This is a genomic window from Brevibacillus sp. Leaf182 (assembly GCF_001423865.2).
Lineage (GTDB): Bacteria > Bacillota > Bacilli > Brevibacillales > Brevibacillaceae > Brevibacillus > Brevibacillus brevis_C.
On record NZ_LMPN02000033.1, the window covers coordinates 344,841 to 390,393 of the forward strand.

Annotated in this window: 52 protein-coding genes (1 of these 52 running past the window's edge); 6 read left to right on the forward strand and 46 right to left on the reverse strand. The window is 47.9% G+C overall.

Annotation, left to right across the window (positions count from 1 at the left end; all coding sequences use genetic code 11):
* The 3 genes from lpdA to ASG16_RS25585 form a co-directional block, all read right to left on the reverse strand.
* A protein-coding gene (lpdA, locus tag ASG16_RS25575) for a dihydrolipoyl dehydrogenase (RefSeq protein WP_056492615.1) crosses the window boundary here: on the reverse strand, positions 1–884 show its 5' portion. It extends 538 nt beyond the left edge of the window; 884 of the gene's 1,422 nt are visible here — the first part of the coding sequence; its start codon is at positions 882–884; the stop codon falls past the left edge of the window.
* 139 nt (positions 885–1,023) lie between these two features.
* Positions 1,024–2,115 carry a Glu/Leu/Phe/Val dehydrogenase dimerization domain-containing protein gene (locus tag ASG16_RS25580; protein ID WP_047068882.1) on the reverse strand — a complete coding sequence of 364 codons (1,092 nt, stop codon included), beginning with the start codon at positions 2,113–2,115 and terminating at the stop codon, positions 1,024–1,026.
* A 233-nt stretch (positions 2,116–2,348) separates the two neighbouring features.
* Complete coding sequence (locus tag ASG16_RS25585; RefSeq protein ID WP_056492612.1) at positions 2,349–4,418, reverse strand: sigma 54-interacting transcriptional regulator; 2,070 nt, start codon at positions 4,416–4,418, stop codon at positions 2,349–2,351.
* Between the two features lie 216 nt (positions 4,419–4,634).
* Here ASG16_RS25585 and ASG16_RS25590 point away from each other — a divergent pair, with 216 nt between their 5' ends.
* Positions 4,635–4,895 carry a DUF2627 domain-containing protein gene (locus ASG16_RS25590; protein WP_007720834.1) on the forward strand — a complete coding sequence of 87 codons (261 nt, stop codon included), beginning with the start codon at positions 4,635–4,637 and terminating at the stop codon, positions 4,893–4,895.
* Here ASG16_RS25590 and ASG16_RS25595 read toward each other — a convergent pair.
* From ASG16_RS25595 to ASG16_RS25630, 8 genes are all read right to left on the reverse strand, one after another.
* Positions 4,892–5,815: a UDP-N-acetylmuramyl pentapeptide phosphotransferase gene (locus tag ASG16_RS25595; RefSeq protein ID WP_241970831.1), complete on the reverse strand. Its 924-nt coding sequence runs from the start codon at positions 5,813–5,815 to the stop codon at positions 4,892–4,894. The two genes, ASG16_RS25590 and ASG16_RS25595, sit on opposite strands and share 4 nt — an antisense overlap.
* Complete coding sequence (locus ASG16_RS25600; protein ID WP_056492606.1) at positions 5,797–6,489, reverse strand: glycosyltransferase family 2 protein; 693 nt, start codon at positions 6,487–6,489, stop codon at positions 5,797–5,799. The genes ASG16_RS25595 and ASG16_RS25600 overlap by 19 nt, the downstream gene beginning before the upstream one ends.
* A complete protein-coding gene (locus ASG16_RS25605; RefSeq protein WP_048032555.1) occupies positions 6,476–7,030 on the reverse strand; it encodes a copper transporter in 555 nt (184 codons plus the stop codon). The genes ASG16_RS25600 and ASG16_RS25605 overlap by 14 nt, the downstream gene beginning before the upstream one ends.
* Positions 7,031–7,055: 25 nt before the next feature.
* Positions 7,056–8,222, reverse strand: a complete 1,167-nt coding sequence (steA, locus tag ASG16_RS25610; RefSeq protein ID WP_056492603.1) for a putative cytokinetic ring protein SteA — start codon at positions 8,220–8,222, stop codon at positions 7,056–7,058.
* A gap of 187 nt (positions 8,223–8,409) precedes the next feature.
* On the reverse strand, positions 8,410–8,586 hold the full coding sequence (locus ASG16_RS25615) for a DUF2759 family protein (protein WP_082195915.1): 177 nt from the start codon (positions 8,584–8,586) through the stop codon (positions 8,410–8,412).
* 116 nt (positions 8,587–8,702) lie between these two features.
* Positions 8,703–9,506, reverse strand: coding sequence for a class I SAM-dependent methyltransferase (locus tag ASG16_RS25620; RefSeq protein ID WP_056492600.1), 804 nt, complete (start codon positions 9,504–9,506; stop codon positions 8,703–8,705).
* A complete protein-coding gene (locus ASG16_RS25625) occupies positions 9,503–9,883 on the reverse strand; it encodes a VOC family protein (RefSeq protein ID WP_056492597.1) in 381 nt (126 codons plus the stop codon). Before ASG16_RS25625 ends, ASG16_RS25620 begins: the two co-directional genes overlap by 4 nt.
* The gene (locus ASG16_RS25630; protein ID WP_056492594.1) at positions 9,867–10,679 is read right to left on the reverse strand and encodes a class I SAM-dependent methyltransferase; all 813 of its coding nucleotides are present in this window, start codon (positions 10,677–10,679) and stop codon (positions 9,867–9,869) included. The genes ASG16_RS25625 and ASG16_RS25630 overlap by 17 nt, the downstream gene beginning before the upstream one ends.
* A gap of 100 nt (positions 10,680–10,779) precedes the next feature.
* Here ASG16_RS25630 and ASG16_RS25635 point away from each other — a divergent pair, with 100 nt between their 5' ends.
* The gene (locus ASG16_RS25635; protein ID WP_056492591.1) at positions 10,780–11,646 is read left to right on the forward strand and encodes a LysR family transcriptional regulator; all 867 of its coding nucleotides are present in this window, start codon (positions 10,780–10,782) and stop codon (positions 11,644–11,646) included.
* 7 nt (positions 11,647–11,653) lie between these two features.
* Here the strand turns inward: ASG16_RS25635 and ASG16_RS25640 are convergent, their stop codons facing one another.
* The 11 genes from ASG16_RS25640 to dxs form a co-directional block, all read right to left on the reverse strand.
* The gene (locus ASG16_RS25640; protein WP_056492588.1) at positions 11,654–12,529 is read right to left on the reverse strand and encodes a metallophosphoesterase; all 876 of its coding nucleotides are present in this window, start codon (positions 12,527–12,529) and stop codon (positions 11,654–11,656) included.
* On the reverse strand, positions 12,504–13,082 hold the full coding sequence (locus ASG16_RS25645; RefSeq protein ID WP_056493335.1) for a beta-class carbonic anhydrase: 579 nt from the start codon (positions 13,080–13,082) through the stop codon (positions 12,504–12,506). Before ASG16_RS25645 ends, ASG16_RS25640 begins: the two co-directional genes overlap by 26 nt.
* Positions 13,083–13,196: 114 nt before the next feature.
* Positions 13,197–13,667 carry a hypothetical protein gene (locus ASG16_RS25650; RefSeq protein ID WP_056492584.1) on the reverse strand — a complete coding sequence of 157 codons (471 nt, stop codon included), beginning with the start codon at positions 13,665–13,667 and terminating at the stop codon, positions 13,197–13,199.
* A gap of 40 nt (positions 13,668–13,707) precedes the next feature.
* Positions 13,708–13,887: a hypothetical protein gene (locus tag ASG16_RS25655; RefSeq protein ID WP_056492581.1), complete on the reverse strand. Its 180-nt coding sequence runs from the start codon at positions 13,885–13,887 to the stop codon at positions 13,708–13,710.
* A 386-nt stretch (positions 13,888–14,273) separates the two neighbouring features.
* Positions 14,274–15,062: a sporulation transcription factor Spo0A gene (gene spo0A, locus ASG16_RS25665; protein ID WP_007720793.1), complete on the reverse strand. Its 789-nt coding sequence runs from the start codon at positions 15,060–15,062 to the stop codon at positions 14,274–14,276.
* A gap of 259 nt (positions 15,063–15,321) precedes the next feature.
* Positions 15,322–16,656, reverse strand: a complete 1,335-nt coding sequence (gene spoIVB / locus ASG16_RS25670; RefSeq protein ID WP_056492578.1) for a SpoIVB peptidase — start codon at positions 16,654–16,656, stop codon at positions 15,322–15,324.
* Between the two features lie 235 nt (positions 16,657–16,891).
* On the reverse strand, positions 16,892–18,616 hold the full coding sequence (gene recN / locus ASG16_RS25675; RefSeq protein ID WP_056492575.1) for a DNA repair protein RecN: 1,725 nt from the start codon (positions 18,614–18,616) through the stop codon (positions 16,892–16,894).
* A gap of 16 nt (positions 18,617–18,632) precedes the next feature.
* Positions 18,633–19,082: a transcriptional regulator AhrC/ArgR gene (gene ahrC, locus ASG16_RS25680; RefSeq protein ID WP_007720787.1), complete on the reverse strand. Its 450-nt coding sequence runs from the start codon at positions 19,080–19,082 to the stop codon at positions 18,633–18,635.
* A gap of 5 nt (positions 19,083–19,087) precedes the next feature.
* Entirely contained in the window at positions 19,088–19,945 is an 858-nt protein-coding gene (locus tag ASG16_RS25685) for an NAD(+)/NADH kinase (RefSeq protein ID WP_056492573.1), read from the reverse strand.
* A gap of 128 nt (positions 19,946–20,073) precedes the next feature.
* Entirely contained in the window at positions 20,074–20,892 is an 819-nt protein-coding gene (locus ASG16_RS25690) for a TlyA family RNA methyltransferase (protein WP_056492571.1), read from the reverse strand.
* A complete protein-coding gene (dxs, locus tag ASG16_RS25695) occupies positions 20,889–22,775 on the reverse strand; it encodes a 1-deoxy-D-xylulose-5-phosphate synthase (protein ID WP_056492568.1) in 1,887 nt (628 codons plus the stop codon). The genes ASG16_RS25690 and dxs overlap by 4 nt, the downstream gene beginning before the upstream one ends.
* Before the next feature lie 248 nt (positions 22,776–23,023).
* Here dxs and ASG16_RS25700 point away from each other — a divergent pair, with 248 nt between their 5' ends.
* On the forward strand, positions 23,024–24,718 hold the full coding sequence (locus ASG16_RS25700) for a M3 family oligoendopeptidase (RefSeq protein ID WP_056492565.1): 1,695 nt from the start codon (positions 23,024–23,026) through the stop codon (positions 24,716–24,718).
* Between the two features lie 53 nt (positions 24,719–24,771).
* On the opposite strand, the gene ASG16_RS25705 is transcribed toward ASG16_RS25700, so the two are convergent.
* The 21 genes from ASG16_RS25705 to ASG16_RS25805 form a co-directional block, all read right to left on the reverse strand.
* Positions 24,772–25,674: a polyprenyl synthetase family protein gene (locus ASG16_RS25705; RefSeq protein WP_056492562.1), complete on the reverse strand. Its 903-nt coding sequence runs from the start codon at positions 25,672–25,674 to the stop codon at positions 24,772–24,774.
* Positions 25,671–25,925, reverse strand: coding sequence for an exodeoxyribonuclease VII small subunit (gene xseB, locus ASG16_RS25710; RefSeq protein ID WP_048032540.1), 255 nt, complete (start codon positions 25,923–25,925; stop codon positions 25,671–25,673). The genes ASG16_RS25705 and xseB overlap by 4 nt, the downstream gene beginning before the upstream one ends.
* Entirely contained in the window at positions 25,894–27,276 is a 1,383-nt protein-coding gene (xseA, locus tag ASG16_RS25715; RefSeq protein WP_048032539.1) for an exodeoxyribonuclease VII large subunit, read from the reverse strand. Before xseA ends, xseB begins: the two co-directional genes overlap by 32 nt.
* 113 nt (positions 27,277–27,389) lie before the next feature.
* Positions 27,390–28,244 carry a bifunctional methylenetetrahydrofolate dehydrogenase/methenyltetrahydrofolate cyclohydrolase FolD gene (folD, locus tag ASG16_RS25720; protein ID WP_056492559.1) on the reverse strand — a complete coding sequence of 285 codons (855 nt, stop codon included), beginning with the start codon at positions 28,242–28,244 and terminating at the stop codon, positions 27,390–27,392.
* A gap of 88 nt (positions 28,245–28,332) precedes the next feature.
* Entirely contained in the window at positions 28,333–29,295 is a 963-nt protein-coding gene (locus tag ASG16_RS25725; RefSeq protein ID WP_056492556.1) for a tRNA (adenosine(37)-N6)-threonylcarbamoyltransferase complex transferase subunit TsaD, read from the reverse strand.
* 18 nt (positions 29,296–29,313) lie between these two features.
* Complete coding sequence (gene nusB, locus ASG16_RS25730) at positions 29,314–29,718, reverse strand: transcription antitermination factor NusB (protein WP_048032536.1); 405 nt, start codon at positions 29,716–29,718, stop codon at positions 29,314–29,316.
* A 46-nt stretch (positions 29,719–29,764) separates the two neighbouring features.
* Positions 29,765–29,977: a DUF2273 domain-containing protein gene (locus ASG16_RS25735; protein ID WP_048032535.1), complete on the reverse strand. Its 213-nt coding sequence runs from the start codon at positions 29,975–29,977 to the stop codon at positions 29,765–29,767.
* 12 nt (positions 29,978–29,989) lie between these two features.
* Positions 29,990–30,547, reverse strand: coding sequence for an alkaline shock response membrane anchor protein AmaP (amaP, locus tag ASG16_RS25740; RefSeq protein WP_048035786.1), 558 nt, complete (start codon positions 30,545–30,547; stop codon positions 29,990–29,992).
* Between the two features lie 153 nt (positions 30,548–30,700).
* Positions 30,701–31,117: an Asp23/Gls24 family envelope stress response protein gene (locus ASG16_RS25745; protein WP_007725712.1), complete on the reverse strand. Its 417-nt coding sequence runs from the start codon at positions 31,115–31,117 to the stop codon at positions 30,701–30,703.
* A gap of 68 nt (positions 31,118–31,185) precedes the next feature.
* Positions 31,186–32,541, reverse strand: a complete 1,356-nt coding sequence (accC, locus tag ASG16_RS25750) for an acetyl-CoA carboxylase biotin carboxylase subunit (RefSeq protein WP_056492553.1) — start codon at positions 32,539–32,541, stop codon at positions 31,186–31,188.
* 16 nt (positions 32,542–32,557) lie between these two features.
* Complete coding sequence (accB, locus tag ASG16_RS25755; protein ID WP_048035785.1) at positions 32,558–33,058, reverse strand: acetyl-CoA carboxylase biotin carboxyl carrier protein; 501 nt, start codon at positions 33,056–33,058, stop codon at positions 32,558–32,560.
* A gap of 208 nt (positions 33,059–33,266) precedes the next feature.
* Positions 33,267–33,941: a SpoIIIAH-like family protein gene (locus ASG16_RS25760; protein WP_056492550.1), complete on the reverse strand. Its 675-nt coding sequence runs from the start codon at positions 33,939–33,941 to the stop codon at positions 33,267–33,269.
* 13 nt (positions 33,942–33,954) lie between these two features.
* Positions 33,955–34,650, reverse strand: coding sequence for a stage III sporulation protein AG (gene spoIIIAG, locus ASG16_RS25765; protein WP_056493332.1), 696 nt, complete (start codon positions 34,648–34,650; stop codon positions 33,955–33,957).
* 40 nt (positions 34,651–34,690) lie between these two features.
* Positions 34,691–35,368, reverse strand: a complete 678-nt coding sequence (gene spoIIIAF / locus ASG16_RS25770; protein WP_056492547.1) for a stage III sporulation protein AF — start codon at positions 35,366–35,368, stop codon at positions 34,691–34,693.
* Positions 35,369–35,376: 8 nt separating this feature from the next.
* A complete protein-coding gene (gene spoIIIAE / locus ASG16_RS25775; protein WP_056492544.1) occupies positions 35,377–36,573 on the reverse strand; it encodes a stage III sporulation protein AE in 1,197 nt (398 codons plus the stop codon).
* Between the two features lie 16 nt (positions 36,574–36,589).
* Entirely contained in the window at positions 36,590–36,979 is a 390-nt protein-coding gene (gene spoIIIAD, locus ASG16_RS25780) for a stage III sporulation protein AD (RefSeq protein WP_016739903.1), read from the reverse strand.
* A gap of 13 nt (positions 36,980–36,992) precedes the next feature.
* Complete coding sequence (gene spoIIIAC, locus ASG16_RS25785; RefSeq protein ID WP_007725726.1) at positions 36,993–37,196, reverse strand: stage III sporulation protein AC; 204 nt, start codon at positions 37,194–37,196, stop codon at positions 36,993–36,995.
* Positions 37,197–37,212: 16 nt separating this feature from the next.
* Positions 37,213–37,731 (reverse strand): stage III sporulation protein SpoIIIAB, encoded by a 519-nt coding sequence (gene spoIIIAB / locus ASG16_RS25790; RefSeq protein ID WP_056492541.1) that lies wholly within the window; start codon positions 37,729–37,731, stop codon positions 37,213–37,215.
* Positions 37,719–38,681, reverse strand: a complete 963-nt coding sequence (gene spoIIIAA / locus ASG16_RS25795) for a stage III sporulation protein AA (RefSeq protein ID WP_056492538.1) — start codon at positions 38,679–38,681, stop codon at positions 37,719–37,721. The genes spoIIIAB and spoIIIAA overlap by 13 nt, the downstream gene beginning before the upstream one ends.
* A 140-nt stretch (positions 38,682–38,821) precedes the next feature.
* Entirely contained in the window at positions 38,822–39,301 is a 480-nt protein-coding gene (locus ASG16_RS25800; protein ID WP_056492535.1) for a CD1247 N-terminal domain-containing protein, read from the reverse strand.
* A 79-nt stretch (positions 39,302–39,380) separates the two neighbouring features.
* The gene (locus ASG16_RS25805; protein WP_007725730.1) at positions 39,381–39,644 is read right to left on the reverse strand and encodes a YqhV family protein; all 264 of its coding nucleotides are present in this window, start codon (positions 39,642–39,644) and stop codon (positions 39,381–39,383) included.
* Between the two features lie 149 nt (positions 39,645–39,793).
* Here ASG16_RS25805 and comA point away from each other — a divergent pair, with 149 nt between their 5' ends.
* From comA to ASG16_RS25820, 3 genes are read left to right on the forward strand one after another with little or no spacing between them, the layout of a single operon-like run.
* Positions 39,794–40,615 carry a phosphosulfolactate synthase gene (gene comA / locus ASG16_RS25810; protein WP_056492532.1) on the forward strand — a complete coding sequence of 274 codons (822 nt, stop codon included), beginning with the start codon at positions 39,794–39,796 and terminating at the stop codon, positions 40,613–40,615.
* Positions 40,606–41,322 (forward strand): 2-phosphosulfolactate phosphatase, encoded by a 717-nt coding sequence (locus ASG16_RS25815; protein WP_056492529.1) that lies wholly within the window; start codon positions 40,606–40,608, stop codon positions 41,320–41,322. Before comA ends, ASG16_RS25815 begins: the two co-directional genes overlap by 10 nt.
* Positions 41,323–41,358: 36 nt before the next feature.
* Positions 41,359–41,820 (forward strand): DUF441 domain-containing protein, encoded by a 462-nt coding sequence (locus tag ASG16_RS25820; RefSeq protein ID WP_047068835.1) that lies wholly within the window; start codon positions 41,359–41,361, stop codon positions 41,818–41,820.
* Positions 41,821–41,873: 53 nt separating this feature from the next.
* On the opposite strand, the gene ASG16_RS25825 is transcribed toward ASG16_RS25820, so the two are convergent.
* The 3 genes from ASG16_RS25825 to ant(6) all read right to left on the reverse strand — a co-directional run bounded on the left by ASG16_RS25825 (position 41,874) and on the right by ant(6) (position 45,395).
* The gene (locus tag ASG16_RS25825; protein ID WP_056492526.1) at positions 41,874–43,568 is read right to left on the reverse strand and encodes a DUF4179 domain-containing protein; all 1,695 of its coding nucleotides are present in this window, start codon (positions 43,566–43,568) and stop codon (positions 41,874–41,876) included.
* The gene (locus tag ASG16_RS25830; protein WP_056492523.1) at positions 43,549–44,118 is read right to left on the reverse strand and encodes an RNA polymerase sigma factor; all 570 of its coding nucleotides are present in this window, start codon (positions 44,116–44,118) and stop codon (positions 43,549–43,551) included. Before ASG16_RS25830 ends, ASG16_RS25825 begins: the two co-directional genes overlap by 20 nt.
* Before the next feature lie 422 nt (positions 44,119–44,540).
* Positions 44,541–45,395: an aminoglycoside 6-adenylyltransferase gene (ant(6), locus tag ASG16_RS25835; protein ID WP_111914521.1), complete on the reverse strand. Its 855-nt coding sequence runs from the start codon at positions 45,393–45,395 to the stop codon at positions 44,541–44,543.
* Between the last annotated feature and the right edge of the window lie 158 nt (positions 45,396–45,553).

Below are 45,553 nucleotides of genomic sequence, written 5' to 3' on the forward strand. Positions count from 1 at the left end.
TTGATTTCTGTTGCTTCCAAACCGATGTTTTCTACATTCGCTTGGCGTCCTACTGATACGAGTACCTTTTCGGCTTCAAAGGTTTGGACTCCATCCTTGACTTCCGCCTGAATAGATACTTTGCCTTCCCCTTTTTCCAACGATTCAGGCAGCACCTTTGCTCCCGTCACGATGTTTACTTTCCGCTTTTTCAACAGACGAGCCAATTCCTTGCTCACTTCTTCATCCTCAAGCGGCAAAATACGGTCGGCGTACTCCACAACAGTTACTTCCACACCGAAATCATTGAGCATGGAAGCCCACTCAATCCCGATAACACCGCCACCCACGATGACAACTGAAGCAGGCAATTGCTCCCACTGCAACGCTTCATCGCTTGTTACCACATAAGATCCGTCGATAACCAAACCGGGAAGTGTGCGTGGACGAGAACCTGTTGCCAGCAAAAGGAACCGTGGAACGATCATTTCTTGATCCCCGTTTTCCTTTTCAATGCGTACAGCACCTGCCTGCGGAGAAAAAATGGAAGGCCCCATAACTCTACCAAAGCCTTCAAAGACAGTAATGCTGCCTTTTTTCATCAAGTATTGAATCCCTTTGTGAAGTTGGTCGATAATGCCTTGCTTTCGCTCTTGTATTTTTGTGAAGTCATAGCCTACAGTACCTGCCGAGACTCCGTATTTGTCAGCTTCCTTCAGGGTGGAGAATACTTCTGCACTGCGCAATAGCGCTTTAGATGGGATGCAACCACGGTGCAAGCAAGTACCACCGAGCTTTTCTTTTTCCACGATTGCTACCTTCATTCCCAACTGGGAAGCGCGGATTGCCGCTACATAACCGCCGGTACCTCCCCCGAGGACGACTAGATCAAACTCTTGAGACACCACGATCTCTCCTTTCATTCGGAAAGCTAGCCTGCGTTTTTATGAGAATATGAATATTCAAAGAAAACCGTTTATGTATTCCTGACCGCTCCTCCATAGAAGAGCGGACAGGAGTATGAACCTTATAGAAGAAACGAGATTAGCGCTTGTAAACAGTCTTGCCGTTTTGCAGGAAAGTATTACGTGATCTTGCAACACTTGCAATGCGCTCTTCTGCCATGCGGTCAGCAGCTTTGTAGGAAGCCATGCCGTCACGTTCAGCGATTTCGTAAATTTTCAGGATGCTGTCATAGATTGTTTCTACTTTTTTCAGTGCACGCTCGCGGTTGTAGCCTTGCAGCTCATCTGCCACATTGATTACTCCACCAGCATTGATCACGTAGTCAGGCGCATAGATCAGACCCATTTCGTGAATTTGGTCACCGTGTCTCTCTTCTTTCAGTTGGTTGTTAGCTGCCCCTGCAATCACTTTTGCTTTGAAGAGTGGAATCGTGTCATCGTTGATGATTGCACCCAGTGCGCAAGGAGAGAAGATATCGCACTCAACGCCAAAGATCTCGTTAACGCCTACTGCTTTCGCACCGAAATCGTTCACTGCGCGATCTACGTTTTCTTGATTAATATCCGTTACGATCAAATGCGCACCTTCTTCATGCAGATGGCGGCACAGATTGTACGCTACGTTTCCTACACCTTGTACAGCAATCACACGGCCAGAGAGGGAGTCGGAACCAAACGCCAATTTAGCAGCAGCTTTCATTCCGCGGTAAACACCGTAAGCTGTAACAGGAGATGGGTTACCACTGGAACCGAATGCTGGAGAAACACCTGTGACGAAATCTGTTTCCAGGTGGATCATATCCATGTCTGCTACCGTCGTTCCTACATCCTCAGCCGTGATGTAACGGCCATTGAGCCCTTGAATATAGCGACCGAAAGCACGGAACAGCTCTTCGCTCTTATGCTCGCGCGGATCACCGATAATGACCGCTTTACCACCACCGATGTTCAGTCCAGCGGCAGCGTTTTTGTAAGTCATCCCACGACCGAGACGCAATACGTCCACAATCGCCTCTTCTTCTGTTTTATACGGCCACATGCGCGTACCACCGAGTGCTGGTCCTAATGTCGTATCATGAATGCAAATGATTGCTTTCAAACCGGAATTTTCGTCTTGGCAAAATACCAATTGCTCGTAATCGTACTTTTGCATGTAGTCAAAGATGTTCACTGAAGAAACCTCCCTAGTATCTTTCGTTTTCCGCTTAAGTAAGCTGGCGTAACAGTGGGCTCCATTTGGAGAATTTCCCGCCAAGAGGTATATGCAAAAGTCATGCCAATAAAATTAAACTCATGAAAGCGCTTTATTTACAAGAACGTGGAATGAGTATCCCAACGTCAAGTCTGCATTTTTTTGCATATACGCGCAAAGATTTGCGTGCAACATTTTGCACGATTACTTTGTTACTCTTCCTGCACATCCATGATGCCCAATTTTTCCATCTTGTAGTACAAACTGCGAATCGCGATTCCAAGACGTTTGGCTGCAAGGGTGCGATTGCCTTTGGCTGCCGCTAGTTCCCGAAATATGTGCTGACGTTCTGCCTTTTCTACTGCTTCTTTTAATGTGGTACCAGTGGAATCCTCATGCTGGGCCTCTTCCTTTTTGGTCGAAACGATTCTTCTTTCCAGAGGGGGTAAATGCTCCGGCATAATGATACGCTCGTTGATCCGCATATGAATCATCGCCCTGCCCAGTACATTTTCCAACTCGCGTACATTCCCTGGCCAGTGATAGGACAGAAGCATCTGCAAAGTTTCTTCATGCAGCTCTTCTACATTTCTACCGTACTCCAGATTGGCTTTTCGCAGCAGGTGCATGGCAATCGGTTTAATATCTTCCAAACGCTGTCTGAGTGGCGGGATATGAATCGGTACGACGTGGAGACGATAATACAGGTCTTCACGGAAACGTCCCGCTCCGATCGCTGCCTCCAGATTCACATGGGTAGCTGCAATGACGCGAACATCGATGTTGATCGGTTTCGTTCCACCAACTCGCACGACCTCTCGCTCCTGCAAGACGCGCAAAAGCATGACCTGCATGCTCATGGACAGCTCGCCGATCTCGTCCAAAAAGATTGTTCCACCGCTCGCTTCCTCAAACAGCCCCCGCTTTCCTCCTCGACGGGCACCTGTAAACGCACCTTCTTCGTAACCGAAAAGCTCACTCTCCAGCAGGCTCTCTGAGATCGCTGCACAGTTGACCCGGATAAATTGGTTGTATTTTCGTTCACTTGCATTATGTATGGCGTGGGCAAACAGCTCTTTCCCCGTTCCCGATTCTCCACGAAGAAGGACCGTTGCTGGTGTTGACGCCGCTTTTTTGGCTTGCTCGATCGCTTGCTGCATGGACTCGCTATAGCCGATGATGTCTGCAAAGCTATATTTTGCCTCCAGATTGCGGATGATACGACGAGCTCTCTCCAGCTCTTCTGACAGACGTTTGAATTCAGAGACATCGTGAATGACGCCAACGCTGCCTTTCAGCTCTCCATCGACCAGTACAGGTGCAACATTGACTACGACGTCCTTGCGCTTTGGTCCCAATTTCATGGGGACGCCTCTCACTGCCTTCTTCGTTTTCAAGACTTGCATGTGCATGCTATCGCCTTCGGAAATATCTACCGTCGCTGGTTTTCCGATAATGTCGTCTTGCGAAAAACCCGTAAGCCTTGTGTAGGCCGGGTTGATCAAAAGTCCATTCCCGTATTGGTCAACGACTGATATTGCTTCGTCCGATGATTGTATAATCGCTTGTAGCATGCTCTGCAAATCTTTCAAGTTCGTCACTTCTTCTGCCAACGCCATGATTTCTGTAATATCACGGAAAATGGCAACAGCTCCGACAACTTCTCCACGATCATTGCGAACGGGCACACGGTTTGTAATAATCCGCGTCTGATTCGGTAAAACTTGCTCCTGATTCAATTCGGGAGAGCCTGTCTTTAATACAATATGTAACCGAGTGTTCGGTATACGCTCTGAAACTTTTGTATCCAGCACTTCACTCGCCTCGATGCCCATCAGTCGCTCTGCGGCTTTGTTGAACAACGTAATAACTCCTTGGCGATTGACACCGATAATCGCGTCATGCGTGGAGTTCAACATCGTTTCCCGCTCGCGCTGATTTTGCATTAAGACCGCAATCAGCTTATCGCGTTCCCGAATCAATTTCATGACGATTCTCGTAAACGTTCCTGGAATGAGCACTGTCTTATCATTCTTTAATTGCCTGAGATGCTCATACTCCCCCAGGTCCCCTGTAGCTTCTAAAATGACATCCAGATCCTCATCCAAATAAGGCCGATAATCTTGATCGACAGGAATCCCCAATGATTGGGCCAGCAGAATGCCCGGGGCGTCCGGCCGTTGATCGACGACAGCAACGACTTGTAATCGGTCCATCTGGTTTAGCATCCGCAGGAGTGCTGTTCCACCACGTCCCGCACCAACGATGAGCAGCTTGTGCATGCGAGAGACCCCTCACTTTTTGAACAACCTCTTTACGATCTTACTCGATACCATTGTACTCCAACAAACCGTTGATGGACAGGCGTTCTTCCCTAACGTGCGCTCGTTCATGTGCAACAGGTACGGTGGACAAGGCTGTTCGCATCCGATATGATGAAAAGACCGTGCTGTAGTTGTTGAAGTCGTTTACGCATTCGAGAAAGGGGTGAAAAACCCTTGGTATTTCAGAAAATCATTGCCCTCTTAATTATGGTAATCCCGGCGGCAATCGCCATGTACGGAATCAAGTTAATCCGAGATGCATTCTTCTATTCTGCCTCTCCGGATGTTGGATTTTTGTGGGGAAAACTCATTCTAGGTATATTGGCTTTCGCCATCCCTGTATGGTTTATTGCCGGCTTTATTCTCCATCACGAACGCAAAAAAAATCGCGTACAGCCCCGTTTCATGGTTCCTGAGCCTGATGATGAGGACTAGACCAAACCGGACGAGCCAGTCTGGTTTTTTTTATTTTCAGCTTCTGTAACTCTCCCCCATTGATCGAGTCGACGAAGCCAACCGACGTGTTCGATGACGCGGGAAAACGAGCAAAATTCTGCCGCAATCTGAAGACACAAGAAAAGCACGAGCATACTCGCCTGTACAGAAATCGGTGTCCCGATGACAAAGGAAAAGCCTGCTGCAAAACCCAAGGCATTCGACCCCGTATCTCCGAGCATGATTTTGCCGCCAGCATCATGGGGAAACATGAGCACGCTTGCCATGAAAACAGGGATCAAAAAAATCCAGTTTGCCATCGCCGTACTGGCTCCTATTGTCCATAACCCCAAAGCCGCTGCCATTGCTGTCAGGCACCAAAACACTTTGAGCGCCCGTGCAGGCCGCAAATCAAACAAGTTAACAATATTAGGCGAGAGTGCAAGTAAACCAAAGGAAACAATACCGGCCCACAACGAGTTCGAAAGAGAGAAGGAAAGATAAAAAGCCGTGCTTGTCCCGCCTATCAGCTTCCACATCCCACTAGTCATTCGCCTCTCTCGCCATAACACGCCGAAATGTCCACGAAAGCCTTTTGCATCTCGATCTGATGTGCGATCATCACGCCATCCCCAAAACCCCATCGTGATCATACCTGTTAGAAACAATAAGCCGTTCAGGAGAAGCTCGCTTTTGGCCCCTCTGAGAAGAAGTAGTCCGATCAGCACTAGCCCAGTTATAGCGCTCGAACATACGAGGATAAGCCCCCCTGCTGTCAGTATGGACTCTCCTTCGTAATTGAATCGATTCATCCCCAGTGCTTTGAGCTTTTGTGTGCCGATTTTATGCAGCGGGCGGTCAAGCACCAGGGGAAAAACGACCGCGATGAGCATGATGAGCATCATGATTTTCGTTTCCACTCCTGCCCCTCCCACCATTTCCAGCATAGCGTTCGGCTAATCGCGACAAACTCATTCCCGCGATGACAGAAGCCTGCCCAATCGTTTTTCGTTTCACGGTGCGAAAAAAAGACAGGGACCTCTGCTACACGATACCCTGCACGCAAAGCATCGACAGTGAGACCCACCTCTATGCCAAATCCTTTATCCTGGCTCCCCAATCGATTTAGAAGCTCGCGACGTATTGCCCGTTGTCCCGATAAAGGGGCTTTTGCTTCAAAGCCTGTCAACATCCGGATGCCATGATGGGCCAAGCCTTTTGCTAATCCGAGACCTGCTTTCACTGTAGGAGGAGGAAGAACAGCTACCGCCATATCACAGACATCTTGTAGCACCGGCGTTAGCAAATGTGCGGCTTCTGCTGCGCTGTCTCGCAAATCACCGTCGAGAAGCATGACCACATCCCCACTGGCGCACTTCCAGCCCAGTTGAACAGCGGCACCCTTCCCTTGATTGCGCGGCACTCGAATCACCACATCCGCCCACTTGCTTGCGATGTGTGCCGTCTGATCTTTACTGCCATCATCAACGACGATTAGTTCATCACAAAAAAAGCGTTCACGGATGGCACGGAGTGTATCACCGATGGAAGCCTGTTCGTTGTACGCCGGGATGACGACGCTAACTTTTTTCACGCGAGCCCTTCCTCTCAGCCAATCTATTTTGCACTTGCTCCAAAAGTGCCCATTGTTTTGCAGGAGAGTCAGGCACTTCTCCGACCTGAATCCAGGAATTCACCTGTTTTTCCTGTAGCCAAAGCGGCGCTTGCCTAGCTACTACCAAAAGTACTCCATCTTCCCAACTATTTCCCTCGCGATACGAAACCACTTCTATGCCTACTGAATGCATCAGTTGCTTAACCTGTTCAGCAACGTTGCCATCCTCCTGCCAAACATACACCTTGCTTCCAGCAAGTTCATCCACATATCGTATGCTCATGAGTTGGACGACTTCTTGGTTGCTGCGAGCAACTTCCTTGAGCAATCGATTCATTTGCTGTCTTAATTCATGGTTGCTTTTGAGAGCGCGATCATACTTTGCTTCCATATTGGAAAGAATGCCGTTTGTTCCTTGCGTTATCCATGAATGGCCTGCCGTCCCTCCTAACAAGATACCTACCCCAAGAGCGACAAATATGGCTGCCAGTGAAATCAAATGATAGCGGAAGGGTATCATGTCTACCTCCAGGAAAGTGCGTTGTTCATAAAGTCCAAGTCCGCCACTGGGTCCAAATCATCTGTACAGCATGACGGGCGATCGGATTAATGAGGAGCGCGGCCGATACAGGGAGAAGCATAGCGACTATACACCAACCCCACAGCTTCCATGACTCGCTCGGCCGATAGAGATGACTGACTCCTTTGGCATCAATTAGCTTTGTCCCGATCTTCGTGCGGACCAATAACGTGCTCGCCATACCTTTGCGGCCTTTTTCGAGAAAATCAATCATATTTGTATGGGCACCGATCGTGACGATCAGTTTAGCCTCTTTTTCGTACGCTAACAGCATCGCCACATCTTCACTCGTACCGGGCGCTGGCAAAACATGATAAGGCAAACCGAGTGCTTTTACGCGAGTCGTTCCAGGTGCTGTCCCATCCACAAAAGCATGAACAACGACCTCCGCTCCGCTTTGGAGTGCTCTGTCCGAGACGCTGTCCATATCTCCCACAATCAGGTCTGGACGATACCCCGCTTCCATGAGGGCATCTGCACCGCCATCGACCCCGATCAAGACAGGGCGATATTCCTGAATGTAGGAAGATAGAGTCAATAAGTCCTCTCTGTAATGTTTCCCGCGAACGACGACAACGACGTGTCGCTGTTCCATTTTTGTATGTAATCGCACATGGCAAAGCGGTTTTAAAAAAAGGTCTTTTTCCTTGCTGGCGTACAAAAGTGTATTGTCGATAAACGAAGAGAGTGTATCATCCAACTTATCCTGCGCTTCATGCCATCGGTTCAAAATAGAGGGAACCGTCACCTGATGCAGCCTGCATACATGGACCCACTTCTCTTCTAATAGGATGTACAAATTTTCTTCGCGTATCGTTGCATACTTGCCCTCGATCCATTCTATGAACGAATCCGACATATCTACATCCTGTACTTCATAGAGTGTGACACCGTTTGTTAAAAGTTGGCGGGCTCCTTCAGCCGGGTATTGCCCCGTCATGAATGGCGAAAGATTGAGGGCGACTTTTACCCCTCTTTCCAGCAAGGACTGTGCTGCTATCTCATCAACGTCCGGATGATCAATGATGGCAATATGATGGGAGTGGAGACGTTTGCACAACTGCTTCGTCTTCAGATCGGCTGCTACGACAGCCGTGTATGAATGTGTTGCAGAACCTTTTTGTTTGCCCACTTTCCCACCTCCGCCTTTAGTATGCTAAATATTTCCTAACTACATGCAAAAAACGGTCAGAGCGTTTTTTGTAGACCGCCAGCGGGTCCCATCATGTTTAATGAAAAACAACGAGATGTTTTTCACAAAAAAAAGAGGCTGTGCATCAAATGCACAACCTCTTTTAGCGAAGCGTTTTCAGTTTAATCTACGCACCCTTGACCAGGTAGTAAATGATCAAACCATCTGCGAACAGGAAAACCATCAAAGATACAAAGCCAAATAAGATTGCAAATGTGTTTTTCGCTTTGATGGAATTCAAACAGCCCCAAGCGATAAAGAATGTGAAGATAAACATCAGGATGTCAAATAAAACGATTTTCATAAACGACAACTCCTTCACCATGATGACGCAAACCGGAATACAATGGCAATTCCATTATATAGCTTCACGTATTATGAGACAAGCATATCCAAATTTGTGAACAAAAAGTTTCACAATTATTTCCCTTTTATTGTGCCACATGTTGCGCTGCCTATCCATATACTCCAGCAATCTTGCTCATTCCATTTTTCTTCCCTGGCTACGTGATCATGGATGGTGTGAACGAGGTCCTTCAGTTCCACATCGGTCAATTCATGCAGAATGGAGCGGCCTTTTCTTGAAAGCAAATCTGCTTCCAATTCAGACCAGCTATCGTATTCACGTCTTGTCTCCCATAGCGTTGTCTTGTTCACCTGGTCAAGCCCCGCGAGCTTCATGCTGTTCTGCACCGTTGTATCATCCGGTCTTCGTGTCTGTTCTACCGTCAGCAAGCGCGGGTATCGGGTAAAGAAATAACCGCGAAAATGAGTCGGCGAGGCTGGCATTTTGACATCGTCCATCGTCCTATCCTGGATCAGGCAAATTCCCCCCGGTGCCAATAGCCTGATGACTTCTTTAAAAAACTTCTGCAAGTCTTGCTCCGGGAAATGATGGATCAAGGCGCGAGCGAATACAATATCCGCACACTGACTCGGCAAGCCTGTTGCCCGGGCATCTCCCTGTACAAACGAAATCTTCGGATCGTCAGCGCATTGCTCTCTCGCCGCTTCTACCATCACCTGGGAAAAGTCGATGCCCGTGACAGAAGCAGCTCCTAACCCAGACCAAGCCTTACTGTAAATTCCACCGCCACAACCGATATCGATGACGTTTTTGCCCACAGGATTGACGATTGACAAGATCTTCTGACTCCACGAATCGTCAGCGGTTCTTCCCGTATAACTCAACTGATTTTTCTCAGCGTGAAAATCAATGGTCATTCCTGTTTCGCCTCCATGAACTCCAGCCGGTTTCCAAATGGGTCCTCTGTAAAAAAGCGGATAAGGTGAGAAATTTCTTCGTCAATCCGAAATGATACCCCATTTGCTTGCAGATGCTCCATCAGCGAACCAATGTTTTGCACAAGGAACGCCGGATGTGCTTTTTTCGCAGGAACAAATCCTTCCTCTACGCCAATATGAATCATTTGAGCGCCACATTGGAACCATACACCGCCTCTAACGAGAAGCTTCTCTGGCTTTGGAACCTCCGGCATTCCTAAAAGCTCACCGAAAAACTTGCGCGCTACGTCCTCCGTTCCTGCTGGTGCTGCTAATTGTATATGATCGAGTCCAATCCATTCATGCTTTTTTGTCATCGTCTTCATTTCCTCCTCTTTTTTTGCACAGAACCATCCATTCGTCAATCTGATGGGTCATTACTCTGCCTTCGTTTGTGGTGAGCCCTAAAAATTCTTTTTGTTCATCTGTAGCGTCTAGGAGCATTTTTTCGACGGCCGCTTCCTGCTCAGATGATTCGGAAGTGCGCTGAACCCATGGTAAAAATTCAAACCTTTTTTTACGTTCCTGCTGCTTTTGCAAAGTCAGGCCGTTCGCTTCAAACAAAGCGCACCATTCCCTTACGGAAAGACAACGAACATGACTTGGATCGCGTGTTTTCTCTACTTCATTCATGAATGCCGAGAGTGACGACTCCTCAGGCGAAACGTTGTCGATGAAGAGAAACAACCCACCGGGGATCAGCACGCGACTCACCTCCCGAACAAAAGCCGCCGGATCGGGAAAATGATGAGCCGCGATTCGACATGTGACCAGCTCAAATGATTCATCGAGAAACGGGAGAGATTCTGCATCAGCCTGAACATACATCACATTATGGACATGTGCTGTATCATTGGCCGCAGACGCCGCCATGAGCATCGGGCGAGTCAAATCCGTGGCGACGACCAAGCTCACATGTGGAGCCAATGTCCTCGCTACGTGCCCACCTCCTGTGGCGATATCCAGTGCCCGCCACTTCTCTGCTGGCTGCATCCACTCCACCATTAGTTCCAGATCGCTGCCTTTTGCATGCGTTTTGCTTTGCACGTATTGCTCTGCATTTTTTCCAAATTGCGCTTGAACAGCTTGTTTGATCTCTTCAGGATTCTTCATCAAGAACACCTCCTGCCTACATCATATTCCAATGTTTGTCATCCTTGTTATAGAATACAGATAACTAGTTATCGAGAATTTGAATAGGAGGCAGCTCACAATGGATCGAGAAAGTCTTGAGGTATTTTTGACGATTGCTCGTCATGGATCGATTAATCGTGCTGCACAGGCGTTATTTTTGGCGCAATCAACATTGACGCATCGCTTGAAGCAGCTAGAGCGCCAGATTGGGAGTGCGCTGTTTGTTCGCACTGCCTCAGGGGTGAGTCTTACGGGCGAAGGACGTCGGCTACTACCGGTTGCTACAAATATCGTGGAACAAATGCGGTCCTTTATCCAAGAGAATGAACAGCGCCAATCGATGAACATCGTCGCAGGAAAAGCCTTTGTCGCCTATGAATTGCCGCGACTGATCGGGGAGTACCGGGTTGCTCATCCGGGCTTTACCTGCTACGTTCGCTCTACGTTGTATGAGGAGTCCCTCAGCGCTCTGCTGACGGGAACGGCTGATATTGCCTTTCTCGGGAGTGAAATGTATCATCCGCACATCCATCAAGAATTTCTTCCCAGCGATCGACTCCTGCTCGTCATGGCGCCCAGCCATCCGTGGGCAAGCGGGTTTCCAGGTTTTCGGGCATGGGGAACCGAGGAAATGATTGTGTTCGGGAATCACTCCGCTCCTTATCGCCAACGGATTGACCGCTATCTGGCGCAGCAGGGAGTTTTTCCGAATATTATTATGGAATTGGACAGCTTCAATGCTGTTAAAAAAATGGTCGAACGGCAGCTAGGGATTACGATCCTGCCGGAAAGAACCATACAACAAGAGCTAGCGACCCGAAGATTGGTCGCCTACGATATCGCAAACGGCGAATTAGTCCGCCCCACACTCATCGCCTACCTGCATCCAAAAAAAGAGGACGATGCTTTCCAGCAATTCGTCCAATGGATCAAGGAACATTATTAACAAAAGTTCACTGTAGTGTTAGTACCGTAAGCTCCGGGCGGCAAAATAAACGAACAGGCAAGATCGTCGTCCCCAACCCTCTGGTGGTGTACACAGCCATGCCACCTACCTGATACAGTCCTTGTACATATTTACGCCCGTATTGCGGCGCCAAAAGATGACCAATGAAGGGCAAGCGTACTTGTCCGCCATGGCTGTGGCCGGACAGTTGGAGATGCACGGGATGCTCTGACGCAACATCAGCAAAATCAGGCTCATGCACCAACAAGATAACGCTGCCCTCCGGCGGGATATTTTCTAGCGCCCTTGGAAGATCAGGTACACCATAGAAAAGGTCATCCACTCCCGCCATGTATAATTGCTGGCCATCTTTGTGTACAACCACATGCCGATTATCCAACACTTCGAATCCAGACGCGACTAATCCATCCCGAACTTTTTGTTGTTCACCAGCTCGATAATCGTGGTTGCCCAAAACGGCGAATTTTCCTAATGGGGCTAGGAGCTGATTGAAAAGGGGAACGGCGGCGAATAGAGGTCGCGTCACTTCATCTACGATATCCCCTGTTAAGCAAATCAAATCCGGTTTTTCGCTCTGAATCACGGCAATAACCGACTCCAACTCTTTCGCTTCAAAATAATGTCCGAGATGGACATCACTGAAGTGAATGAGCTTTGTCCCCTTAAAGCTTTTTGGCAATCCCGGTATCGTGATGGACAAACGCACGATATCAAGCGCTTTTCGTTCCCATACATGACCGTACACGCCAGTCGCTATACCAAGTCCAATCAATCCCCCTACCCATTTCGTGACTTTGTGGAGAAATGTTTTCCTTGAAATGGGAGCAAGGTTAGGATCATTCACTGTCTTTCGTTCGCTCATACCCATTCACGACAACGTCTAATCTTCCCGTCACCGGGTCAATGAGTAAGCCGTGTACTTCCACATTCGGTGGGAGGAGCGGGTGATTTTTAATCGTTTCTACGCTATTTTTCACACTTTCTTCTACACGATCGAATCCGTGCAGCCATTTATGTAAGTTAATCCCTGCATGTTGAAGCGTCGAAAATGTTTGCGCCGAGACTCCTCGCTCCAGCATCTTCTCCATCGTGCGTTTGCTGTCGATCGCACTCATCCCGCAGTCATAATGCCCGACGACCATCACTTCTTCGGCATTCAATTCGTAGATCGCAATAAGAATACTGCGCATGATACTCCCAAAAGGATGGGACACGATTGCCCCGGCGCTTTTTACGTGCTTGATATCCCCATTGCGCATGTTCATGGCTTTCGGCAGCAGTTCAACCAAACGGGTATCCATACAAGATAGCACGACCAATCGTTTATCAGGAAACTTGGTGGTTTGGTACTTTTCGTATTCTTGGTTCGCCACAAAATCACGGTTAAATGCGAGAATTTCATCTAAATTGCGCACTTTCACAGCACCTGCCTCGCTCTTAGTAGTATGTATTTGTATCGTATGCTTTTCTATTTTACATAGGAGGATCAAAATCTCGCAAGGGACTGTGGCAGTTTCTTATCAAGTGATTCATTTTGTCAGGATGTAATGGTGCTCGTCTAAACGAAATTTTTTTGGTGTAAAGAGGTCCTCGATTGTCGAGTAAATGGGTTCTCTTTTCGTGAATTTCTCACCTATCCATAGACCATACAGTTCAACCTGCGTCTTGTCGTGATCAAGCAGTTCCTCGCACCAAGCACGTAGATGCATCATTCTGGCTATGCTTTTTTGATAGTCCTCTACACATTCTTGATAATAACGTGGCCTCTCCTCTTCTGGTAACACCCCTAGTTTTACTTTATCGGGATGCTTGGAAATGCTAAATCTGCAAGCGCAACCCTCTTCGGTTTTCACCAGCCATGCCTGTTTTTTCGGAAAATGCTTGAAAAGATGAGGGCATCTTTCCCGTGACAATTTTCCTGTGAAAACATAAGGGGAGAGTGGCGGTTTAGGTTCAAATCCCGGTGTTTCTTTTATCATGACGAAAAGTTCTAAGCACATGGGTTCAGTTCCTCCGGAAAGAGTATGTCATTGCAATACATCAGGTTAAAACTTGGAAAAGTTTTTCTACTTGGTCCTTATTTGCGAATGACTCATCAATCGATAAAAAGGATAACAGGGTAATCGCTTTTTTTGCTTTATTTGCTGCAAACATTTTGTGATGACCATCCAATAAAAAATGACTATATACCCATTCTTTATAGAACAGTAGTTTGCTCATTTATTTTTATCTCCGAAGTATTAACCTTTAAATTTAGATGGGGTTTCAACATAACTCTCGATCACATAGCCACAATTTGTGCAGATATGATGAATGATCGCCGAACTAAGAGGAACAAACTTGCCGAAGGGAAACACTCCCGCATCCCCAGCTTGCCTTCCTTTCCCAATCTCTTTACATCCACATTTTGGACACTGCACTTTTTGATTTTCCATTTTGCACCTCGCTTTTACTCTGTTTAGAATATTATTATAGATGACACAAACCATTTTTTGTTAATTTATTCTAAAACTCTGCTAAGTCCTACCAAAACAAAAAGACACTAGCAGGCAAGCGCTAATGTCCTTTTGTTTTGGTTACGGATCGTGTAACTCAGTATCTACATCCTAGCTAATCTTCGCCTCAATCCGCAGCTTGTCCGCCACCATGGCAATAAACTCACTGTTGGTCGGCTTCGCCTTGGTGTTGGAAATCGTATAACCAAACAAGCTGGAGATGGAGTCCAGATTACCACGGGACCACGCTACTTCAATCGCATGACGGATGGCACGTTCTACACGACTTGCGGTTGTATTGAATTTCTTGGCAATGTCCGGGTACAGGACTTTGGTAATCGAACCGAGCAGCTCGACATCGTTGTATACCATTGTAATCGCTTCCCGCAAATACAAATAACCTTTGATATGAGCAGGAACTCCAATCTCGTGAATGATGCTGGTGATACTCGCGTCCAAATTGCGTCCGCGAATTTGCAAGGTAGCTTGCGGTTTCACAGAAGAAACAAAAGAAGAGGCAGGCTTGGTAGTAATGATTTGACGGATGCGCTGAGCCAGCACCTCCATATCAAACGGTTTCAAAATGTAGTATGCTGCTCCTAGCTCTACTGCTTTCTTCGTAATTTCTTCCTGCCCGAAAGCAGTCAGCATAATAATTTTAGGTTGAGGACTTAAGCGCATGGCCTGAATTTGCTCCAAAACAGCCAAGCCATCCAGATGTGGCATGATGATATCCAAAATTAATACATCGGGTACACGTTCCTGCAGCAGTCGAACTACCTCATTGCCGTTGTAAGCAACACCTACAACATTCATGTCATACTGGCTACTGATGTACTCTTCCAACAGATTTACAAATTCACGGTTATCATCTGCCAACAACACTTCAATCTTGCTCAAGGTCGTTCCTCCTAACAATGGACGGTCTTTTGGAAAGAAGGTGGCGTTCTAGAGGTTAACAAATCTACAAGGATTAGTCCATACCATCTTTTCTCTACAAAAATTATTCGACAAAGCAAATTCCATTCCTGCCAATGACGAAAGATTGAATGATTTAACTGATATTTCGACAAAGAATCCTTTCATTTCTAATCGATTCGTCAAAGGACTGCAAAAACCGAAAAAGCCGCCTCGCTTCGTTCGCGTGACGGCACTTCATTCAGGCAGCTTTGGTTGTATTGGTTCGGGATTCGGCAGTACCTCGCACATTCACACCAGCATCCTGAAGCATCCACTCAATGTAGCAGCCGTATCCCGAAGTAGGATCATTGACAAAGACATGCGTGACGGCACCCACGATCTTGCCCTTTTGAATGATGGGACTGCCGCTCATCCCCTGTACGATACCACCTGTCTTTTCCAAAAGGCGTTTGTCCGTGACTTTAATAATCATCCCTTTGGTTGCAGGAAAATGCTGCTTGACCACGTTTGCGATCTCAATATCGAACTCTTCTACCTTCTGACCTTCTACGACAGTAAGAATTTTGGCTGGCCCTTCCTCTACCTGCTCCGCAAGAGCGATTGGCAACGGCGTCTGATAATAGCTGCGTTTGGGCTCGTCCTTCATTTTACCGAAAATGCCAAAAGGAGTGTTTTTGGTTATATTTCCGAGAACTTCACTTTCATTGTAGAAACGCGCAAATTTTTCCCCTGGGTTGCCACTTTGTCCTTTTTCAATCGATGTGACACTTGCTTGCACGATCTGGCCATCTCCTACGACAATGGCTTGACCAGTATCAACGTCGGAAATGACGTGCCCTAATGCCCCGTACGCTTTGGAATTCGGATCAAAAAAGGTCAGTGTCCCTACTCCAGCCGCTGAATCCCGAATATAGAGACCCATACGGTACTCACTGTCTTTTTTGTCTTTCGCCGGGTGCAAAGTGAGCGAAAGCTTTTCCTTGCCACGAACGACAAGCAATTGAACGGCATGATTCTTTTTCCCTGTTTCGTTAATCAATTTCTTTACGTCGTTCATGTCATTGATGTACATGTCGTTCATTTTGATAATCATGTCACCGACGTGTATACCTGCCTGTTCACCTGGAGAAAACTTGTTTTTACCATCGTCAACTAAATGATGACCGACAACCAAAACACCCGCTGTTTGCAGCTTCACCCCGATTGACTGTCCACCAGGGTACAACCGCAGATCTGGCAATACATTTACTTTTACAGCAGTCAGCGGAATGTTATGCCACTTCACCTGCAATTGGGCTTCCCCAGCCCTACGCGGTTCAACGGACATAGGCCTGCTCAAATCAACGGATACCTCTCGCGCCTCTGTCCCGTTAACGTGCAAAATATCAGGATTGCTATTGATTAGCGTGCCCATTACCGGCACAGAGACCCGCAGTTGTTCGAGGGACCCTTCCATCAAACGCAATTCACGGGGAAAGGAGGACAGATCGCGGAACGGGGTGGAACTCACGACAAGCGCCGTGATGAGGAGAAGGAGACTTCCCATCCATTTTCTTTTGTTTTGTCGGATCACCAGTAATCACTCCTACCGTTCCCTACCTACACCTACAAAACAAAACGGTTAAGTCCGTTTTGTTTGACCGCAAGCGGTCATGAGGGACACCTCCACCTTGTGTACCTTTAATGTTGCCACCAGCCAAGCGGATTATGTCAGGAAAATAACCCACTCTGATCATTAGAAACCCAGGCTTCCTACCCTTGACGAGACCATCGTTGCACTGATCAACAAAGAAAGACTGCCAGCCAAATTAGCTGACAGTCTTTCTTTCACGGCCGAGAAGGATCATCTCGCGCGCATGTTCTTCTGTTTTCGCTGTTACCTCTGCCCCGCTTAGCATGCGAGCCAGCTCGGATACCCGTTCATCATCAGACAAACGCTTCACTCGCGTCTCTGTTTCATTCTCGCTCATTTCCTTTTTGATCAGAAAATGAGCGTCTGCCATGGATGCGACCTGTGGCAAGTGCGTAATACACAGGACCTGACGCTGCCCAGCGACCCGGGCGAGCTTTTCTGCTATCGCTTGAGCTGCTCTTCCGCTTACACCCGTGTCGACTTCATCAAAAATTAGGGTCTCCACTTGATCAGTGCCCGCCAAAATCGTTTTAATGGCCAGCATGACGCGTGACAGCTCCCCGCCGGAAGCAATCTTCGCCAACGGACGCAATGGCTCACCTGGGTTAGGTGAGATTAAAAACTCGATCTGATCCATACCGTTGGCATCTACAAAGCGCTTGATTCCGTCGATTTCTACGCCGTCATCATCCGGCGTCTGTCTGACGTCGATGGCAAAACGAGCACGCTCCATGTGCAGTTCTTTTAGCTGCTGCTCGATTTCTTGTGCAAGTTTTCCTGCACATTCGGAACGAATAACCGACAACTCCAATGCCTCCACTGCCAAATCGGCTGCAAGCTCCTGCAATTGCTTTTCCACCTGCTGGAGGCGGTCTTCGTAGTGATGCATGTCATCCAATTCATCCTGAATCGTGGCAGCGTATTCCAAAATATCGTCTACACTTTTGCCATACTTGCGCTTTAACGACTGGATTTGATCAAGACGACGTTCTACTTCCGCCAACTGCTCCGGTTCAAAATCCATTTGGTACGACAATTGGCGAAGGTTATGTACCACATCTTCTATCTGATAGTATGCCGATTGGACCATCTCCAAAATCGGAACGAGCTGTTCTTCGTAGTTCACAACACGCTCGAGCTCTCCCATCGCATGTCCTAACCAATCCATGCCCTTTTGGTCACCATGCAATGCGCGGTATGCATCTTGAATCGTTGAATAAACTTTTTCAATGTTCATCCACTTTTTCCGTTGTTGCATGAGCTTCTCGTCTTCACCAGGTGTGAGAGTTGCCGCCTCAATTTCATCGAGCTGATATTGCAATAGATCCATACGCTGTACGAGCTCCCGATCATTTCGTGCCATACGCTCCAGATCTTGCTTTGTTTTGCGGTAAGCCCCATACAGGGTGCCGTACTCTTGCTTCGCAGCTCCTAACGCACTTTCCCCATATGCATCGAGCCAATTGATATGCTTGTCTGACTGCATCAGCATATGCGTATCGTGTTGTCCATGCACCGTAACCAGCCATGGCCCTAACTCACGCAGCATAGCGAGAGTAACGAGCTGGCCATTGATCCGAATGATACTCTTCCCTTGATTCGATATATCTCGTCGTACAACAAGCATTCCGTCTTGCTCAATCTGAACGCCGACATTTTTACAAACGGCAAGTCCAGGATGACCAGGCGGCAATTCAAACAGTCCTTCCACTTCTGCACGAGGCTCACCGTAACGGACAAAATCAGCCGAAGCCCGGCCTCCTAACAACAATCCTAGTGCATCGATAATGATGGATTTACCGGCACCAGTCTCCCCTGTCAGGATGTTTAAGCCTTTTTGGAAAGAGACCGTCACTGATTTGATGATGGCAAAATTTCGGATCGAGAGTTCCACTAGCATCGCAAGCGACCACCTTCTACAACATTTCCATTAAGCGTTTCGTCACTTCGTTGGTATTTTCTTTGGAACGGCAAATAATCAGGATGGTGTTGTCGCCACTGATTGTCCCCATGATTTCTTCCCATGGAAGGTTGTCAATCAGTTCGGCTACCGCATTCGCATGTCCTGAAAGTGTCTTCAGTACAATAAAATGATCAGCTTGGTCAATGCTAATAAAGGAATCCACAAGCATGCGTTTTAGCTTTTGCAGTGGATTGAATTTTTGTTCAGCAGGCATTGAATACTTATATCGACCATCAGGGAGCGGCACTTTTACCAAGTGTAGTTCCTTGATGTCTCGGGATACAGTTGCTTGCGTCACGTTAAAGCCAGCAGTCCGCAAGCGGTCCACCAGCTCATCCTGTGTTTCCACCTCTTGATTGCTGATGATATCCCGAATACGAATATGTCGTTGCCCTTTGTTCATATGGATTACTCCCATTCCCCTTGTAATTTCGTTCGTATTGCTTCGAAAAAGCCACCTTTTTTCCACTTGATCAGCGGGGTAACACATGGTGACTTTTTAATGTAAATCTGATCGCCGCCTTCGAGTCGATAACCAAACTGACCGTCAATAGACAGTCCCATTTCTTGATGAATGGCATCCACTTCAACCCGAATTGTCTGATTGCCTGACAGTACCATAGGCCGAGCTGTCAAGGAATGAGGAGCCACTGGCGTCAGTAATAGCATGTCCACATTCGGAGCCACTATGGGACCGCCTGCAGAGAGTGAGTATGCCGTCGATCCTGTTGGCGTAGAAACAATGACACCATCCCCGCTGAACGTCGCGACGTACTCATCATCCAGAAAGACGGCACATTGAATGATCCGGCAAAATGACCCTTTTGCAATCCCAATATCATTCATGGCCGTGTATGTCCCCAGTGCAGTCCCTTTTCGCACTAAACAAGCTTCCAGCATCGCTCTCTTTTCAATGTCGTACTTTCCAGAAAGGAGATTGTCTACAGCTTGAGGCAGATGCTCCGGTTCCGCTTCCGACAAAAAGCCCAGCGTGCCTAAATTAATTCCAAAGATCGGGATAGAGTGACCCGCAAGCTGGCGAGCAATTCTGAGTAGCGTGCCATCGCCCCCTAATACACAAACCAGATCCGCCTGCATCCCCATCTCTTCTACAGATGCGCCCAGTTCTGGATGCCCTACATCTGATGCGATATGTTCATCCAGGAATACCTGCGCCCCTCTGTCTTCAAGTAAATACAACAGTTCCCGTGCAACGATACGTGCTTCGGGCTTTCCTTTGTTCGCTATGATTCCAATTTTCTTCACGTGGTCCACCCCAAAACTGGTTGGTTGGAAATCCTTCTTGAACAACCTCATATACAAGTATACAACTTCACATGCATAAATAAAAAGCCTCGATTGTGACAAAACTCCCGAGGCTTTGGTTTTTTATCCTATTTCAAATTCGCATGAGCAGACGTAACTACCTCTGTTACGCATTGCAACCAAGCTTCCGAATCCATGCCGCCCTCACTTTTCTGGACATGCATAACAAATTCAATGTTTCCTTCTCCCCCTGTAATTGGAGAGTAGTCCAAGCCTTTTAGTGCGAAACCCAATCCGCTGGCAAATTGACCGATGTCAGTCAGCACGCTCTCGTGTACTTCTGGATCACGGACGATTCCATTCTTTCCGACTCTATCCTTGCCAGCTTCAAATTGAGGCTTGACCAGCGCAACGACGTCACCGCCATCGAGCAGAAAACGATACAACACAGGTAAGATCAATCGCAGCGAAATAAACGATACGTCAATCGATGCCGCGTTTGGCCGTTCATGTTCAAAAGCTTCCGGGTCCATGTGACGGAAATTCGTCCGTTCCATGACAACCACTCGCTCATCCTGTCGCAAGCTCCACGCGAGCTGTCCGTATCCGACATCAATGGCGTATACAAGTCGCGCACCGTTTTGCAGCGCACAGTCCGTAAAACCGCCTGTGGAGGCCCCGATGTCCATCATGACACGATCCTTCATGTCGATTTCAAAGACACGCAATGCCTTTTCCAGCTTGAGGCCACCCCGACTCACATACGGGTGTACCTCGCCCTTTACCGTAATCGCAACATCCTCGGCAAATTTGGTTCCCGGCTTGTCACAACGCTCGCCAGCTACTTGCACAAGACCTGCCATTACGGCTGCTTTTGCTTTTTCTCTGGTCTCATAATGGCCTCTTTCGACCAAGAGAACATCAACCCGTTCTTTTCTTACACTCATGCTTCCACTACGCCCTTCGAAATGGGCATCAAGGATCGGACACGTGCAGCGATATGATCAGCTGTGAGCCCTACCTCTTGCCGCTGTTCTTTCACACTTCCATGCTCAACAAAATAATCAGGTACCGCGACAACCTGTACATTCATGCCGTGATAGCCTGCACGATTGTAGCATTCAATGACAGCGCTGCCGAATCCGCCCATTTCACTGCCCTCTTCGACCGTAACGATGTCGTAGCCTTCTTTTGCCAGACGGAACAAAAGCTCTTCGTCCAAAGGCTTGCAAAAACGTGCATTGACCAACATCGGCTTGATGCCTTCTTCTTGAAGCTGGTTCACAGCCGCCTCAGCTATTTCGAATACGTGACCGAACGAGAGGATCGCCACATGTTTGCCTTCGCGTACGATCTCCGCTTTTCCGATTGGCAGCACTTGCAGTTCGTCATCCATTTTGACGCCACGAATCGGCAATCGCGGATAACGATAAGAGATTGGACCTTCTTTATATTCCACTGCTGTCTTCATCATGTGACGCAGTTCATTTTCATCCTTCGGTGCCATAATGACCATATTCGGAATGATGCGCATGAATGCCACGTCGTACATACCTTGGTGTGTCTCCCCGTCTGCTCCGACGAGCCCAGCACGGTCAACGGCGAAAATCACATTCAGCTTTTGGCGTGCGACATCGTGGATCAACTGATCATAGGCTCTTTGTAAAAAGGTCGAATAAATCGCAAAGACCGGCTTCAAGCCTTGTGTAGCTAACCCTGCCGCAAATGTACATGCGTGCTGCTCTGCAATCCCAACGTCAAACAGTCTGTCAGGGTACTTCTGTCCAAATGGGATCAAGCCTGAGCCCGCTGGCATCGCAGGGGTAACAGCCACGATCGAATTGTCTTCATCTGCGAGCTTCATCATCGTATCTGCAAAAACAGATGTATACGTTGGTGCAGATTTCGGTGTGTCACCTGACTCGATTTTATACGTACCGATACCATGCCACTTGACTGAGTCAGCTTCAGCAGGCGCATAGCCTAGTCCTTTTTTCGTGATGGCATGAATCAAAACAGGGCCTTTTGTATATTTGGCTGTCTTCAAAGTATCGAGCAACAGCTCCATGTTATGTCCGTCGATTGGGCCAATATACGTAAAGCCTAGCTCCTCGAAGAGAACGCCAGATACGAGCAAATACTTCATGCTGTCTTTGAAGCGTTCAGCCATATGAGCCAATTTGCCCCCTACAGCCGGTATGGATTTCAACAATCCTTCGACTTCATCCTTCGCCCATTGATAGTTCTCCGTCGAGCGAATTTTCCCCAAGTAGTTGTGCAAGGCCCCAACGTTTGGCGCGATGGACATTTCGTTATCATTTAACACAACGATGACATTCTTACGCTCATGACCGATGTGGTTCAAGGCCTCCAGAGCCATCCCGCCTGTCAGCGCACCGTCTCCGATCACAGCAACGACATGATTCTTTTCTTTTTTCAAATCCCGCGCAGTCGCCATCCCCATTGCAGCAGACAACGACGTACTGCTATGTCCGGTTTCCCAGACATCATGCGGGCTTTCCACCATTTTTGGGAACCCACACAGACCTTTGTACTGACGCAAGGTCGGAAACATCTCTCGGCGGCCTGTTAGCATTTTATGTACGTATGCCTGATGTCCGACATCCCAGATCAGCTTGTCCTTGGGACTGTCAAAAACATAGTGCAGCGCTAGCGTCAGCTCGACAACTCCCAGATTTGGCGCGAGATGACCGCCTGTTTTCGAGAGCGTTTCGATTAGAAACTGACGGATCTCGGATGCTAATGTATGTAGCTGCGGTTGCGTGCACTTTTTCAAGTCTTGAGGATCATTTATAGTAGTAAGCAGCATTGGTATTCCTCACTTTCCACTGTTCGTTCTCCGGCGATTGTGCATGCTGCATATCAATCAAGCCACTAGAAAACCCGGCTTTCCTTATTGCTATAGCCGATTCCGCTTATTTTCAGCTTGATTCATTATAACGGTTTCTTAATAAAAACACCACTTTTCATCAACACAGACGAATATGAGGGCGATATCTTGCATTTTCTGGTAAGATGATTTTGAATACATACTCCGAACAAAAGAGGTGGACGTCCGTGAAGTTCTCACAAATTCAGTATGAGCGCATGGAAATGGACAAGGTTGAAGGACAATTCACACAATTATTGGAAGCGTTTCAACAGGCTACAAGCTTCTCCGAGCAAGATACGATCATGGCTCAATTGAACAAACTGCGACAAGAAGTGGAATCTGCACGGAATGTCGCACAAATCCGCCACACGATCAATACAGAAGATCCCTTCTACAAAGCGGAACAGGACTATTGGGATGAAGCAACGCCTTTGTATACCGGTATCGTTTCCCGCTACTATCAGGCGATCGTCGATTCTGGCTTCCGCGCTGACTTGGAAGAAAAATGGGGTGCACAGCTATTTCGCATCGCGGAGAGCACACTCCGTACATTTTCTCCGGAAGTTATCACTGATTTGCAGGAAGAAAACCGTTTGGCCAGTCAATATGTCGCACTGAAAGCTTCTGCCAAAATCATGTTTGAAGGAGAAGAGCGAAACCTTTCAGAGATGGTTCCCTTTACAATTGCGAAAGATAGAGACATGCGCAAACGTGCTAATGAAGCGAAGTATGCGTATATGCAGCAACATACGGATGAATTTGATCACATATACGATACTCTCGTCAAGGTACGCACACGCATCGCCAAAAAACTCGGCTTCAATAGCTTTGTGGAGCTAGCCTATGCACGTTTGAACCGCACCGATTACAATGCAGAAATGGTAGCCAGTTTCCGCAAGCAAGTACTTGAGCACATCGTTCCAGTAGCGTCAAAACTGGTCGAACGTCAGCGCCAACGCATTGGTGTCGATACACTTGAGTATTACGATCTTTCCTTTGATTTCGCTACAGGGAATCCAAGCCCGAAAGGCCCGCCGGAGTGGATTGTTGAAAACGGGAAAAAGATGTATGCCGAGTTGTCACCTGAAACAGACGAATTTTACAACTTCATGCTGGACAATGACTGTTTAGATTTATTGAGCAAAAAAGGGAAGGCTACAGGCGGCTACTGTGAATACATCAGCCAATACAGGCTCCCATTTATTTTCGCCAATTTTAACGGTACCTCTGGTGATATCGACGTACTTACCCACGAGGCAGGACATGCGTTTCAGGTGTATGTAAGTAGAGATTTTGAAGTTCCTGAATATCATTTCCCAACCTACGAGGCGTGTGAAATACATTCGATGAGCATGGAGTTTTTGACGTGGCCATGGATGGAGCATTTTTTCAAGGAAGATACCGACAAATACAAATTCTCTCATCTGAGCAGCGGACTCCTGTTCATTCCGTACGGCGTGTCTGTTGATGAGTTCCAGCATGTTGTCTACGAGAACCCAGATATGACCCCGGCAGAGCGTAAACGTGCATGGCGTCAAATTGAGCGCAAGTATCTCCCGCATCGCAATTACGCACAGAATGAGTATCTGGAGGAGGGCGGGTTCTGGCAGCAGCAAACACATATTTTTCAAAGCCCCTTCTATTACATCGACTACACACTGGCCCAGATTTGCGCGTTCCAATTTTGGAAACGGTCTCAGTCTGAACCAAAACAAGCTTGGGACGATTATTTGACGCTTTGCCGCGAAGGCGGAAGCAAGTCGTTCCTCGAGCTGGTACAAGTGGCGAAGCTGTATTCACCGTTTGAGGACGACTGTATACCATCGGTGATTGGCGAGATTGAACAATTTTTAAATAGCATTGACGATAAAAGCTTGTAATAAAGTAGTATACAGAAAAGCTGGCATTTCCCGTTTGGGTTGCCAGCTTTCACTTATTTATTGCGATCACGTACATAGTCGGCCAAAGGGCTGAGTGCAGAATTCTCGATTCCCGCATCCGCAAGCGCTGCTTTTGCCTCCGCAATCAATTCGTCAAGACGCGCCTTCGATTCGGCTAGACCAAGAAGCGATGGGTACGTCGCTTTTTCCCGATCCGCATCACTGCCAACTGCTTTCCCCAGCTCTTGGGCATCCCCTTCCACATTCAAGATGTCATCCTGAATTTGAAAAGCAAGACCAATGCAAACACCATAACGTGTCAATGCTTCCATTTGTTCTTCGGATGCTTCTGCGAGGTAGCCTCCCCCGCGCAAGGCTGCGATCAAGAGATCACCCGTTTTGTGACGATGGATAAATTCGAGCTGATCCAGGTTAAGGCGCTTGCTCTCCCCTTCGATATCAGCCATCTGTCCGCCGACCATGCCAGTTGCTCCCGCACGTTTTCCTAGCTCCGCAATCAGTTTCACCGTAGTAGCCGCTGAAACATCCGCTCGATCCATGTAAGCTTCTGCAATGTATCCGAACGCTCTCGTCAGCAAGGCATCTCCTGCGAGAATGGCTGTTGCTTCACCAAATACTTTGTGATTGGTCGGTTTTCCGCGACGAAGATCATCGTCGTCCATCGCAGGGAGGTCATCGTGAATCAAGGAGTACGTATGTATCATTTCCAAGGCAGCCGCAAATGCCACACCCCGTTCAAGCGGCTTGTCCAGTGCTTCGAGAACCGCCAACACCAGCATGGGACGCAACCTTTTTCCGCCTGCCATGAGCGAGTACTTCATGGATTCGTACAAGTTTTCCGGAACTCCTTGCTGCTCAAGAGCTGGCAGGAGTCTTTGTTCTATATAGGCGGTCTTTTCCACCAAATAACTCTCGAATGTATGCACGCCGATCATGATTCTCCTTCCACGCGAAAAGCCTTCTGCTTTACCTGTCCGTCTTCTTCTACCAACTGGGTAATCTTCGCTTCGATTGCATCCAGCTTTTGACCACAAATTCTGGAAAGAGTTACCCCTTCCTGATACAACGTAATCGCTTCTTCGAGGGGAATATCTCCTTCCTCGAGTCGATTGACGACTTCTTCCAGACGCTTCATTGCGTCTTCAAACTGCATATCAGTCTCTTGTTCTGTTTTCTTGCGAGCCACTCTTCTTCTCCTCCTCCCGGTTCACTTTTTCCACACGCGCAGTCGCACTGCCATCACTTAATCGTACCATGATCTCGTCGCCAGGGGCAAACTGTTCCACTGATTTTACGAGTCTGTCATTGGTGTATACGAGTGAGAATCCACGTTGCATGACCTTCAGCGGACTCAATGCTTCCAACGTAGCTATGCGAGCTGCGAATGCCATTCTTTTTTGGTTGAGACGCCCCAGCATTCGTTCGTCCAAGGTGGCACGGAGTTTAGACAGATTTTTTCTTTTATCCCCGATTTGATCGGCGAGGCGATAGCGCTTGATTTGTTCGTCTAATCGCGTATAGCGCTCGCGTCTTCTTTCCAGCAAATGCTTCATCGATTGACGCATCCGCAAATGTGCCCGATCCAGTCGTTCTGCGGCTTCCTCCAACCTCCGCTCCGGTTGGCGCATCGCATACGAATTACTCAAGCGTGTCAAACGGTTTCTCTGCTCAGTCATGGTGCCACGCACTGCTCGATGCATCCGTATTTCGAGCTGCCGCACTCTCTCGACCCATTCCAAATAATGCGGTACAGCCAACTCAGCTGCGGCTGTCGGCGTAGCTGCCCGGACATCTGCTACGAAATCGGCGATCGTCACATCCGTCTCGTGCCCAACAGCGGAGATGACAGGGATGAGGGATGCAGCGATTGCCCTCGCTACGTTTTCATCATTAAATGCCCACAGCTCCTCAATGGAACCTCCACCGCGCCCTACGATGAGAACATCAATGTCAGGCTGATCGTTCATAATCCGAATAGCGGAGACAATCGATGCAGGTGCATCCGCACCTTGGACAACGGCTGGTGAAAGTACGATCTCTGCTTGCGGATACCGTCTGCGAATCGTCGTGCAAATATCTCGGATGGCTGCTCCTGTAGGTGAAGTGACGACACCGACACGTTTGGGAAAACGCGGGAGCAACCGCTTCCTCTCTGCTGCAAACAATCCTTCTTGAGCCAATTTTTCTTTTAGCTGCTCGAATGCTAAATAAAGCGAGCCGAGACCATCTGGCTGCATCTCTTTGGCGTACAACTGATACGCGCCATCTCGTTCGTATGCAGAAATAGACCCGCGTACAATCGCTTTTGCTCCATCTTTGGGCAAGAAACGCAGGAAGCGGTTATGACTCGCAAACATGACGACTTTGATGCGTGACTGCTTGTCCTTTAGCGTGAAATACATATGACCACTGGAATGGTGGGTAAAATTGGAGATTTCTCCTCTCACCCATATATCTTGTAGGTAGGGTTCCTTTTCCAACACCAGCTTAATATAACGATTGAGATCACTGACAGATAAGATATCTTGTAATGCCATGCGGCCCCTCCTTTACAAAAAACTTGGCTTTGCCGTGCATGTAACAAGGACTATGCAAAAGAATGGATAAAGCTTATGCCTTATCCATTCTATAATAAATTGCCGATTTTCTTCTATTGTTTTGCTTGCTTTTTCGCTGCCGCAACGGTATTTTTCAACAGCATGGTAATCGTCATCGGGCCAACACCGCCTGGAACTGGGGTTAAAAAGCTAGCCACTTCTTTGACCTCGTCGAACCTGACATCTCCAACCAGCTTACCGGTTCCGATGCGGTTCACACCAACGTCAATGACGACAGCGCCCGGTTTGACATGCTCCTTGCCGATCATATGCGCCCTACCAGTTGCAACGACGAGGATGTCTGCCTTTTGCGTGAATTCCTCGAGATTTTGCGTGCGAGAATGACACATGGTTACCGTGGCATTTTCCTGTTGCAGTAGCAATGAGACCGGCTTCCCAACGATGTTACTGCGTCCGATCACCACTGCATGTTTGCCTGCCATTGGGGTGCCTGTGCGCTTGATCAATTCAATAATTCCGTGCGGCGTGCAAGGGAGCATCGTATCATTTCCCAATACCATGTTTCCTACGCTAATCGGATGGAAGCCGTCCACATCTTTTTCAGGAGCAATGGCTTCGATTACCGCATGTTCTGAAATATGAGCTGGAAGAGGAAGCTGAACCAAAATCCCATTAACGTTCGGATTTTCGTTCAACTGTTGAATGATAACCAACAATTCTTCCTCTGTGATGTCAGCGTCCTTCATGATGATCTCGGATGAAATACCGACTTCCTCGCAGCCTTTTGCTTTACCACGCACATAGGAGTGAGAAGCCGGGTCATCTCCCACAATAACAACGGTTAATCCTGGTACGATCCCTTGCTTTTTCAATTCAGCTACTTCGTTCGCCAATTCGGCCCGAATACTCTGTGCTACTTCTTTTCCCTGGAGAATGGTTGCAGCCATGGAGAAAATGCCTCCTTTATCAACGTCGATACGTTAAGTGTACCGATTTCCCCCTCAGCTGTAAAGCCGAATTATAAAAAGTTCGCATTTATTTAATGTTCGTCTTTTGCTTCATCCACCCCAACATAGCGACTCCGTAGGCATTATCACCGGAGTAAACGGGGTCACAGAAGTACAGCTTCGCCTTCACGGCAGGGTGTTCCAGACGTTTGATCAGCCGCTCACGAATGTAATAATTAGCAGCTACTCCTCCAACAATCAAGATGTCCTTCGGGCAGCCTTGCTCTACTGCATGGCGTAAGGACTTTTCTAGTGTATTGGCAATACATTGCTCTGTCGCCCGTGCAATCTCAGCAGGGCTCGTACTTCCCTTTTCCACCTCACGCAAAAGCGATGCTTCTGGACCAGAAAAACTAAAGGAAAGCCCTTCAACTGCCGAAGAAATCCGAAACGTACCTGTTGAGTCCTTGGCTAACTGCTCCAACGCGGGACCGGCAGGAAAGGACAAACCGAGTGCTACACCAATCCGATCGACTAGTTGCCCAGCGTGCAGATCGATCGTCCCACCTATTTTCTCAATGGTATAACCGGCTGCATGACGCTCGCACAACAACAACTCGCTGGTGCCTCCAGACAAATGCACAGCCAAAAAGCGATCCTCTGTCGGACGCACCTCAGCAGTATATTCCCCCGCCGCTATATGTCCCTCTTGATGAGTCGTCAAGTGAAGGGGAACCCGCAAATAAGTCGCCAACGATTTCGCCAAGCCCTCTCCTACCTTAAATACAGGCATATACGATCCGTCTTGCGGACGCGGCTTCTCACTCACGCAAATCGCTGCAATCTCGTAATCCTTCCACTTCATCTCTTCACTTAATTCCGGCAGGTTCATCACATGCTGAAAGACGGCTTCGGATTGTTGCAGTCCGCGCTTGCCCTCCTTTACTTTCAGAAGGCGCTTTGCTTCTGCCACAATTCGGCCGTCTTCCTCAGCCAAGCACAGTGATGTCCGGTAATTGCTCGTGTCGATTCCCAACATTACCTTACTCATGCTTGTATCTCCTACCTATTACGCCTGCTTGGTTTCACGCGATTGCAAGAAGCTCGACAACACACCGTTAATGTATCGGTGGGACTGTTCGTCGCTAAAGAGCTTAGCAATCTCAATCGCTTCGTTCATTACGACTTTGTCAGGAGTGTCTTGCTCGAACATGATCTCGTAAAATGCCAGACGAAGAATAGCGCGATCTACATTGGCGATGCGTTCCAATTGCCATCCACGCAAAAACTTCTTAATTTCCGCATCAATCTCAGTCAAGTTTTTCAATACACCGTCGAGGAGATAACGCAAATACTGTGCATTTTCCTCGGATTCCTCCATGACGAGGGCAACCGCATCCGTTAGCGGAACCTCTGCCATATCAATTTGGAAAAGACATTGGACTACTTTTTCTCGTGCTGTTCTTCGTTTCATTCCATTCACCTACTAATTAAAATGAGCTTTTGCCCCAAAACATTTGTTACCGAAACTTGCCTGGCAAGATCTTATCGAGTATCTCACGCAGGTCTTCTTTATGGTCGAGCTTTCTACCGATATAATATCCAGTCCCGACAAACACAACAAAAACCAGTGTATCCCAAAATCCGACGAGAAGGTAGATGATACCGAAAAAAAGTCCGGCCAAAATCCCCATTAGCTTCCCCTTGTGTTCCCACAATAACTCCCACACCATGGACTTCACCTTCTATTCCACCCGTTTACGAGCCGCGTAGTTTTCCTGCTGAGCTACTTCCGTCACGACAATCGCCACCTCGGAAATGACAACACCAGCAATTCCCTCGACTTGCTCCTTCACGTCAGCCTGTAGCTTCTGTGTCAGCTCAGGTAATGGCGTTTCTCCATCTACCGAAACACGCAGGGTGATAATATTGCCGCTCTCGAGTGCTTTGACTGTCGTTTTCATATCGCGCACTCCTTTCACTCGGCGGGCTGCACGCTCTGCAATGGTCTGGATCGTCTGAATCGTAATGTTGACCTCACCCAAATCACTGCGCTGACGGATTCCCCGTTCTACTTTAGGCTTGTTAGAGCGGAAAGAACTGAAAAAGAAGCGAAGGCTGACTACGAGGAAAATGATCGCGACAATGAGATAGGTGATGTTCGTACCCGTCAGCATCTGATCCACATATGGTCGGAAAAATTCTTGCGGGATCAATCCGCTGGTCGCTGCTATCGCGATGCAGGACAAAACAATGAGCGCAAAGCTATAAATCGTCAAGATAAAGCGGTCAAACAAGTTCACAAGCACCTCTCCTTTCAGCCATGTTTGAAAAAAGGAGACAAACACGGCACGCTCCGGAAAACTCCATGAATTTACGCTGAAAGCCTAAACAAAATCACGTTTTCAAATGAGGAAAATGCCCCCTGTTCGTAGGGGGCATCCATCCGCTGCTTGTTAGCGCACGCGCTGGTGTTCTTCAACCGGTACTGGTGCCGGTGCTTTTTCTTCAGCTTTCAACTCAACATCTACGATATGTACGTTTACTTCAACTACCGAAAGACCTGTCATGCTCTCAATCGTATTGCGTACACTATCTTGAATATTTCGAGCGACCTCCGGGATGCGATGTCCGTATTTGACAATAATCGAAACATCCACCGCTGCTTCGCGGGAGCCAACTTCTACACGCACACCACGCGCTATATTTTTACGGCCTAAACGTTCAGCTATTTCACCTACGAAACCGCCGCTCATTTGCGCCACACCTTCTACTTCGGACGCAGCCATGCCGGCGATCACTTCCAATACTTCGGGAGCGATCTGGACCTTACCAAGTTCTGTTCTATCTAAATCTGGAGTAAACTCTTCCATGCTTCGCACCTCCCTCTAATTTGTAATTCATTATACCAAGCACACCGTATTTTTACAAATCAGCCTACTTACTCTTCATCCAGGTTCAAGTCGTAGGTTTCCAAGAATTTCGTATCAAAATTACCGCTGACAAATACTTCGTGATCCAATACCTTCAAATGGAATGGAATCGTTGTCGTAATACCCTCGACGACGAATTCACTCAAGGCCCGCTTCATACGGTCAATCGCTTCGTTGCGATCCTTGCCCCACACAATCAGCTTGGCGATCATAGAGTCGTAATATGGCGGAATGGAATATCCCGCATACGCTGCACTGTCTACGCGCACACCAAAGCCGCCTGGCGCCAAATATTCTGTGATACGACCTGGCGAAGGCATGAAGTTTTTCGCAGGATTCTCCGCATTAATTCGGCATTCAATAGCCCAGCCATCCATTTGGATATCCTCTTGCGTAAAGGACAATGGTTGGCCTGCCGCTACAGTCAGTTGCTCCTTGATCAGGTCAAAGCCAGTCACCAGCTCGGTCACAGGATGCTCTACCTGAATACGCGTATTCATTTCCATGAAGTAGAACTTTCCGTGTTTGTCCAGCAAAAACTCGACAGTGCCCGCACCGTGATAGGAAACGGCTTTTGCCGCCGCAACAGCAGCTTCACCCATTTGTTGGCGCAGCTCTTCACTCAATGCTGGAGATGGAGCTTCCTCGATCAGCTTTTGGTGTCGACGTTGGATGGAGCAATCGCGCTCACCCAGGTATACGGCGTTGCCATGCTTGTCTGCCATGATTTGAATTTCCACATGGCGCGGACCCTCTACGAACTTCTCCAAGTAAACCCCTGGATTGCCAAAAGCCGTTTTCGCCTCGTTTTGCGCCTGACGGATCGCTTTTTCCAAATCTTCGTCGTCAACGGCTACGCGCATGCCGCGTCCGCCGCCACCCGCTGTCGCTTTGACCATGACAGGATAACCAATCTCGTTTGCGGTGACTACAGCGTCCGCCACATCTTCGATCAGACCTTCCGTACCTGGTACAGTAGGTACACCTGCCGTTTTCATCGTATCCTTCGCTGTGGACTTGTCCCCCATCTTCACAATGGCTTCTGGGTCTGGACCAATAAAGGTAATGTTGCAGGCGGTACAAATCTCGGCAAAGTCGGCGTTTTCCGCCAAGAAGCCATAACCAGGATGGATAGCGTCTGCCCCGACCTTGGTCGCTACACTCATGATGTTTGCTATATTCAAATAGCTTTCCTTGGATGCCTTTGGACCAATACAGTAGGCTTCGTCGGCCAGCTTCACATGAAGCGCTTCACGATCCGCTTCGGAGTAGACGGCGACCGTACGAATGCCCAACTCGCGGCATGCCCGGATAATACGCACGGCAATCTCCCCGCGATTGGCAATCAATACTTTTTGAAACATTCCGCTCTCCCCCACCTTATTCTGGCTTCACCAAAAACAATGCTTGGCCATACTCAACCAATTGACCGTCTTCTACGAGAACTTTCACGATCTCGCCGCTTACTTCTGCTTCGATTTCGTTAAAGAGCTTCATAGCTTCCACGATGCAAACAACTTTGCTCGCATTTACTTTGTCACCAGCTTGTACGTAAGGCGGCTTGCCTGGTTCTGGTGCGCTATAGAAAGTCCCTACCATTGGAGATACAATCTTGTGGAGATTTGCGTCATCCGAAGCTTGTACAGCTGCTGCTTTCGGAGCTTCTGCTACGACTGGCGCTGCCGCAACAACTGGCTGAGCCGGGATATGTGCTACTGGTGCTGCAACAGGAGCTTGAACCGCTGGTTGCGTGACGACAATCGTTTCCGTACCATTGGATTTTTTCAGAGACACCTTGGCACCTTCTGTTTCCAAGTTAAATTCTTGAATGGATGATTGATCAATTAACTTAATGATTTCGCGGATTTCATGCATTTTCATTACGAACAAGCACTCCTTCTTTTCTTTCAATAGAGGTTCGTGGAGTCCATTATGTATCCTTTTGGCAAACCATAAATCCATGGTAGCCTGTTGCCTATACCACGTCAAGAAAGGATTTCCCCGCTTCTTTTCCAACAGAAGCGAGAAAATCCTTACCATCATGCCCGTTTCTCCTATCCATTATAACGAGAATGTACCGCAGCTTTTATTAGGATGACTTGTATTGTACGTTAATGTTTGTCGCCGGGATATTCAAGTGCTGCTTCACGTTTGCAATGATTTCCACGACCTCGTTTGCGCTCAATTTATCTTTTTGTACAATGACTGTCGCCTTTTCATTTTGGACAGTAACGACCGCATCCTGATAGCCACTCGCCTTGAGCATTTCTTCTGCAGTCATCGTAGCACTTTCCATGTTGGACAGTTCTTCAAACTTAGCCATCGCTTCTGCTACTGCCTGCGGAGAGGAATCCGTGCTGTTTACGATTGCGAGCTGTTCGTCTTTTTGTTGCTGCAGCATGGCTTCGCGTTTCATTTTGTAGCCTTGGAAGATTTCACTCGCCGTTTCTGCTACTGGAACGACCGTGTTTGTTGCCGCTGGCTTCGCTTCTGGTGCAGCAGGAGTCTTGGCTTCCTTCGTGCCTGTTTTCTCGTCTGCTGGAGTTGCCTTTGGAGCTTGATCGACAGGAGTTGCTTGTGGGGCGTGATCTACTTGCTTGGATTCAACCACCACACCGGAAATTTGCTCTTGTTTCTGGACGGCTTGCTCTTGTCCTGATGTTGGGATTTGATCTTGCGGTCCCTTCACCAAGTAATAGCCGGAGAGCACAACCATGACAGCAAGCATTGTCAACAACCATACCGTTTGCTTTCGCAGAATCATTCGCCATTACCTCCTACCCTTTTTTGGGCAAAATGGATATTTTATAAGCGGGAACATCCAAAACCTTTTGAACGGCTTCAGTGATCCACGCTTTAACCTGGATGTTATCGGCCCCTTTAGCCACTACCAGGACCCCGCGGACTTTCGGCTTCAGCGTCTTCACAATAACGGGGGCATCTTGCTTGCCGCCTTGCACGATGACGACCTGCTCATCTCGTGACTGGTCATTTTGATTGCGGGTTGCCTTTTCTTTGTCCATTTCCTGATTGGTTGAGGAACGAATGTTGCGGTTTTTTTCCACAACCAGCTCTGGTGTTGATTCCAGATTGACCATGACCTCTACTTCGCCGACGCCCACAACAGAAGCGAGGATATCGCGAAGCTGCGTCTCGTAAATGTTTTCATATTCGGCAATGATATCAGTAGTCGGTGATCCCCCTAGCACCTGGGAAGTTGAATCGCCTCCAGGAGGACCTGGCGCCTCATTCCCTATATCTCCAAATCCGAGTGGCTGATCCTTTTCCACTCTGAGGAAATCCGTCAAAATCATGATGGCTACGCCTATTCCCAATACGACGATGAAATAATGCAGCGGCTTTAGTTTTTGGCTTTTGCCTTTGCTCCCCACTACGATTTTCTTTTCTTCCTGCATCTTCTCGCCTTGTTGCTTCATGAACAGACTTTTCAGCTTTTCCCACAATTGGTTCATTTGGTTCATTGTTTTCACCTCGCTTCACTGACTATATCCGCTACTGTTTCTCTCTTTCTCTCGATTCGTCTTTGATGACGACCTGACTCTTCGAAAGCCCCCACTCTTTAGCGACATCGTTAGTGATTTGCGCGTAAAGTGGGTTGTCATGTTGAGCAGTTGCTGCAATATCTGATTTGGGATCAGGTTGTACTTCAATGGGTTCGCCAATCGTAATCTCAACAGGCTGGACAGGTTTAATCGGTTCAATCATGCTCTGCCCTTTTTGCTCTTCCTTGTTTGCGTCACCGACTATCAGCTCGATTCGCTCAAGGGTTGGCTGTTCCGGATTTTGCTGATTAACGGTAATCGTCACATCTTCGACAGTTACGCCGTACTGCTCTTTGACACTGGCTTTTACCGAGGACGCTACCTGAGACTGGACATAAGCAGTCATTTGTTGGTTTTGTTGACCGAGCAGCTTGTCAGTGATGCGTTTCCACTCTGCCGAAGCAGGCTTGTTCAGCTCTTGTTGGTAGCGATCCAGACGAAAGGCCAAATCTTCCTGCGAGAGGCTGAACAGACTGAACACAGGGGAAATGATCGTTAGCAAGAGAATCAAGCCCATCACCATTTTTACGTAGCGTTGCAGTGTCGTATTGGGCAGGATCAGATCGAGGAAGGCAGCCAAAAGGACGAGCAGGATAATTTTTTTCAACCACAGTGTTAACCACGTCATCTCATCACCTACCGAACCATCATGGAGATGTTGCCCGCCGCAATAATGATCGTAATCGCCAGAAAGAACATCAAGCCAACCGTTGCCAAAGCAGCGAAGACAAACAAAAGACTTTTCCCAATCGTGCCTAACGCACTGATGATTGGGCTGTTTCCAAGCGGTTGGAGTACGGCAGATGACAGATTGTAGATCAGAGCCAGTACCAGTATCTTCAAAGCTGGAAACGCGCATAGCATGATCAGGATTAAAACTCCTGCCAAGCCCACGGCATTTTTGACCAGTAGCGAGGCATTGAGTACGGTATCTGCCGCATCGGAGAACACACGTCCTACTATCGGGATGAAATTGCCCGTGATGTATTTCGCTGTTCGGAGCGTGACCCCGTCCGCAACGGCTGAAGTCGCTCCCTGTATGGAAATGATAGCGAGAAAGATCGTCAGAAATGATCCGAGGACACCCATTGCAATATTGCGAAGTAAGGTCGCTAACTGTGTGACTTTGTACCTCTCTGAAAACAGGCTGACGATAGAGAGCATCGCAGAGAGAAACAGTAGCGGAAACACAACGTAAGAGATCATCATGCCACTGGTGTTGATCATGAAAATAATCAGCGGGTGAAACATCGTGGCGGATGCCAGATTGCCTACCGAAGCGAGCAGCGCGATGACGAGTGGGATCATAGCCAGCATGAAATCAGACATGTTCGCAATTGCATCTTTTGCATAGGTAATGGCGACATGAAAGCTGTTGATCGCAAGTACCATCAAGACGAGATAAGTAATCGAGTACGCCACTGTCGATACCGCATTGCGTTCAAAGGCATTCTGCATCGTTTCGAGAATCATCGCAAAGACCGTAATGATTATGATGGAGCTGAGCAGCTTTCCATTCATCAAAATCTCGTGAAAGATGAATTTGCCCATTCCTTGCAGGACGCCTGAAATACTGAAATCACCTTGCTGCATGAGGATTTGGATAAAGCCTTCCGATTTCAAGTCGGGCAAGTACCCTTTATAGTCGCGCTGCAACTGATGCCAATACTGTTCGACTCTGTCTAGCTGCAAGTGATCGACCTGTTGCTGCACGATTTGATTGATCGGACCGGCTGCGGGTGCAACAGCGGGTGTCATAGCAGCAGACACGGCAACTGGAAACAAGGCAAGAAGCAGGAACAAGAACAGGATCAGCTTGCAAGTGTGTGCCATGGACATCCCACCTCCCTTATGCCGGCAACAAGTCGATCACTGTTTCGATAATGATTTGGATGATCGGTACAGCCATAACCAGTATGAGGACTTTTCCAGCGAGCTCGATTTTCGAAGCAATCGCACCTTGTCCAGCATCTCGGGTCATTTGGGCACCGAATTCAGCAATGTAGGCAATTCCGATGATTTTTAGAATCGTTTCCAGAAACACAAGGTTCAAATCTGCTTGAACCGCCAATCTTTCCAAAATCCGAATGACATCTGCTATTTTTCCGACGAGAAAGTAAAAGATGATGACTCCGCTCGCGATCGCCAGCAAAAAGGCGAACATCGGCTTCTGTTCCTTAATGACTAGCGCGAGAATTGTAGCCACCAGTCCTAGTCCGACAATTTGTACAATCTCCATCTGGAGCCCCTCCTCAGTTGAACAGGAAGACGCGTTTTACCTCGGAGAACAGATCACCGATGTAATGGGACACCATGTACAGGACAATGATGAATCCGACCAGAGTTGCCCAATGCGCAATATCTTCCTTGCCCGCCTGCTTCAGGACTGTATGCAGGATGGCTGTTATGAACCCTACTGCTCCTATCTGGAAAACAGGTGTCAAATCAAAATCCACTGTGAACACCTCGCCTTTAGAACATCAGGATGACGACCAAGAGTCCACCTAAAAAGCCCAAACTCTTGTACATTTTTTCGTACTTTTCCTGTTCTGCACGAGCCTCCTCTTCCAGCCCTCGCAGGTGGGTGACAGCTAGGCGCAAATGCTTTTGCTGGTCTTCCCGATCGGATGATCCAAGTACTTGACCTAGACTCTCAAGCACCTCTCGCTCTTGTTTGCGCAACGCGGTTTGGGTCCAGAGTCTATTCATGGCTTGTTGCAAGGCTTCCTCAGCCGAATGCGCCTTTTCTGTCTGCAAGAATTCAGCCGCCAGAATAAATACTTTCCCTACCTCTTCGGACACGCGATGACCCACCTTCACAAACGCCCGCTGTAATGGGGTCATCCCGAACACGATTTCCGTTTCGAGCATTTGCAGAGCTACGAGCAGAGCTCGAAGCTGAACAGGACGATTCGCGTAATACTTACCGATCTGCCAACCAACCATCGACGCCGAAAACAGGATGAGTACGGCTCCCATCAGCTTGACCATGCAGCCTTCTCCCTTTCAACCAGGTTCATGCTTTGATCGTAGATGGCCTGGATCGTTCCGACACCTTTTGCCCGGCTGAGTACGATATAGCGGGAAAAGGCTCCATATCGAATCAGCTTGCCTAGCATGGGGCGTTCAGCTACCTCCTTGACGCTCGCTCCATGCGCCGAACAAATGACGGCTACACCTGCATGAATCGCTTCCCAGACTGCGTCGCCATCCTCCGCTCTTCCCACCTCGTCCACAATCAGCACATCAGGAGACATGGAGCGAATCAACATCATCATCCCTACAGCTTTTGGGCAAGCGTCCAGCACATCTGTTCGCGGACCGACGTCTCGTTGAGGAACTCCTTGCAAGCATCCCGCCAACTCAGAACGCTCGTCCACAATTCCTACCTTGCGACTTGAAGCCCACTCGCTCCCGTAGCTGATGGTTCGCGCCATATCACGCAACAAGGTTGTCTTCCCGCACTGGGGTGGGGAGATGAGCAGCGTGTTTTGCAATTTGCCATCCTCAAACAAATACGGCATGACCTTCCTGGCCGCGCCTTTTTTCTCGCGGGCAATCCGGATGTTGAAGCTGGTCACATCTCTGATTCCCTTCACTTCACCTTTGTCCAGCACCACTTTCCCCGCAATGCCAATACGATGACCGCCAACCACCGTGATGTAACCCCTTTTCAACTCTTCTTCCAAGGCATAGAGAGAATGCTGGCTGACCTGGTTTAAGAGCTTTGCAGCCTCTTCTGCTGAAAATTGCCAACCTTGCGCGGAGATCGAGGTGATTTGCCCCGACGGTGTCACATAGCTAGATTGTTGGCCAAACCGGACTTCTAGCGGCTGGTTTTGCCGAAGCCGAATCTCTTCCAGATTCTCTCTTACCGCGATAGGAAGGGCCGTCAAAATCGTGCGTAAAGTTGCTGGCAATATCGTCAAGATCTCATTCATCAGGTACCCTCCTTTTGCCGCGCATTCTGCCTCTGTCCACTTTGACTTACCTCCATCCTATGCAGAGGTGGACGAGATTTATGCAAAAAAAATAGCTTGCTCTCGTGCTAGAACGCGAGTGCAAGCTTTTCCTATTGGGATCAGCGATTATCCGTTTTCTTGTTATCCACCGGCTCTATTACATAGTGTCTGAAACCTTCCTCATCTTTGCCCTCGTGCAGATAGATTTCTTTCTGGCAGCTTGGGCATGAGAACTCGTAGGTTGTATCGAGATGGGGATCTACTTGTCCTTCAAACAGTTGGGCATCTTCATCATCATCCAAATCGTAGAAAGCCGCATACTCGTCATCATCATCCTCACAATCGACAACGGTTTCGTACAAGTCATCATCATCTTCAAAAAGGTAGAGCTCAATGTCCTCTAAATCTTCATCCAAGGCCTCCACATAATCCTCTGTCTCTTCCACTCGCGCGTGAAGCTCTCGTAGCTGACCCTGCACCTCATTTAGAATCTCAATCATCTCTACCATAATTTTTCCTTCGGGGCTCTTCTCCCCCACTTCCAACCCATCTGCCAACCCTTGCAAGTATGCGATTCGATTCGCCAATGATTCTGGCATCCACATTCCCTCCCATCCAATCTCTCCCACATATCGTTCCCCATCGTGCGTGTATTTACCAATGGAAGGAAATGGTTAACTACTTGCGGACGCCAATCAAGATGCAGGAGATCCCCACCAGAATCCAGGCAATTTTGGCAAAGCTAACCCGATCCGACATGCCCAATAAACCGATTGTCGTAGTGGTGATCAAAATGATTGGCCCGACAATCGCAAGACCCGAATTAATGAGCAATGCTTTTTCGACCTGGTTCACTTTCAAAATGAGCAAAGCTGCAATGATCTCGATACTGCCTGAGAAGACCCTAAGCGCCGCCATACCCATAATTGCTTTTTCCAACATACCGTCTCGTCCTCCCCTCCTTTCACTCTATGCCTGTACCACATCATTTCAGCACTTTTTGCATAACCACTATAGGCTTTTGCCCTCACTCCTCCCCTCCACTGGGCATACACTGAACCATACGCCTAGAAGAAATGAGGAACTTGCCGATGGTAGAGTGTGATCAATCGTTTTTGCCTGACAGCTGGGCAAACCCGTCCGGGCAAATCCGAGAGAAGCCCCGGGCGAAGGGCTTAACCATGGTCATTGACAAAGGCCTTGGACTTACCGCTTATTCCGACTTGTTAGCGCTGGCTGCTCCCTATATCGATCTATACAAACTCGGTTTTGGCACCATCGCTCTGTATCCCCTCGAATTACTCAACCAAAAATTGACCCTCGCAAAACAAAATGGCGTACAAATCATGCCAGGAGGAACTTTTTTTGAAATTGCCATCCGTCATAATACGATTGCCGATTATATGAAGCTGATTCGCTCCCTCGGTTTTACGGCGGTCGAAATATCCGATGGAACGTTCCCTTTATCCTTCGCACAACGTCAGGAAGCCATCAATTACGCGTTAGACAATGATCTGATGGTCTACACGGAAGTCGGGAAAAAAGCTGCCGATTATCGCACTTGTCGAGAGGAATTGCTGGAGACGCTTAGCTTCGACCTGCACAATGGTGCCAGTCACGTTATTGTGGAAGCGAGAGAGAGTGGGACCGTCGGCGTTTGTGATGGGGACGGCAATATTGACGATTCCTTCGTTTTAGACATTGTCGCGGCGGCCAAAGAAAAAGCCTCCCGCCTGATCTGGGAAGCCCCACAAAAAGATCAACAGGTCTGCTTCATCAAAGCCATCGGCAGCGACGTTAATCTCGGAAATATTGCCTATACGGATGTATTTTCTGTGGAGACGCTACGACGAGGATTGCGCGGCGATACAGCCCTGCTCATGGAGAGAGGGAGGTTTTATCCGTGCGAATAGAAGTGGTGCCGACCGTGGAAGAAATTCGTTTTGAACAGATCAGCAATCATGTTGTCATTGTCATCGATGTGCTTCGTGCCTCCAGTACGATTGTCACCGCATTAGGCAATGGATTTCGTAGCGTCATCCCGGTCGAAACAATAGGGCAAGCGAACTCCCTCCGCACGGGCGACTGTGTTTTGGCTGGTGAACGGCACTGTAAGAAAATCCCGGAATTCGACTGCAACAACTCACCGACCGAAATCGCAGCTCTGGGGAAAACGGGGAGCCAGCTTATTCTCACCACAACGAACGGGACACGCGCGATCCAAAAAGCAGAACGTGCCTCTGCTCTCTTGATTGGCTGCTTCTTGAATGCCACTGCATGCATGCGGCACGCTCTTTCGTATCATCTCGATATTACACTGTACTGTGCAGGTACCCGGTCGGAATTCGCTCTGGAAGACGGTCTGGCTGCTGGCTTGATGATTGCCCAGGCACAACAATCGGTACCGAGCCTCCAAATTTGCGATTTGGGTGAAGTTCTAAAAGCGAGCTACCTATACTACGCAGGAAAACTGAGCGAGCTATTACCCCACACAACCACAGGAAAAAGGCTCGTCCAGCATCATCTGGCAAGCGATATACGGTACTGTGCTCAAGTCGATCAGTATCAAATCGTTCCCTATATCAAGGAGAAACGCATACTCCCACACCTTGTCTCATAATGTGAAAGGAGAACAGGGACAGGGGTTATGATGCCAATGATGTCTGGAGAAGTGATGCTCGTCATCCTGATCGTTATCGGTCTTATTGGGCGCTCACCGATTATTGCCACTGCCGCGAGTATATTGCTGGTGTTGAAGTTAACGGCACTGGAACGTTTTTTCCCAACGGTAGAACGTCGCGGATTGGAGCTCGGCCTGCTCTTTTTGACCATTTCCGTACTGGTTCCATTCGCCAGCGAAAAAATATCGTGGAAAGACGTCACACCACTCTTCACTACGGTTGTCGGCTTAACCGCTCTGGCTGGTGGGGCCATTGCCACCTGGATGAATGGAAAAGGACTCGATTTGTTGCGCTCTGAGCCACATATGATTGTCGGGCTCGTCATTGGCTCGATTATCGGCATTGTGTTTTTTCGGGGCATTCCCGTCGGGCCTTTGATGGCTGCTGGTATTACAGCGTTTGTGTTGAAGCTGTGGGAGTGGTTTGGTAGCAAATAAAAAAACAAAATCCCCCTCTTAACCTTCCATGAGGGGGATTTGTCTATCTTGTTTTAGCGTTTGGCGTTATTGGACGTCTCAAATGGAACTTCCCAGTTGAGGTCTTGATATTGGCGTTGTTGAATCGCGTGAGACAGCTTTAACTCTTTTGGCTGTTTTTCAAGGTCACGGATGAAGAATGTTCCTGTAACACGCACTCTTCCATCCTTGCCTCTTGTATATGTTGTTCCATTAAGCGATACTTTGTATGTTTGTTTGGACTCATCCTGTGCCGACCATTCAGTCGTGTAGACGATTCCTTCTGGCAATATAGACGAGAAAGAAATCAGTGCACCTTTTCCAAAATAGATTTCATCCCCGATTTTTTCTTCGTCCTCCGTTGTTTTCAAGGTAAAGCCCGTTAAGGTATAGGTACTGTCACTGCTCGTCACGGCCACCTTGTCCTTTAACAAGGTATCCACCGGGATGGTTGCCTGAAACTTCGCTGGCTCATACAGGTACAGGGAGTGCATTTTTAATTTGTACGTTTGATCCTTTGCAAGTGGAGTTATCCCATTCCATTTCGTCACTCCTTTCCCATCCTGATGCACTTTTCCTTTGTACGAATGCTCTACGTTGTTCTTTCGAATTTGGTTAAGCTCTTCATGCATGGCATCGTCCCAGCCTGCTACTACATTCCCTTTTCCATCGAATATTTGGTACGCTACTCCCATGTCGATGAAATACCTCTCCATCCTCTCCGCTTCTGTGAACACACCTGTTTTTGGTCCTTTTACAATCCAGCCATTTTGCTCTTTCCATTTTTGGATTTGGTCTTCTCTTTCTTTTGTCCAGAGTGTTTCCATTTCTAGCAAACTTGTACTCGGAACCGTCATTATATTTTGTACGATCATTTTTATTCCTTGCGGTGTCGTGTACGTTTGCCCGATCTGTGTATGGTTGGCCACTTCCCTTGTCTTTTTCATATCAACGGGAAACTCGACCTTCCAGTTTCCTTCTTTCCCACCCAGTATCGTTGCTTCCACACCGACGATGATCTCATCCGGCAATGTCTTGCTATCTTTCAGGAATCGGAAAACATCATGGCTGACGACAAGATACTCTCCTTCTTCACCGTAGGAATAGCCCCCTCCCATTGGATTCAGGTCTTCTCCTGACTTGGTTTTGTAAGTAAGGGACAATCCGTCTTTTTCCATATCAAACGGGATACGCTTGCCATTTTGATCCACGATATTGGCAATGATCGCCATCCGCACTGGATCCGCAACCACTTCTTTTACAACCAGTGTAATTCCTTGATCCGTCACCTTTTTATTGATTTCCTGGACATAACCCTTCTCTGCTGCCTGCTTCATTCCTTGGTCGATGCCTTGTATGGATTGTATGACACTGTTTACGTAGCTCGCAAAAGTCGGAGACACCATGGACCCAAACGTAATGATTGCCGTGACACTCGCTACTGCTAACGCTGTTTTCTTCAAAATGTTTACACTCCTTTTTTTCCAGTTTGGCTTTGGTTTTGGCAATTTCACTTGCTCTAACGCTGTCATCACCTGGGAAGTAAAATCTGCGGGCAACGCACTTGGAACGTTCAGGCTCGGGAACTCCTCGCTACTATCCTCTTCCTCCATCAATCGACTCTGACAGAGCAGGCACTCTTCGACATGTCGTTCCAGCAGTCTAGATTCACCTGCCGATAGCTCATCAGTCAAATACTTGCGCAACTCTTCAGTTTTGGAGCATTTCATAGATAGCAGCACCTCCTGACATTTCTTGCGCGATACTAGCCCGGAGCTTTTTCTTGGCGTGATGGATACGCATTTGTACAGTTGTAACCGGAACATGCAAAATTTCGCTAATCTCTTTGTAGCTCATCTGTTCCAAGTATTTCAGCAAAAACACAACCCGGTATTCTTCACCCAACGCCATGATTTGCTGCTGCAAGGTATCTTGCTTTTCTTTTTCCAAATAAGCTTTTTCGGGTGTATCGGATTCAATCAGTCTTGTCTCTTCCAAAGGTGTTTTGGCGTAATGCTTGTTCTTGCGCCACGCGTCTATACACAGGTTGGACGCAATCCGATACAGCCAGGCCAAAAAAGCATCTGTCGGCTTATATTTATCCAGTTGACAGTACGCTTTGATGAAAGCCTCTTGTGTCAGGTCTTGGGCATCCTGCTGCTGCCCCGTCATTCGATAAAGATAGCTGTATAATCGTTCTTTGTACTTGTCGACCAGGTGCGCGTAGGCATCCCGATTCCCTTTTTGTACCTGTTGTATGAGCAACCAATCATCCTGCAAAGGAAGTCCTCCCATTTCAAAAAAGTTCGCTGCGCAGCGTTCGTTTTGGCAGGCTCATATGGATTAACGGATTAACTTGTATTTTCTTTCCAAAAATGATTACTTTTTTTAAGAAAAGTTTGAGTCAACATGGTGGAGGAGAAGAAAAAGCACGTTCTCTTCGACTCTGACACGCCAGCAGGGATGATTCACTGACCGTCTACACTTAAAAAAGGGGACCGTCGAGCCAAAGCCACCCTATGGGCGGAAGTCTCTCAAGGAAGAAGTGTTCGACAAGCGTGGTCCCCTTTTTTAAGTTCCGACTGAGTAGGCGTTGTCAAGGTCTACGAGCCCTGTGCTTTTTCTTCTCGCCAGCTTTGGTGGTCGAGCGATCGACAACATAAGAAAACCGCCCTTGATAAAAGGCGGTTGAGTTCCATCCATCATTTCCACGAATGGTAGATATTTTCCGCGTACTTGGTAATGGCTTCATCGTAAGTTGGGTACGGATATCCGAGACTTTCTGCCACCGCTTTGGAGTACTTTCGAAAGAGCTCATAGCAAGTGAATAACGATTCCCACATGTCTGCGTAGCTATTTTCGCGATAACTGGATAGTAAGGAATCCCAATCTTCTTTTGGAAGATGGTGATCGATAAATTTGTAGTTTTTCCCAACACTAAAGGTAAACCCTTTCTCACATCCGATTTGCCAAGCCATCATGCGGAGCAAATTCGGTCGGGCAATTTCGTTGAGATGGTCAATCGCAAACAGGATTTCTTTTCTCGCGAGACCTTTGACTACGTACGTAGAGACCATCCAAAATTCATTACAGCAGTCATCAAACTCTCTAGCAGTTGGCTTCCGGGTCCAATATTGATGATCGGAAGGGAGCACCTCGTGTTTGATACGCTCGTCCTTATCCAGCAAAACCTCTACCAGGCCGTGGCTATCTGCAAAATACGGCTCCGTTTCGTCTATCGGAATCAGCGTCAGATCTACTTTATTTCCATCCTCAAATAGCATGAGATAGGAAAACCAATTCCCTAACTCGGACGGAAAAAGCTCCATATCCTCTGGTTTTTGCATCATGATCCGCTTCCCAAAAACATCGAGCCATTGATCATTTTCCTTGAAAGAATCCAGCTCTGTCACAAAATACGAAATATCATAATCTTGGAATGGATCAGCGGGTATATTTTTGTTCGTGCGTGACCCTTCCAAGGTTACCAAGCGGATTCGATCATCCTTCCTGGCGAAATCGATCAGCATGCTCATCATTTCTTGTTCCGTTCTCAAAGCCATACTCCTCCACCCTACTATTTCTCCGTATCACTTAATGTAGTGCAATTACATAATTTTTACAATATGGTATCAATAAGAGAAGCAAATAAAAAAAGCTGCACCCATTTGGAGAGCCGTGCAAAATACTCTTTATCTTGAAAAGAGACGTTCTC

Excerpts from the sequence above, each read along its gene's own strand:
- ASG16_RS25585 (WP_056492612.1), bottom strand. The coding sequence starts at position 4,418 with ATGCACAAGCTGCTCATCGTTGGTGCGGGACGTGGTGGAACAGCACTC.
- ASG16_RS25605 (WP_048032555.1), bottom strand. The coding sequence starts at position 7,030 with ATGATACCCTTCCGCTATCATTTGATTTCACTGGCAGCCATATTTGTC.
- ASG16_RS25615 (WP_082195915.1), bottom strand. The coding sequence starts at position 8,586 with ATGAAAATCGTTTTATTTGACATCCTGATGTTTATCTTCACATTCTTT.
- ASG16_RS25620 (WP_056492600.1), bottom strand. The coding sequence starts at position 9,506 with ATGACCATTGATTTTCACGCTGAGAAAAATCAGTTGAGTTATACGGGA.
- ASG16_RS25625 (WP_056492597.1), bottom strand. The coding sequence starts at position 9,883 with ATGACAAAAAAGCATGAATGGATTGGACTCGATCATATACAATTAGCA.
- ASG16_RS25630 (WP_056492594.1), bottom strand. The coding sequence starts at position 10,679 with ATGAAGAATCCTGAAGAGATCAAACAAGCTGTTCAAGCGCAATTTGGA.
- ASG16_RS25635 (WP_056492591.1), top strand. The coding sequence starts at position 10,780 with ATGGATCGAGAAAGTCTTGAGGTATTTTTGACGATTGCTCGTCATGGA.
- ASG16_RS25640 (WP_056492588.1), bottom strand. The coding sequence starts at position 12,529 with ATGAGCGAACGAAAGACAGTGAATGATCCTAACCTTGCTCCCATTTCA.
- ASG16_RS25650 (WP_056492584.1), bottom strand. The coding sequence starts at position 13,667 with ATGTGCTTAGAACTTTTCGTCATGATAAAAGAAACACCGGGATTTGAA.
- ASG16_RS25655 (WP_056492581.1), bottom strand. The coding sequence starts at position 13,887 with ATGAGCAAACTACTGTTCTATAAAGAATGGGTATATAGTCATTTTTTA.
- recN (WP_056492575.1), bottom strand. The coding sequence starts at position 18,616 with ATGCTAGTGGAACTCTCGATCCGAAATTTTGCCATCATCAAATCAGTG.
- ahrC (WP_007720787.1), bottom strand. The coding sequence starts at position 19,082 with ATGAACAAAGGGCAACGACATATTCGTATTCGGGATATCATCAGCAAT.
- ASG16_RS25690 (WP_056492571.1), bottom strand. The coding sequence starts at position 20,892 with ATGAGTGTAAGAAAAGAACGGGTTGATGTTCTCTTGGTCGAAAGAGGC.
- dxs (WP_056492568.1), bottom strand. The coding sequence starts at position 22,775 with ATGCTGCTTACTACTATAAATGATCCTCAAGACTTGAAAAAGTGCACG.
- ASG16_RS25705 (WP_056492562.1), bottom strand. The coding sequence starts at position 25,674 with ATGATCGGCGTGCATACATTCGAGAGTTATTTGGTGGAAAAGACCGCC.
- xseA (WP_048032539.1), bottom strand. The coding sequence starts at position 27,276 with ATGGCATTACAAGATATCTTATCTGTCAGTGATCTCAATCGTTATATT.
- folD (WP_056492559.1), bottom strand. The coding sequence starts at position 28,244 with ATGGCTGCAACCATTCTCCAGGGAAAAGAAGTAGCACAGAGTATTCGG.
- ASG16_RS25725 (WP_056492556.1), bottom strand. The coding sequence starts at position 29,295 with ATGAGTAAGGTAATGTTGGGAATCGACACGAGCAATTACCGGACATCA.
- nusB (WP_048032536.1), bottom strand. The coding sequence starts at position 29,718 with ATGAAACGAAGAACAGCACGAGAAAAAGTAGTCCAATGTCTTTTCCAA.
- ASG16_RS25735 (WP_048032535.1), bottom strand. The coding sequence starts at position 29,977 with ATGGTGTGGGAGTTATTGTGGGAACACAAGGGGAAGCTAATGGGGATT.
- ASG16_RS25745 (WP_007725712.1), bottom strand. The coding sequence starts at position 31,117 with ATGGAAGAGTTTACTCCAGATTTAGATAGAACAGAACTTGGTAAGGTC.
- accC (WP_056492553.1), bottom strand. The coding sequence starts at position 32,541 with ATGTTTCAAAAAGTATTGATTGCCAATCGCGGGGAGATTGCCGTGCGT.
- accB (WP_048035785.1), bottom strand. The coding sequence starts at position 33,058 with ATGAAAATGCATGAAATCCGCGAAATCATTAAGTTAATTGATCAATCA.
- ASG16_RS25760 (WP_056492550.1), bottom strand. The coding sequence starts at position 33,941 with ATGATTCTGCGAAAGCAAACGGTATGGTTGTTGACAATGCTTGCTGTC.
- spoIIIAG (WP_056493332.1), bottom strand. The coding sequence starts at position 34,650 with ATGAACCAATTGTGGGAAAAGCTGAAAAGTCTGTTCATGAAGCAACAA.
- spoIIIAF (WP_056492547.1), bottom strand. The coding sequence starts at position 35,368 with ATGACGTGGTTAACACTGTGGTTGAAAAAAATTATCCTGCTCGTCCTT.
- spoIIIAE (WP_056492544.1), bottom strand. The coding sequence starts at position 36,573 with ATGGCACACACTTGCAAGCTGATCCTGTTCTTGTTCCTGCTTCTTGCC.
- spoIIIAD (WP_016739903.1), bottom strand. The coding sequence starts at position 36,979 with ATGGAGATTGTACAAATTGTCGGACTAGGACTGGTGGCTACAATTCTC.
- spoIIIAB (WP_056492541.1), bottom strand. The coding sequence starts at position 37,731 with ATGGTCAAGCTGATGGGAGCCGTACTCATCCTGTTTTCGGCGTCGATG.
- spoIIIAA (WP_056492538.1), bottom strand. The coding sequence starts at position 38,681 with ATGAATGAGATCTTGACGATATTGCCAGCAACTTTACGCACGATTTTG.
- ASG16_RS25800 (WP_056492535.1), bottom strand. The coding sequence starts at position 39,301 with ATGCCAGAATCATTGGCGAATCGAATCGCATACTTGCAAGGGTTGGCA.
- ASG16_RS25805 (WP_007725730.1), bottom strand. The coding sequence starts at position 39,644 with ATGTTGGAAAAAGCAATTATGGGTATGGCGGCGCTTAGGGTCTTCTCA.
- comA (WP_056492532.1), top strand. The coding sequence starts at position 39,794 with ATGGTAGAGTGTGATCAATCGTTTTTGCCTGACAGCTGGGCAAACCCG.
- ASG16_RS25820 (WP_047068835.1), top strand. The coding sequence starts at position 41,359 with ATGATGTCTGGAGAAGTGATGCTCGTCATCCTGATCGTTATCGGTCTT.
- ASG16_RS25825 (WP_056492526.1), bottom strand. The coding sequence starts at position 43,568 with ATGAAATGCTCCAAAACTGAAGAGTTGCGCAAGTATTTGACTGATGAG.